Origin of the sequence: Acinetobacter silvestris (genome assembly GCF_002135235.1) — a bacterium.
Classification (GTDB): domain Bacteria; phylum Pseudomonadota; class Gammaproteobacteria; order Pseudomonadales; family Moraxellaceae; genus Acinetobacter; species Acinetobacter silvestris.
This window is the reverse complement of record NZ_NEGB01000001.1, coordinates 576,714-634,384: the sequence shown is the minus strand read 5'-3', so window position 1 is coordinate 634,384 and position 57,671 is coordinate 576,714. Positions and strand designations below refer to the sequence as shown.

The following is a 57,671-nucleotide window of genomic DNA, read 5'->3' as shown; positions in this document are numbered from 1 at the left end:
TGGTGACAGGAATACTGATTAAGTGAATGAGCGTTAAGGCAAGACCAATGGCAATCGGGGCAAAACCTGCGGGTGCACGTTGATCTGTTGCACCCATAATCACAATGAGGAATCCTGCAGATAGCACGATTTCAATGATTAATGCAGAGGTCATAGAGTATTTACCTGGAGACAGGTCACCAAAACCATTGGTTGCAAAGCTACCGACACCCATGAAGCCAGCTTGACCTTGTACAATCATATATAAAATGAAAGCTGCAAAAGTACCGCCAATGACTTGGGCCACAATATAAGGAGCTACATTTTTTGCCTCAAAACGACCACCTGCCCATAAGCCAATGCTAATTGCTGGATTGAAATGCCCACCTGAAATGTGTCCTAAAGCATAAGCGCCGGTGAGAACCGTTAAACCGAATGCAAGTGCAACACCTGCAAAGCCAATACCCAGTTCTGGATATGCTGCTGCAAGAACTGCACTGCCGCAACCTCCGAAAACCAGCCAAAAAGTACCGATCAATTCTGCAAAATATTTATTCATATTGATTTCCTGTTGTTGTTTTTAAGCGAGATGATGAGGAATATTATTTATATTTAGCTTAAATTTTAATCTCATTTTATTTTTATTGTATTGGAAGACAAGATATTTTAATCCCTATTTGTTTGTTTTTTGTCGCCATTGCTGTGGCGTGATGCCCATCCAGTTTTTGAATGCCCGTTGAAAAGCACTTTGTTCCGAATAACTGAGGAGTAGGGCAATTTCATGTAAGCTTAAATGCGGATCTTGTAAATATTGAGTTGCTAGAATTTGTCGAACTTGTTGTATTCGTTGTTGATAGGTCGTATTTTGGCTCTGTAAATGCCGTTGTAGTTGGCGCACCGACATATTCAGTTGAGTGGCAATATCTTCAATTTGATAATTATTTCTTTGTAACCCTTTGAGAATACTTTGTTGTAAGCGTTCATCTAATTGCGTTGAGTGAGGTAGTTTTTCTAGTAGTGCTTGGGCCTGTTGTTTTAATAAGCTTTGTAGGGTTTGATCAGCATGTTTGATGGGAGTCGATAAAAAATTAATTGGAAAAATTAGTTCAACTTTGGGCTGTTTAAATCTAACTTTACACTGAAAATAGCGTTCATAAAAATTCAAATTTTTGGCTAAAGCATGGGTGAAATTGACTTCATGAATCACAATATGCTCAAACTCTAAAAATTGTTTGAGGAATTGCACCATTAACGCCAAAGCAATTTCATCGGTGACTTGTGTGGTCAAATGTGCAGGTAATTCATCCCAGCGAATGGCTAAATATTTTTCACTGAGTTCCACTTTCAGTGGGCTACCATCATAAATGAGACGATGGAAATCATAATAACGGGCTAAAGCTTCACCGAGGGTGTCACAAGATTGTGCAATATAGGCAATAATCCCTAAATGTTTAGGTTGCACAAATTCAGCAATTTCTAAACCGAGCGCTGGGCTGGAGACTTGCAGGGCAATCTCATTTAAGAGTTCTCGCCAAATACTAAAATCAAAACGTTCTAAGTTTTGTACTTGTTTTAAGCGTTCTGAAATGAGCAAGCCTTTGGTCTGGCTGTAAGCATAGAGTAGATGCCCAAGTCCTCCGTAGACGGTTCCCGTATAGTCTTTTAGTTGCTGCATGTTAAGTCATCTTTTTTATTGTCTTAAAATGTTTAATTCCTTCTATATTTTTAACATATTTTGCTGATGATCGACATTAAAAACAGCAGAATACAGTAAATAGTATTGCATCTGAATCGAGATATTTCAGTGTAATTGATGGCATTGAATGAGTTCAAAAATTTAAATAGGCATAGTGTTATGCTGAAATGAATGGATGAATACCATAAAAATTATGTCGTAATTTGTCAATGCAAGATCGTAAGGCGGTCAATATTTTCGTCTTGGACTCCATTATATTGAGTTTAAAGAATATGGAGATACTACGATGTTAAAAGGCTTTTTATTCGGTTTAGTCGTCGCCAATGGCTTCGAATGGGTTGCGCATAAGTTTATTTTACATGGCACACATCGAACTGGTCAGCCACGTTATAGCCCAGTGCCAGATAGTATGAAATCACATTGGGAACACCATCGTGAAGTTCGTAAACAAGATTTTCATGATGATGGCTATGTACAGGGAATTTCCAACTGGCGTACTAAAAATGAGATTGTTTCTTTAGCCGTTGTTGCTGGTGCTGCGAGTCTTATTTTTTATCCTATTTCCAAAGGTATGGTTGCAGCATCACTGTATAGCGCATGTAATTATTACTATATTCATCGTCGTGCACATTTAGAACCAGATTGGGCCATGAAAAAAATTCCTTGGCATTATGATCATCATATGAATTCAAACCAAGATGCCAATTGGTGTGTGACTAAACCATGGTTTGACTATATTTTGGGTACGCGAGTGATTTCATCTATCGACTTAAAAGAACAGAATCCACTTGGAGTCCAATTACCAACTCCAGTATCAAATTGGCTTTCAAGTCAGGTTGAAAAATATTTTCCAGCGAAGTGGGTCGAGAAAACACCAAAATTAGTTCATCGAGAACAAGAAAGTTCAATTGATTCAGTTGCTTGATTTCTAAAAGGTATAGCCTGAAATTATGCTTGATGACATTGAAAACGTGTTTGTTGATGGTTTGAATAATCCTACGATGATTTTGTTTTAATTGGCTCATGTCGTAATTGGTCAAAAAATAAGTTTTTTTTGTCAATATTTAGTCAAGTGCTTTGGTTATAGTCTCTGTGCTGAAGAAGCATATATATTTGATAAGCCATACGCTGTAGTTTTTTGGTTTATAGGGAGTCGTCAAGACTCCTTTTTTTTATCTAAAATTATGCTGAATCAAAAAAGAGTGTTATTTAAACACTCTTTTTTAGTCTGATGATCAATATATGAATTAAAGACGCATCTCAATGCCTTGTGCTGCAAGATACTGTTTCGCTTCAGGAATGGTATGTTGACCAAAATGGAAAATGGATGCTGCAAGAACGGCATCTGCGCCACCTTGTAAAATACCATCGGCCAAATGTTGTAAACATCCGACACCACCTGAGGCAATGGTTGGAATCGTGACACGGTCATTGATTTGACGCATTAATTTAAGATCATAACCTGCTTTGGTACCATCAGCATCCATCGAGGTAATGAGTAACTCACCCGCACCAAACTCAGCCATTTTGACTGCCCAATCAATCGCATCAATCCCTGTTGCTTTACGACCGCCATGGGTGAAAATTTCCCATTTATTGTCGCCAGTTTTTTTCGCATCAATGGCAACCACAATACATTGTGCACCAAAACGCTGTGAAGCTTCTTGTACAAATTCTGGGTTAAATACTGCTGCCGAGTTAATACTGACTTTATCAGCACCGGCATTTAATAGCAGACGAATGTCTTCGACTTTACGAACACCACCGCCGACAGTTAAAGGAACAAAGACGGTTTCGGCCATACGTTCAACGGTACGATAAGTTGTGTCACGACCATTCGAGGTCGCAGTAATGTCTAAGAAGGTGATTTCGTCAGCACCTTGTTCATTATAACGACGTGCTACCTCAACAGGATCACCTGCATCACGAATATCAAGAAACTGTACACCTTTCACCACACGACCATTATCTACGTCTAGGCAAGGAATAATACGTTTAGCAAGCATAATTTTTTCCAAAAATAACAGTCGATTATGAAACTTAGCGACTCAGGTGCTACACCTCGATAGTCGAAGCGGTTATTCTATCAAACTTATGTAAGTTTTTTTGCAGGTTTTCTATGTCGGTTTATACCACTTTGAGTTTACAGGAAGTTCAGGCTTTTGCAGCACCTTATGGATTAGAGGTGATTGACCTGATTCCCATTCAAGGAGGCGTACAAAATACCAACTACTTTATTGTGTGCGAAAATGGCACTCAGTTTGTACTGACATTGTTTGAAAATATCGATGAACAAGGGGCGGGGGAGCTGGTTCCCGTATTGGAACATTTGGGGAAACATGGTTTGGCTGTACCTGTTCCTTTAAAGCATAGTGGCAAAGCAATTCATATTTTAAAAGAGAAGCCTGCTCAAATTGCTCCCCGTTTAATGGGCGATCATCCGATGCCTGCAAATATTGAACAAGTGCAAGCCATTGCGATTGCACAAGCCCAAATGCATGTAGCACTTCAAGATTTCCCTTTAGAACGTGCTGAATATCGTGACCATCGCTATTGGCGTAATGTAGCCAGAGAGATCAAACCGACATTGGATCAAGCCGATCAAACTATTCTGAATAATTTATTGGGCTTATATGATGCTTTAACGGCAATGTATCCTAATCGTCCTAAAGGTTTTATCCATTCCGATTTATTCCGTGACAATACACTATTTGATGGTAATCAATTGAACGGAATTCTTGATTTTTATGAATTAAATAAAGATGAATTATTGTTTGATATCGCGATCACTTTAAATGATTTTTGTACCGAATATCCACAAGTGACATTGAATGAAGAGAAAGCCCAGCGTTTTATCGAAGCCTATGAAACGATTCGTCCTTTAACCATGGATGAAAAAGCATGTTTAGAGCTATATTTGGCAATGGCAGCAGGACGTTTTTGGATGATGCGCTTGCAGATTGCGCAAAAAAATAGTGAGGATGGACGTACTGGCGAGGATATTTTGCAAAAAAATCCGCAGGAAATGCGTAATATGTTGATCGAACGGCTCAAATTTGTTACAGCTTAAATCTAAGCAGTTTGCTTTAAAAGTTTCAGGGGATCATAAATGCGCGATCAGGGACGTTTAATTGAATGGTTTGATGATAAAGGTTACGGCTTTATTCAACCTAATGATGCATCGAAAGATCGTGTATTTTTACATATTAAGGATTTTGCACGACAAGGGCCCAGACCGATTGTGGGATGTGCCTTGGAATATGTGGTGCAATTGGATGGTCAGGGGCGTTTTAACGCCAAACAAGTCACCTATTTAAAAGCATCACAGACGCAAAAAACTGGTCAAGCCGCACAGCAACAGTCGTCTCAGCAGCAAAACTCTGCAACACTACAACCCATGCAAATTTTCTCCGGACTTTATATTATTTTTCTGGGCATATTTGCAGTAACGAGTTTGCTGAGCGGTATGGTACTGCTCTTCATTATGCTGATGAATATGATGACGTATTGGTTCTATTCTCAAGATAAAGAAGCGGCCCAGAATGGGGATAGACGTGTACCTGAAAATACCTTGCATATCTTATCATTTTTGGGTGGTTGGCCAACGGCTTGGCTCGCACAACAAAAGTTACGTCATAAAACACAAAAACAACCGTTTAGGAAAATCTATTTTTGTACTATAGGTCTAAATATTTTATTGATTTTATGGCTCATTTCTCCTTTGAATGTCATTAAGTTCTAAAGAGAAATATAAGTAGAGGATAAAGATGCAGACATCTATAGATCAAAGTTCCAATAAAACCTTAACTTTTATTCTTTATGCACTTTATATTGTTGCAATTGCTTCCGCTGGTATTTTAGCGGTGATCGCGCTGATTATTAATTATGTGAAAATGGATTCAGTCCGAGGCACTATTTTTGAGAGCCATTTTAAATGGCAGATTCGGACTTTTTGGTGGTATTTAATTTGGAATATCGTCGCTTTCATTCCGTTCTTCTTTTTGTTGTTTACCGGTGAAAATATTAATCTCTTTGCTGGTATTGCTTTCGGCGCGAGTACCTTTTGTATTGCTGTGATTTTTTTATCGTGGGTGTGGATTGTGTATCGTGCAATTCGAGGCATTATTAATTTAAATGATGATCGAGCTATGTATCAATAATTGATGATCTTGGTTTAAATTTATTAAGAGTCGTGGATAAAAAAGAGAATTGCTTGAAATTCTCTTTTTTATTGTGAGGTATGCGGTTTACTTTTTCCTGAGAAACTTGGGTTTCCATTCACTGATGATGATCCCTAAAACCACCATACACCCCCCCAATAATGCCAGCACTGGTAAGCGTTCGCCTGCTATTCGTCCAAATAATGCAGCCCAAACAGGCTCACCGGCATAAATAATAGCCGCTTGTGAAGGATCAACAGCGCGTTGTGCCCAGTTCATCACCAATTGAATGAGTGCACTGGCGAGCCCTAATCCTATTGCAATGCTTAACAAAGTCCACGAAAAATTAGGCAAATCATGTTCACCAACCAAAGGCATTGACGCGAAAGCCAAAAGTGATGCGGTAATGAGTTGAATCACAGTCACGCGTTGAACATCGACTTTTCCTGCAAAGTAACCGATCAGAATAATTTCGAGTGCAATGGCGATAGAACCGAGTAGGGTGAGGGTTTGACCAAAATTAAAATTAAATTGATTCATCCCATTGCCAGTAAGCAAGATCAGTCCAATAAATGCACATAAAGCACCGATCCATGTCATTACATGGGGCGCTTTCCGGAAAATAAACCATAAGAAAATAGGAACTAAAGGCACATATAATGCTGTTAAAAATGCAGATTCACTGCTGCTAATGGTTTGTAAACCCACGGTTTGTGTGCCATAACCTATTGCAATCGTTAGCCCAATTAAACTGCCAGCTAAAACCTCTTTAAGATTGATACCTGACATGGCTTTAAAGGAAATTAATCCAACTGCTAGGCTTGCAGCAGCAAAACGACAGCCGACAAAGAACATTGGGGAACTAAAATTGAGCGCATATTGCACGGTTAAAAAAGTACCACCCCAAATAATCGTGATGAAGATTAAAGCAATTTGAGGGGCTTTATTTTTTGAAAATAGGGGCATTGAACTAGACATTGAAATATAAAACTTAAGAAAGATATTGAGCGCTCAATAAAAAGAGGCCATTTTGACCTCTTTTAAATTATTTTAAAGCATGATCATATTAAAGAGATTGATCATCCCACAATGACTGCGCTTCACGAAGATTTAATGTCCCTTCGTAGATTGCACGACCGGTAATCGCACCTAAAATACCCGGTTGGCCTTTTAAATTACGCACATCATCAAGATTAGTTACGCCACCAGAGGCAATTACAGGTAAGCCTGAATAAGTCGCTAAATTCACGGTTTGTTCAATGTTCACACCTTGCATCATGCCATCGCGTGCAATGTCAGTATATACAATGCTTGATACGCCAGCATCAGCAAAACGTTTTGCTAAATCAGTGGCTTTAACATCCGTCACATTGGCCCAACCATCGGTTGCGACCATGCCATTGATCGCATCAATACCTACAATGATATGTCCAGCAAATTTTCGGCAGGCTTCTTCAACGAATGCAGGGTCTTGAACTGCTTTAGTCCCAATAATTACAAAAGAAACGCCAGCATCTAAATAGTGCTCAATGGTTTCAAGTGAACGGATACCACCACCAATTTGGATAGGAAGCTCTGGCTGTGCGCGTGCAATGGCTTCAACCACAGGTTTGTGAATTGGTGTACCTGCAAAAGCACCATTTAAATCGACCAAATGCAAACGACGTGCGCCTTCATTCACCCAATGTTGTGCGGTTGCAACTGGATCATCAGAAAATACAGTATCGTCTTCCATACGACCTTGTTTTAAACGGACACATTTACCATCTTTCAGGTCAATTGCAGGGATGATCAGCATGCTTGCGCTCCTAGCCAAATCTTATAAAGAATGTATTGTGCGCAATCTTAGCAAAGTATTGCTAAATATCTAAGCATCAAGCGCAGTTTTTATTCGGCGTAACTGATCATTTACGTGAGATGTTGGGCGTTAAACCTAAGCGTTGCAATTCTTCAAAGACTAAAACAGCGGCAAAGGCATCCGCTGCGGCATAGTCAATTTGTTGGGGTGTTAGCGTTTTACGTGCCCAGTTAGAGGTGCTGATGCTTTTACTTTTTGGAAAATTCACTTGAAATAAAAGTGCCATGGCATTTTTCAGTCCCATAGCATTATGGAAACCGAAACTGGAAAAACATTTTGATAGTTCGATGATATTGTTGAGTTCAATGCCTTTTTTACGAAATAAATGTGCGTCATTTTTTAAGCCGAAGCCTACTTTAATTTGATGACGGTTTTCAAAAATAGGTTTAAGAAATTCAAGAATAGAATGATTAATTTGAAATAAATAGGCTTTTTCAAAAGTGGCCAATTGGATTAAATGTGGTCCAGTGGCAATTTCACCTTTGGTAAAAGTAGGTCGAGATTCAGAATCAAAACCAAAAAAAGGGGCTGTTGTTAATTCGTCTGCAAGGGTATGGCATTGTTCAATGGTTTTGACCACGACAATATGTTCAGAGGTTAGATTTTGAAAGCGGGGGAATAGCGCGATGTGTTCTTTGCTTGGAAGTATGGTTTCGGAAGTACTCAAAATAAATCGCAACAGGCTTATATATTAAAAATGTTATCACAAAAAATGAGCAAGAAATGCTAGTTTAAGTAATAATCGTGGATCAGTTATTGAGGACAATCGAAGATGAGTGATAAGGAAGATGATCTGTTCATTGAAGGGACAAAAAAAATTAAACAACTCATTCAGGACAAGCAAATAAAACCGGCAGATATTGCGCATATTCTTGAGCTTTCCAAAGGAACCATGAGTAAATGGTTCCAAAACTCAACACCAAGCACAGCACAGAGTTTAATTGAATTAGCACGTTTAGTGGGTGTGAGTGAGCGTTGGAAGTCTGAAGCAAGAAATGAAGAAAAAATAGATTTAGTAACCAAGGCATATGAACAATCTGAACTTGATTTAAAAACTGCTTCGGTTGATCAATTGATGATGGAAATTAAGGCGCGTTATGCGGCTTTGAATTTAAAGGCTGAAATTAAAATTAGTGTAGAACCATTGGAAGGTGGTTTTGTGACTAGGGATTAATAAAAGCCTTCAAGTGAGAAGGCTTTTATTTTGAGATTATTCAGAATAATTCATATTTTGTTCTAATTGTATTTGCTGAGCACGTTCTATATAGCTTTGATAAGCTGGAATTGCTGTAATTGCCATAAGTAAGATACTGATAGGGAATACAATAATATATATCCATGCGAGTACTTTTTCCCAAGTTTGCGTCGTACGAGGAGATCCGTAATTATTTGTACTCTCATCACCTTTTACACATGATAGGTAAATAAAAAAGAATAAGTTAATCAGCGGTATAAGCATGAGAAGTGAAAGCCAACCACTTTGATTCTTATCATGTAAGCGGCGAATGGTGAAGATGAAAGTAAAATAAATCAAAGTGATATATACAATTATAGCGAATATAACCGTCCCAAAAAGGATAACAGTTGAAGCTGAATTGGTCACAGCAGGCACGAGAATGGCAGCGATTATACCCAGTAAAAGCACTAGGAATCCAAGTAGCATATTCCAGCCGAGATAAGATAAGCGACCGAAACGACCATTTGCACTTAAGGATGAATCTTGATTCTGTATCGATGAATTCATGTTATTTACTCATTTGAAGTTTAATTTTTAGAGCGGTAGTAAGAAAGATTAAATTTTAGATTTTGTTTTAAATTTAAGCAGATAATAATAAAAATATTGGGCAAAAGAAAGTGAGTTATATTTTTATAAAAAAAGCCCATCTTTTGATGAGCTTTTAAATTTAAAATCAGAGAATTAGATATCCCATTCCACAAAGTTTTTGAGCAACTGTAAACCTGCGGTATGACTTTTTTCAGGATGGAATTGCGTTGCAAACAAATTTTCTTGATGAATAGCCGTACAAAACTCCAAACCATAATCGCAGGTTGCAGCCACTAAGCTTGAATCTTCAGGCTGTACATAATAGCTGTGCACGAAATAGAACCGTGCATCCTGCTCAATGTCTTTCCACATTGGGTGGCTCGGATCTGCTTGATGTACTTGGTTCCAACCCATATGTGGGACTTTTAAACTCTCCATATTTGGGAAACGTTTTACCACACCTTTAAAAATACCCAGTGCATCTGTCCCGCCATTTTCTTCAGATGATTCAAGCAAAGCTTGCATCCCCACACAAATCGCTAAAACAGGCTTGTTGAACGCAGCGTTACGTACTACTTCATCAATACCGGCTTCATGCATGCCTTGCATACAGTCACGCATTGCACCAACACCAGGAAATACGATTTTATCAGCTTGGGCAATCAATTTAGGATCATTGGTGACATCCACTGTTGCACCAACGTATTCTAAGGCTTTCGCCGCAGAGTGTAAGTTCCCCATACCATAATCAAGAAGGGCGATACGGGTCATTACAAGCTCCCTTTGGTTGAGGCAATGGTTCCTGCTGCACGAGGGTCTACTTCACAAGCCATACGGAGTGCGCGAGCAAAAGCTTTGAACGTACATTCAATTTGATGATGGCTATTTTTGCCTTTCAAATTGTCAATGTGCAGCGTCATTAAGGCATGATTGACAAAGCCTTGGAAAAATTCAGAGAATAAATCCACATCAAAGGTACCAATTAGGGAGCGTGTGAATGGAATATCCATCCATAAACCTGGACGACCTGATAGATCAACGACTACACGGCTCAGGGCTTCATCAAGTGGTGCATAAAAATGACCATAGCGTCGTAAGCCTTTTTTATCACCTAAAGCTTGTGCAAATGCTTGACCAAGTGTGATCCCACAGTCTTCTACAGTATGATGATCATCAATTTCCAAGTCGCCATCACAATGAATATCAATATCAAATAAGCCATGTCGCTTGATTTGATCAATCATATGGTCTAAAAATGGAATACCTGTATTGAGGGTGCCTTGACCCGTACCATCAAGATTCACACGAACTCGAATTTTGGTTTCGTTGGTGTTTCTTACCACTTCACTGATACGTTGCGTCATAGACACGTTCCTCAAAAACGTCAAAAATGATTGATGTAAAAAATGTTTTTCGCGGTGACGAATTCACCGCATATTAGATTGCTCTGGAGGGTTAATCAATGCCTATTACTGTACATGCTAAAACTTCACTTGAAACGGAAGAAGTTCGCGATCAGCTTGAGCGATTGTATGACACGAGTCCAGAATTTGGTGATGGCAAAGATGCCATCGAACAACTTGAGCAAAATTTGGCTCAGTATACCTTACTTTATACCGCAGAATTTAATACCAAAATTATTGGAGCGCTTTGGTGTACAGGGCAAGGTGAGAGTAAAACCTTAGAAAATATTGTGGTTCATCCTGCAAATCGTGGTCGAGGTGTTGCAGAACGTCTGGTCGAAGAAGTGTGCCGTATGGAAGAAGATAAAGGAGTGAAAGCTTTTGAACCGGGTTGCGGTGCAATTCATCGCTGTTTGGCACATATTGGTAAAATTTAAACGTATACTTTTATAGTGTGAAATGCTCTATTTATGCTGGTTTTTCCGCGACCAACCAGTATATTTGGGGAAAATGAGCATTTTTTGCTGTAAAAATAAACTATTGATAGAGAATATTGCATTCAATGCTTGACGCAAAAACGTTTAAATTGTTTAATACGCCCCAACGGCGTGATAGCTCAGTCGGTAGAGCAACGGATTGAAAATCCGTGTGTCCCCAGTTCGAACCTGGGTCTCGCCACCATATTCAAAATCTTATTTAAGATTTCAATCTCTGATCCAATCAGAGATTTTTTTTTGGGTAAAATTTATTCGGTTGAATAAAAAAGTCATGATTTATATTGACTAATATCCTGAGATACGGCTTAATACATCGCATTGGCGTGATAGCTCAGTCGGTAGAGCAACGGATTGAAAATCCGTGTGTCCCCAGTTCGAACCTGGGTCTCGCCACCATATTCAAAAAAGCCTCAAACTTCTGTTTGGGGCTTTTTTATTGGGCTTAATATCAAAATGTAAAATTTATGGTCAATCGTGGTTGTGATTGAGGGCATAGTAACTTACATTTTGTTGGACAAAAAATACCCTAGGCTTGTGTGATTAAGTTATATTAATCTGTAAATTAATAAATATTTTAAAATTAGAATGAAAGATTTATTCTCAGAAAATAGCCAACTTTATCAGCAAGCACGGCCTAGTTATCCTGTATCTGTGATTCAAGAAATTCTTAAATATGTGCCTGAGCGTCATTTTGCATGGGATTGTGGTGCAGGCTCAGGTCAGTTTACCCAATTATTGGCACCGTATTTTGACTATGTTGTTGCTACTGATGTAAGTGAGGATCAGCTACAACATGCGCCTTATTTTGAGAATATCAGCTATCAAGTCCAATCAGCAGAACACACCACATTTGCAGCGCATAGCTTTAATTTAATTACTGTAGCACAAGCAATTCATTGGTTTGATTTTGATGTATTTTATAAAGAAGTCCGCAGGACTTTGAAACAGGATGGCATTCTTGCAGTGATTGGTTATGGCTTGATTCAGGTGGAGCATAAAATGATTAATGCTCTGATTCAAGATTTATATTTTAATACGCTCAAGGGCTACTGGGATCCCGAGCGTCGTTATATCGATGAAAACTATACAACCATTCCATTTCCTTTGAAAGAGTTGGAAGTCCCGAAGTTCAAAATGCAGTATCAATGGTCATCTGCACAATTATTAAATTATATTCAGACTTGGTCAGCACTTAAGCATTATAAAAAGCAAAATCAGCTCAATCCGCTACAGGCGCTCGAGGATTATTTTAAAAAGGAACAATGTGATTTTGTGGTTGAATTTCCTGTGTTATTACGATTAGGTCAGTTATAAAATAGGTTTGAGCAAGTTGAGTTTGGGGTAGTGATACGCTTTGTTATTCAGTGGGTGTTTTTAAATTTTTATTGCAAATTAAACTTTAAATGACCTATGCAGCCATTCTTTTTGTATATTAAATAGGCATAATCATAAAAAAACAAATGATAAAACAACGATAAAACAAGGAGATTTTGTATGGAAGCTCGGGAATTTGATTATATTGTCATTGGCGGTGGTAGTGCAGGTTGTGTGCTTGCAGGGCGACTATCTGAGGATCCCAATGTTTCAGTATGCTTATTGGAAGCAGGTGGTGGTGGTGATGGCTGGACGGTAAATGTTCCATGTGCGGCAGTCGTGAGTATTCCAACTAAAATTAATAATTGGGCATTTGAAACCGTGCCACAGAAAGGACTGAATGGTCGTAAAGGTTATCAACCGCGAGGTAAATGTTTAGGCGGTTCATCTGCAATTAATGCCATGATTTATATTCGTGGCAATCGTAAAGATTATGATGATTGGGCTGAACTTGGGAATACGGGCTGGTCATATAATGACGTATTGCCTTATTTTATCAAATCAGAAAATAATGAGCGAATTCATGATCAATATCATGGTAATTCTGGGCCGTTATCCGTGATTGATTTACATAGTGATAATCCCTTACAACAACGTTATTTGACCGCTGCTCGCGAGCAAGGCTTTACAATTCGAGACGACTTTAACGGTGCAGAGCAGGAAGGGCTCGGAGTTTATCAAGTCACACATATCAATGGTGAGCGTTGCAGTGCTGCACGAGCTTATCTTTTCCCACATCTCCACCGTTCTAATTTAACGGTGATTACGCAGGCGCTGACGCAACGCATACTCATTGAAAATGATGTTGCTGTTGGGGTGGAATATAAATGCGCGGGGCTGGTCAAACACATTCATGCACAGCGTGAGGTTTTATTGAGTGCTGGGGCAATGCAATCACCGCAAATTTTGATGTTATCGGGTGTGGGGGATCAGCAAGAATTGGCTGAACATGGCATTGTTGTGAAAAAGCATTTACCCGGTGTCGGTAAAAATTTTCATGATCATCCTGATTTTATTTTTGGCTATAAAGTGAGTGATATTCGAGGAACTTTTGGTGTATCCATCGCAGGTTCTATTGATCTGGTTAAACAAATTGGGCGTTATCGTAAACAACGACGTGGCTTAATCACCACTAATTTTGCTGAATGTGGTGGTTTTATTAAGAGTTCACCTGAACAAATCTTGCCTAACTTGCAGTTACACTTTGTTGTGGCTTTGGTCGATAACCATGCACGGACGATGCATACTGGGCACGGGATTTCATGTCATGTGTGTTTGTTAAATCCAAAAAGTCGTGGCACGATTAAAATCAGTGGTCCAAGTATTGATGATCCTTTGTTGATTGATCCTAATTTTTATGATGATGAGCGGGATCTTGAAGAGATGCTGATGGGCTTTAAATTGACGAAGAAGCTGATGGAGTCAGATGCATTTAAACAGATTGTGAAAGAAGACCTATTTACTGCAAATGTTGCAACAGATGAAGAAATTCGTCAGGTTCTGCGGGATCGATCAGATACGGTTTATCATCCTGTAGGAAGTTGTAAGATGGGAGTGGATCATCTGGCTGTGGTCGACCCGCAATTACGTGTTTATGGTATCCAGAATTTGCGTGTGGTGGATGCGTCTATTATGCCGACTGTGGTGAATGGGAATACCAATGCACCAGTCATGATGATTGCTGAAAAAGCAGTAGATTTGATTCGTAAGGATCAGGCGAGTGTGGCTTTTATCCAGAAGAAGAATAAGGAAGAAGTTGTTGTGGGTTAACGACTGACGATTGAGTTGTTTGACTGGCTGGATATGATTGTTTTAGAGAATAAAAAAACGCCCAATTAGGCGTTTTTTTTAAGTACTCAGTTTTATGCAGTTTTTTTAGCAGGTTCTTGAGCAACCAGCATTTGACCTTGTTCTTCAAAGTTGACATGCCATGACAATGCTTCACGAAGAAGGTGAGGAGTATGTCCGCCTTTTGCACAAGAGCGATCAAAGTAGTCATTCAGCGCATCACGGTACATTGGGTGTGCACAGTTATCGATAATCGCACGTGCACGTTCGCGTGGCGCTAAACCGCGTAAATCGGCAAGACCTTGCTCAGTCACAAGAATATCAACATCATGTTCAGAGTGATCGATATGCGAAGCCATCGGTACGATTGAAGAGATGTCGCCACCTTTTGCAATCGACTTGGTCACAAAAATCGCCAAGTGTGCATTACGTGCGAAGTCACCTGAACCGCCAATACCGTTCATCATTTTAGTACCGCACACGTGAGTAGAGTTTACGTTGCCGTAAATATCAAACTCAAGCGCAGTGTTAATACCGATGATGCCTAAACGACGCACCAATTCAGGGTGGTTCGAAATTTCTTGTGGGCGAAGAACCAATTTGTCTTTGTATGCTTCAAGATTGTTAAATACTTTTTCGCCATATTTAGCCGAAAGTGTAATTGAGCTGCCTGAAGCAAATTTCATTTTACCGGCATCGATCAATTCGAAAGTACAGTCTTGAAGTACTTCAGAATACATCACTAAATCTTCAAAGTTTGAATCTTTCAGACCGGTTAAAACAGCATTGGCAATAGAACCAATCCCTGCTTGTAATGGACCTAAATTTTTCGGTAAACGACCTTCAGCAACTTCTTGTTCGAAGAAATTAATCAAGTGGTTAGCAATACCTTGAGTTTCATCGTCTGGTTCAGTCACAGTTGATGGAGAGTCATGATATTCACTATTAATCACAATACCGACAATTTTTGCAGGATCAATATTGATTGCAGTCGTACCAATACGCTCATCCACTTGAGTTAATGGAATCGCTTGACGCGTTGGACGATACGTTGGGATATAAATATCGTGTAAGCCTTCAAAAGCTGGGCTTAAATTGGTGTTAATTTCAATAATGACTTTTTCAGCAAAAATGGCAAAACTTGCAGAGTTACCAACCGATGTACTTGGAATAATACCACCATCTTCAGTAATCGCTACGGCTTCAATGATGGCAACATCAGGTTTTTTAAGCTGAAGGTTACGCATTTGCTCAACTGTTTCAGACAAATGCTGATCGATGAACATCACTTCACCGTTGTTGATGGCTTTACGTAAAGTATTGTCGACTTGGAACGGTAAACGACGAGCAAGCACACCCGCTTCAGTCAATTGTTTGTCTAGGTCGTTACCCAAACTTGCACCCGTAATTAAAGTGATTTTTAAAGGATTTTCCTTTGCTTGTTTCACTAAGGCTAAAGGTACAGCTTTTGCTTCACCTGCACGAGTAAAGCCACTCATACCTACAGTCATACCATCTTGGATAAAAGTAGCAGCTTGTTCTGCGCTCATGACTTTGTCATGAAGTGATGCTAAACGAATACGATCTAAAGACATGGGTTACGCTCAATTCTTGTTCAAGACTAGGCGGATTGTACCGCCCTATACAAGGATTGTGCATGCCTCTAATGCTAAGGTCTAATTTTTTCATTAAATACTGGTATAGATTTTATTGATGGTTTTTAAGTTATTATTTTTTAATGAAATAATAGTGCTATTTTAAAATAATTAAAGAGTATCTGATTCCATTGAGTGATCATTAAAAGTGATCACTCAAAGTTTTTTTGATTTTCTGAATGGGATTGGTTGGCTGGTTTTCTTCTTGTTTTTCTGAGACTAAGGGTAAAGAAATGATGGCTTCTAGTCCGCCTTCTGCACGGTTATGGATTAATAATTCACCTTGATGGATATCTACAATTCTTTTTACAATTGCAAGACCTAGCCCACTGCCTTGAACAGTTCTTGCTGCATTACCTCGAACAAAAGGTTGCATCAACTCATCAATTTGATCTTCTGGAATTCCTTCACCATGATCAGATACACTAATTTTAATATGGTCATTTTCTACAGATGCAGCCAATTCAATGGGTTCAGCACCATAACGTTTTGAGTTGTTAATCAGATTGCCTATTAGGCGCTTTAACGACAAAGAACGCGCCGTAATGGTTGGTAATTGCTGTGGTTCAAAACGGATATCTAAAGGTTTAAATTGAATGACCAGTTCTTGTAGGAGTGTATTGAGATTGGTTTCTTGTAATTCCTCATCGGAACCATCACGCATGTAGGAAATAAACTGATTCAAAATTGCATCCATGTCTTCTACATCATAAATGAGACCTTCTTTTAAAAAGTCATCATCTGGCATCATTTCAGCACTTAGGCGAATGCGCGTGAGTGGAGTACGCAAATCATGCGAAATACCCGCTAACATAATTTGTCGATCTCGCTCAATTTGTTCCAGCGTATACACCATGTGATTAAATGCTTGATTGACCTCTCGTATTTCTTGAGGGCCATGATTGGTTTCGAGATAGGGCGCTTTACCGGTTTTACTGTAATTATTGGCGGCATTTTGTAAGCGGCGTAATGGGCGGTTGAGCTGTCTGACTAAAGTTAAAATAATCGCTGCCGCAATGAGCGGAATGCCCAAGAGCCAGCCTAAAATGAGTTCAGGACTATAGTTGGCGTAGGTTTTGAGGGGTTCTCGAACCCAATTACCATTCATTTCTGGTGTTTGAATCCAAATACGAGGACTGGGTTTAAATTGGAAATAAACAGTCACATTTTTAACTTTGATCTCTTTAGCAAGCTGGCGTTCGATGTGGTTGGTAATAAAATCTGCAATGAGTTTATCTTTGACATTCGGATATTCTCTTGGATTCGTGACATATTCCACCCCAACGCGTTGCTTAAGCCACTGATCAATATCGAGTTCGGTATTATCATGGAAAATTTTTAATTTTGGATTGTTTATAATTTCTAGTTCTACCGCAAGATAGCGTGCATGTTGTTGAATTTCAGGTAAATAAAGCGTTTTCCAAAAAAACCATAAGGACATAAATAAACTGAAAAATACCGTAAATAACACCAAAATCGTGGTGCGCATAGCCGCAGAACGAGGTTTGATTTTATCTAAAAAACGCTCGGAACGAGTGCGCTTCTTTTCTGAATAGGCTGCGAAGTCTGTAAATTCTTGTGGATCAATCGGGTTTAGTTTCACAAACACATCCTGATTTAAAAGGCTTTCGTGGTTTATTTAGCACAGCAATTTGATACAAAATGAATCTTCATTTTTGTTGTGATGGTCTTTTTGATAACAGCATTTTGAATAATGGAGATTAAAACAAAAATAAGCCTTTAAAGGGCTTATTTTTGTTGAGTTTAAGATTATTCAGCACCATCTGGAACGAAGACATAACCCACGCCCCAAACGGTTTGGATATAGCGTGCACGCGCTGGATTTTCTTCAATTAAACGGCGTAGGCGAGAAACCTGAACATCAATTGAGCGTTCCATCGCACCCCATTCACGACCCCGTGCCAAATTCATCAATTTGTCACGTGTCAGTGGTTCACGTGGGTGTTGTACCAAAGCTTTCAATACCGCAAATTCGCCTGTGGTTAAAGTCACGACCTGACCTTCACGGGTTAAGGTGCGTGTGGATAGATCCAGTGACCAAGGGCCAAATGAAACCACTTCAACATTTTGGCTCGGTGCTCCAGGCACTTCACGCACTTGGCGACGTAGCACGGCGCGAATCCGCGCAAGTAATTCATTGGGATTAAATGGTTTAGGCAGGTAATCATCAGCACCAGCTTCTAAACCAGCAATTCGGTCAGAATCACTACCACGTGCAGTCAGCATGATAATTGGGGTGTCAATATTGGATTGGCGTAAGCGTCGGCAAATACTTAAGCCATCTTCGACTGGTAGCATAAAGTCGAGCACAATCAGTGAAAATAATTCACGTTGTAACAGACGATCCATTTGTGTGGCATCGTGCGCTGTTTTCACCACAAAGCCTTTATCTTCTAAAAATCGCTGTAAAAGGGTACGTAAACGTACATCATCATCGACCACTAAAATGCGTTCGACTCGGTCAGTTTCATGGTGTACAACGTCTGTATTTTCAGCAGGTACAACTAAACTCATGATGCACTCCCTTAATATTGTAAATTATAAATATTTGTTCATCTCAGTATAATGCCTAAGCTGTTGTTTAGACTATGTATCAATTTGCTCAAAATTACAATTTTAAGCTGGTTTTGAAACCAAAAGACAACATCTTTTAGGATTGAGAATCTAACTTTGTTTATAAATAAAAAATTGTTGTATATGCAAATGAAATTTTTAAGTATTTTAAGAATATGCATGCTTTTAAGTCGATAGATTTATCGATTGTTTCAACCCCGCGTGGGCTAAGAAAATAATACATCTAAAAACAGTACTTATTTTAAGCATTGTGCTGCATAAAAGCAGAGCAGATTACTTAAAAACTGAGTGAAGAACACTCATAAAATGTATTGTTGGATTGAAAAAACCATAGGTTACACGTGATTCAAACTATGGTTTTAGTAAAAAATCAAGTTGAATGCTCGATTGCTTGCCTGAGTATATTTTTGTTCTTGGCTTAATAAAGCGTAAAAAGGCTAAAAGTGGGAGCATGAAACTATTATTTTATAGACATATTTAAGCTGGAAGATGATGAAGGAAGTGGTTGATTAAACTATAAAATTAAAGAAAATTGATCTTTTATCACTTTTTTCATTAGTAATTTGTAAAACAATTGTGGATTTTATGGTCTTGGTCTTTATAATCACTAACTTTTAGTCCTTATCCTTGTGGAATTAAACACGATGACTGACTTAGTTCAGCAGTTGGCAAGTGAACTTGCCGTACGTCCAAACCAAGTAGAAGCTGCCATTAAACTGATAGATGAAGGTTCTAGTGTTCCATTTATCGCACGTTACCGTAAAGAAGTAACGCAAGGTTTAGACGATGCGCAATTACGTCAACTTGATACACGCCTTGTTTATTTACGTGATTTGTATGAACGCCGTGAAAAAGTAATAGAATCGTTAAAAGAACAAAATAAATTATCTGATGATCTATTGGCGCGTGTAAATGCAGCAGAAACCAAAAATGCATTAGAAGAAATTTATGCACCCTACCGTCCAAAACGTACCAGTAAATCATTTAAAGCGAAGGAAGCGGGTTTAGGTCCAATTGCTGAAAAAATCTTAACTGAGCAAGTTGAACCAACTGAAGCTTTGGCAGGTTTTAGTCATGCAGACTATGCGACGGTAGAAAGCCAACTTGATGCGATTCAACATATCATTATTGATGAGTGGGCACAGAATATTGCGCTGACGACTGAGCTTAAAACTACATTTGCGAAAACAGCAATGCTAAAAAGCTTGGTTGCTTCAGATGAGAAAAAAGAAGTTGGTAAGAAATTCCGTGATTATTTCGATTTCTCTGAAAATTTAAACAAAGTGCCTTCACATCGCTTATTGGCAATGTTGCGTGGTCGTCAAGAAAATGTATTGGGCTTAAAAGTAGAAGGTCAAGATGATCAACCACTGGCTCGTATTGAAACTGAATACAATCTTGATCAAGTTCAACCACAAGCACGTCAAGACTTCTTAAAGCAAACCGCAAAACTGTTTTGGTTGGGTAAGATTCGTCCTCAAATTGAACATTCATTGTTGACTGAAAAACGTCTGACGGCTGAAACTGAAGCCATGGACGTATTTGCTGAAAATTTACGTCATTTATTGCTTTCTGCACCAGCGGGTTCACGTTGCACTTTAGGTGTCGATCCTGGTATCCGTACTGGCGTGAAATTGGCTGTTGTGAATGCTTCGGGTGATGTGGTTGCACATAGCACCATTTATCCATTTGCACCAAAAGAAGATAAAACCGGTTCAATTGCTGAACTTGCGCGTTTGTGTCGTGAATTCAATGTCGACTTAATTGCGATTGGCAATGGTACGGCGAGCCGTGAAACCGAAGCCGTTGTTGCTGAAATGATGACGCAAAATCCTGATTTGAAATTGACTCGTGTTTCAGTCAGTGAAGCGGGTGCATCGGTATATTCAGCTTCTGAACTGGCTTCTGCTGAATTGCCAGATTTGGATGTTTCGATTCGTGGTGCAGTATCTATTGCACGTCGTTTACAAGACCCATTGGCTGAGTTGGTCAAAATTGATCCTAAATCAATTGGTGTAGGTCAGTATCAACATGACGTGAACCAAACGGGTTTGGCAAAAACCCTTGAAGCTGTGGTTGAAGACTGCGTGAACTCAGTTGGTGTGGATGTAAATACAGCATCTCCAGCAATTCTGTCTTATATTGCAGGTTTGAATAAATCAATCGCACAACAAATTTTTGAATACCGTAAAGAGCATGGTCGTTTTGATAATCGCCAAGCCTTGAAAAATGTACCTCGTTTAGGTGAGCGTACTTTTGAACAAGCTGCAGGTTTCTTACGCATTCAAGAGGGTTCTGAGCCTTTAGATGCTTCAGCAGTTCACCCAGAAAGTTATGGTTTGGTTGAAAAAATTGTTGCTGCGAAAGCAACATCTGTGAAAGATATCATTGGTAATACGGAAATCATTCGTCAAATTAAAGCGGATGAATTTGCAGATGATAAATTTGGTTTACCGACCATTCAAGATGTTTTAAGCGAACTGGAAAAACCAGGTCGTGATCCACGTCCAGAATTCCGTACAGCTAAGTTCCGTGAAGATATTACTGAAGTGTCACAATTGACTGAAGGCTTACAGCTTGAAGGTGTGATCACCAATGTCACTAACTTTGGTGCATTCGTAGATGTCGGTGTTCATCAAGATGGCCTTGTGCATATTTCTGAACTAGCCAATGAATTTGTTGCTGATCCGCATAAAGTGGTGAAACCAGGTCAAATCGTGCAAGTACGTGTATTACAAGTGGATGCTGAGCGTAATCGTGTGAATTTGAGTATGCGTCCAGAAGGTTCTGAAGCGCCTGCTAAAGCACCTCGTCAGCCACGTCGTGAAAATACGAATCAAAATCAGGAACAACGTGGTGAGCGTAAACCTCAAGCGAAACGTCCGCAGAATGCGCGCCCTCAAGGTGAGCGTCCACAAGCGAAGAAACCTCAATCGGCTAAACCACAAGAGCAAAAAATTGGTGGTTTAGGTGCTTTATTATTACAAGCCGGGATTAAAGGTTCTAAATAATATTTAGTCATCTTTAAGACTCATAAAAAACCTCCCAGATGGGAGGTTTTTTATTTTAAGGCAGATGAATAAACTTCTTAAAAAAGAAGATTCACTACCCATAAAATCTGTATTTATGTTGCTGTGTGAATTTAAGCGTCTATGAAATTATAAATAAAACTCAGCATAATCATGACCATTCCAACACGACCCAGTAAATTTGCCATTTGCTCAATCGGGGATAAGGTGAGAGTATCTTTAGAAAAAAGACTTTTAAAGCTGAGTTTATGAGTCTCCTGATCCTGATACAGAGCAATTCCAATTTCGATTAAAACAAAAATTATTCCAAGATTACCCAAGAGATCAATGGGATCGATATCATCGACATAGACATCTTCTGTTAAACCAAATAAATAGAGTCCAGCACCTAAAAAGCATATGGTTTTGATGGTGGAGATCAGTTTCATGGCTGTTCTCATATTTTTCAATAAGGAAAATACGATAGGATAAAAAAGCAGCAATGTAAATAAAAAAGCCCCCGTATGGAGGCTTTTTTTGTATTACCAATGTTCACCAGGGAATAAACGGGCATAAGCACGTTGCAATAAGTTTAATTTTTCTTGTTCACCGACAGATGCTGTTGAGCTTGGAAATAAATTAAAACCAATCGACATGAGTTTGTTGTTAATTTCTGGTGCAATTGAATAGGTGATTGAAGCCAAACGACCTAAATGTGTTGCTACTTTTTTCGGACGTTTCACAATCGCATAGGCAATCAAATCGGCAGCTTGTTCAGGAGAAAGCGTCGGAACATATTTATAAATTTTAGTGGGTGCAATCATCGGTGTGCGAACCAAAGGCATATACACTGAAGTAATTGCAATCTTATGCGCATGCACTTCCGCAGAGAGACAGCGACTAAAGGCATCTAGGGCTGCTTTTGATGCGACATAGGCAGAGAAGCGAGTGGCATTAGCCAACACGCCAATGGAGCTGATATTGATGATATGACCATCTTTACGCACCATCATCTGTGGTAGCAGATTTAAGACTAAACGCACTGCACCAAAGTAATTGAGTTGCATCGTACGTTCAAAGTCATGAAAACGATCTACCGATTCATGTACTGCACGACGAATTGAACGTCCTGCATTGTTAATCAGAAAATCAATATGATCGACAGTTGCAAGAATTTTCTGAGAAACTTCATCAATTGCATTCATGTCGTTTAAATCACATGGAAAAATAGTGGCTTGACCACCTGCAGCTTCAATCTCGGCTTGAACTTGTTTGAGTGTTTCTTCGGTACGCGACACTAAAAGTACATGTGCACCTGCTGAAGCTAATTTTTTTGCTACGGTTAAGCCAATACCACTGGATGCACCGGTGATTAGTGCGACTTTACCATGAACCTTTTTTTGAAAAAGTTGCTCTAGTTTTTGATTCATATACGTTATTCCTGATTTTACCGAAATGAATTTATACGTTGTATTTGTTTTGCAAAGGATCATGTTTTGAATAAAAGATGATCAGTGGTTATTGGTTGGAAATCATAGCGAAAAATAAAAAAAATACTAGGTGTAAGTACATGAATTTTAAAATTATTTTTAGAGTAATTGCTCTATTATTTTTTTCTTTATTAAGTGATTTTTAACATATAAAAACAAGCATGACTAGTCTAAAAGTGAGTAAATTCAGAGTTATTGCTTAATAAAGTTAAAATTGTATAAACAATATTCGCTTAAATTAAGTTAATAATTAAAAAGTAAACTTTAAATTTAAAACTAACCAGTCAAATATTGTGAGAGTGTTGTAGCGTAATTAAGTAGGAATGTAATTTTCCGAGTTGTATATATTGAGCTGTTTCAGTATTTGGCTCACTTTGTTTTAAAGCATCAATATCTTGAATAATCTGCTCTAAGCCAGAGCTGAATGCTTTGGGGTTAAGCAAAAGTTGGGCGATGTGGATCGCATCATGCTGTATTTCTATATTTAAGGTAATTTTTTTCAGTAAATTGAGTGCAAAAGGGGGGCAAAATAAAGCATCAATGAAGAAGGATACACATTGTTTTTTATTTAATGTAAGAGGTTTTCTTTTAAGAATGACATAGCTCGCTTGAGCAAGATTGATTACATAAATCAAAAGTAGGGTCGATAAAATCAGTAAATAACTTTGTTGTGTTAAAAATAAGAGAGGAAACGCAATGAGCGTGAGTATCCAAACCAGAATATTGCTTAATTGTAGTTTTCGTAAAGAATCGACTTGGTTTTTAATAGTTTGAATTTCATCGGCTAATTGAACTTCATCGCACTTTTTTTGTGCATTTAAATTCCATTGTAAAATAAAGAGCAGATGACTGTTGTGAAAAGGATGTGTGAGAAATAGATATTTTTTAAGAACATTCATATTTTTAGATGGAACATGAATAGAAAACTTTGAGCGTAAGCCTGTATAAAGGAACACTTGGTTGTAGCGAATGAGTTTAGCCGAATCATATAAATATAATCCGACTAAACCTAAAATAACCCAATATTCAAAAGCAATATTCATTAATCTTTTTTGCGTTTAAAAATTGAAGTAAAGCCACCAAAGACCGCGATTACAGCAACGATGACCAGTTTCCATGCTTTTGCTAATAATATGAGTAAGGTTGCAAATAAACCTTTTTTCGCAGCAACCGCGACAGCACCACCGGTAACAAGTGCGGCAAGTCCATATTCTGCAACTTTGTCGCCATTTTTATATTCTGAATAGCGTTGTCCTGAGTTGAAGTTAAAGCCTTCTAAGGAATGCTTAAATGCTTGAATATTTTTATTCAAATTTTCTTCATTAGAAACAAGGGTTGCACTCATCACACCAGTACGCCCTAAAAGACGAACAGTATAGTTAATGTTTTCATGCTGATCTTCAGAACGAACTTTCAATGCCCATTCAAGTTGTTTGGTTGTTGGATCATAATGAGGAGGAATTGCCCAACCCGCAGTATAGAGTTTACTCATACCCAGACGAGTACGTTCGTCATTACTCGCTTCATCTGAATCTTTTAGTTCTTTTAGTAAGGCATTAGCATCAATTTTTTCATCATCTTTGATATAGCCTGATGGCTCAAAATCAAAGGTTGCCCACCAAGAGTCATTATCGGCAACCAAAATATTGGTACTTCCAGAAGGTAGATTGTTGGTTAGCTCTAAAAATTGATCCGAGTTTTTGGTGTCTAAAAAGCCTTCACCTTTTGAAGTCTTGAGTTGAGCAACATTCGCAATGTTTTCAGCAGTTGGGCCCATATGCCAATCCAATTTTGTCAAAGGATTGTTTTGAGTTCCATTCGCTTGGGTTGCTTCTGTTGGTGCAGATTCAGAGGCAAAAACCGAAGTAGGCAGCGCTGTGATACTGGTTAAACTGAAGGCAAAGCTAATGGCTTGAACTAATTTTTTTAGTTTCAATGGTTTATTAGGTTGTTGCATATATTTTCTCTTTTTATCAACGTTTTTAATTTTTTATTTGTTCAATAAAGTGATAATTATAGTTTAATAAATAAGCACTTGTCTTTGTTTTTATTCTAAGATTAAATTAAAAATCAGACCTTTCCGTAGAAAGGCCTGATTTCAGTACAGTTTAAACCGCTTGCAAAGCTTGTGCTAAATCGGCAATCAAATCATCAATATGTTCAATACCGACCGAAAGGCGAACCATGTCTATACTCACGCCTGCAGCTTTAAGTTCTGCTTCATTCAATTGACGATGGGTGGTGGTGGCTGGGTGGCAAGCTAGACTTTTGGCATCACCAATATTCACTAAGCGGGTAAACAATTGCAGAGCATCAATAAAGCGAGTTCCGCCTTCTAAGCCATCTTGCACACCAAAAGATAAAATCGCAGAAGGTTTACCTTTGACGTATTTCTGCGCCAAGGCATGCTGTGGGTGGTCTTTTAGCCCAGCATAGTTGACCCATTGTACTTTTGGATGCTGCTGTAAATATTCAGCTACTTTGAGTGCATTTTCGGTATGACGTTCCATGCGCAAATTCAAAGTTTCTAAACCTTGCAGAATCAGAAATACGCTCAGTGGGCTAATCGCAGCACCGGTATTACGTAACGGCACCACACGTGCGCGTGCAATGTATGCGGCTTCACCTAAGGCTTCAACGTAGTTCACGCCGTGATAACTTGGATCGGGGGTATTTAAAACTTTGAAACGCTCAGGATATTTGCCCCATGGGAATTTGCCGCTATCCACGATGGCACCGCCAATGGAGTTGCCATGACCGCCAATATATTTGGTCAGTGAATGTACCACAATGTCTGCCCCATGTTCAAAAGGTTTGAGTAGGGCAGGTGTTGCCACGGTATTATCGACAATCACCGGTACACCATATTCATGGGCAATTTTTGCAATGGCTTCTAAATCAATAATATTGCCCAGTGGATTACCAATCGATTCGACAAAGACCAGTTTGGTTTTATCATCAATTAAGCCACGCAGTGCTTCTGGATCTTGATAATCAAAGAAACGAACTTCAATGCCTTGTTTCGGTAAAGTATGCGCAAATAAGTTGTATGTCCCGCCATATAGAGTGGAAACAGAGGCAATATTGTCACCCGCCTCAGCAATGGTCTGAATCGAATAAGTAATTGCTGCCATGCCTGAGGCTAAAGCCAAAGCTCCAATACCGCCCTCAAGCGCAGCCAAACGTTGCTCTAAAACAGCGGTGGTAGGGTTCATAATACGGGTATAGATATTGCCTTGAACCTTTAAATCAAATAAATCGGCCCCATGTTGAGTATCATCAAAGGCATAAGATGTGGTTTGATAAATAGGCACCGCCACTGCTTTGGTGGTGGCTTCTGGGCTATAACCTGCATGAATGGCAAGGGTTTCGTCTTTATAGGTCATGATGTTTTCATCTTATTCCATTAATTTTTATTCGAGTGTAGCATTAACTATATGAATTAAAACTACAAAAAAATGTTTAATTAATCTTTTTATTTCATAAGTATGGGTATTATTTCAGTCGGATGGAATATTCATTTTGATGGATTGTTATGTTTATTTTTTAAACGTATATAGACTTGAGAAAAGCAGTTTTATAATGATGGCATACCTTATTATTTTGGTGCTTTCATCGTATAATGCGGCATGATTTTTTCGCTTTTTGCGAATTTTTGGTTTTTTTATAGAGGAGTCCTACGTGGCCCAATATATTTACACGATGAACCGTGTGTCGAAAATGGTTCCGCCTAAACGCGAAATCTTAAAAGACATCTCTTTATCATTTTTCCCAGGCGCAAAAATTGGTGTGCTTGGTTTAAACGGTGCAGGTAAATCTACCTTGCTTCGTATTATGGCTGGCGTAGATAAAGATTTCTCAGGTGAGGCGCGTGCGCAACCGGGTATTAAAATCGGTTATCTTGAGCAAGAACCACCATTAGATCCAAATAAAGACGTTCGTGGTAACGTTGAAGATGGTCTACGTGAACCACTGGATGCTTTGGCACGTTTAGACGAAGTATTTGCTGAATATGCTGCTGAAGATGCTGATTTTGATGCGCTTGCAAAAGAGCAAGAAAAATTAGAGTCGATCATTCATGCTTGGGATGCACATAACTTAAGCAACCAAATGGATCAAGCTGCTGCAGCATTGAACTTGCCTGCTTGGGATGCGGACGTAAACTTGCTTTCAGGTGGTGAACGTCGCCGTGTGGCATTGTGTCGTTTATTGCTTTCTAAACCAGACATGTTGCTTCTTGATGAACCGACCAACCATTTGGATGCAGAATCTGTCACTTGGTTAGAACGTTTCTTGAAAGACTTTGCCGGCACCATCGTGGCAATTACGCATGACCGTTATTTCTTGGATAACGTGGCTGAGTGGATTCTTGAGCTTGACCGTGGCATGGGTATTCCTTACCAAGGTAACTATACCAATTGGTTGGAACAGAAAAATGCCCGTTTAGAGCAAGAAAATAAACAGGAAGAATCTTTTGCTAAAGCATTGAAGAAAGAACTTGAATGGGTTCGTTCAAATGCTAAAGGTCAGCAAAAGAAAAACAAAGCGCGTATGGAACGTTTTGAAGAGCTTAACTCTAAAGAATTCCAACAACGTAATGAAACTTCAGAAATCTATATTCCGCCTGGCCCACGCTTAGGGAATAAGGTTGTCGATGTTGAAGGCATCAGTAAATCGTTTGATGGTCGCTTGTTGTATGAGAACTTAACCTTCTCTGTTCCACCAACGGCGATTGTGGGTATTGTGGGGCCGAATGGTGCGGGTAAAACCACACTATTCCGTATGATGACAGGCGAGCAGCAACCAGATACCGGTACAGTAACACTGGGCGAATCGGTTAAAGTCGCTTATGTTGGGCAGTTGCGTGACACCTTAGATGATAAGAAAACGGTTTGGGAAGAAATTTCTGGCGGTTTAGATATCTTACGTATTGGTGATTATGAAATCCCATCGCGTGCCTATATCGGTCGTTTTAACTTCAAAGGTCAAGATCAGCAAAAACGCGTAGGTGAATTGTCAGGTGGTGAGCGTAACCGTTTACAACTTGCGAAAATCCTACAAATGGGCGCAAACGTGATCTTACTGGATGAGCCATCGAATGACTTGGATATCGAGACTTTACGTGCACTTGAGGATGCAATTCTTGTCTTTCCGGGTACAGTGATGGTGGTATCGCATGACCGTTGGTTCCTAGACCGTATTGCAACGCATATTTTATCATTTGAAAACGAACAACCTGAATTTTACGCGGGTAACTATGCTGAATATGAAGCATACCGTCAGTCACGTTTAGGTGATGCTGGTGTACAAAAGCGTTCTAAATACAAAAAAATTGGCGGTTAATCTCCAATTTTAAATTAAAAAACCAGCCTGCGGGCTGGTTTTTTAATAAGCATAAAATTAACATAGGCGTTGTGGTGTACTAATTTTATTTAATTCACTTTGTGCTTCAATATGTCCCTGATTGGCAGCCAGCTTTAACCATTCTTTGGCTTTCAATGTATTTGAAACTAAACCTAATTGACCGTTTAAATAGCATTGTCCTAATTTGAATTGTGCTGAACTATGCCCCTTGGTTGCTGAGCGTAAAAAGCACCACATTGCATTGCGTTCATTTGAATCGGAAAAGAGAGTCTTATTTTGATCAGTATGAAAATGGTTTGGGATGATTAAAAATTCATAATATCGAGCACGCTGATAATATAAATAGGCTTCTGAAATATAGAGAGGATGGTGTATGTCCTTATGTTTGAAATAAGTCAGCAAAGTATTTTTAAGCAAATCAATGATTTTTGTTATGTCCATAATCTAGTCTTCTAATTAATAATGAACGGTGTATGTTTTATTTTCATTCTAATTTATTGATTTTGAATAAAGTAACTAGTGTTATTAAAACATCAATAAAAACTTCAGTCTGAAGCTGAAGTTTTTATAAACGCTAAGAAATTAAGAAAATGCGAGCTTGTTATAGGCATCTTGTAGTTCTTTTTTTGCATGTTGATGTCCCTGATGTGCCGCTTGTTCGAGCCATTTTTCTGCATGTGAATAACTACGATCTAAACCAAGCTGCCCATTTAAATAACTCATGCCCATTTTATATTGTGCTTCTTTATCACCTCTTAATGCGGCACGTAAATAACCCCACATTATATTACGCGGATCATTTTTTTGAATTTTTAATAAATTGGTAGAATCATTCTGAGGCTGAATGCTATTTTTTTTGGCATAAGTTTGAAAACATTTAAACAGATGTGCAAACATATAAATCTCCTTGTTATTCCATGAACAAAAAGCTCAAACTTGCTTATTTAATTTAGCTTAAATTTTATAGTTTTCAAATAGTAATTTGTAAAAGAAGATGGATGATCTGATAGAAGGTAAATTGAGTATTATGATGAATACTCTTGAATTAAAATAGTAACTCAATGTGAGTGTAATTTTATTACACTGTATCTAGCTGTTATAGTGCCTCCAATTTATATTCAGGCTTAACGTGTGCAACGTTTTGGTATTTCGATTACCGTTTTATTAAGTTTGTTCATGTTCCAAAGTATTTGGAATGTGGCAGCGGCTTTTTGCGGTCATGAAATGATACCGAACAATAGTTCTTCACATATTGAGCAGCAGCATTTTGGACATCATGTTGCATTAAATTGTCAAAAAGATGCGCATGCGAATGTTGTTCATAAACATCAAAGTACTGAATTCAATGAGTCGATCAATGAGGCGCAAAATTTACAGGATGATCACAGTGATCATTTACCTTCCTTAGCTCATTTTATTATTACAGATGTCCAGCAAAAAACGAATAAATTGAATATATCCGCTTATATGAGTATGCAATTTATTGATTGGAAAAATTTGTACCAATCACCACATTTATATCGACCCAATCCCCCACCCGTATTTTCCCCGCTATAAGGTGGGGTAGCCAAAAATAAGCCCACCGCTTGGTTTTATCACAAACTTAGTGGGGCATTATTGTGTCAAAATTTATTCAGAGTAAACGTACTCAACTTCAGTCGAATCTAGCACGAGACTCTATTTCCCAGCGCATTAAATGTGGAATGATAGCTATCGTACTATTTAATCCCTTGACTTATCTTCAGGCTGAGCAGCTTCAAAGCTTAGCTTTAAATGAGGCTGTTCATCGGACAGAGACTTATCAGGCTTCTCAGAGTGTTTGGCAAACACAGCAACAGATCTCGGAAGCGAATATACAACAATCTAGATTGTGGACAAATCCGAACTTATCCATACAGCAATCTGGTTTTGGTTCAAATCAGGATCAAGAGCTTTCTATCGGAATATCTCAGCCTTTGGATGTTTTCGGCGAGCGTAAAGCACAGCAGCATTTAGCTCAAATTGCAAAATCACAGATCGATTTAAAACAGAAAATATATCAGGCTCAGTTGCAGTTAGCTGTTAAATTTTTATGGTCGCAATTGGCAATTTTTGAATTGGAACGGGACGTTGTTAAAGAGCAATTGCACGTTAGCCAAGAAAATTTAAATGCCATAGAAAAACGCTATCAGGCAGGTAGCGTGGCTCAGGTGGATGTTGATCGGACAAAGCTTAGCTATTCTGAAAATCAGCGTTTGTATCATCAGGCCGATTTACAGTTGCAAGTTGCAACACAGCAGCTGAGTAATCTATGGGGGCAGCAGGATAACAGTATCAAAATTGCGTTATCCCCAAGTTTACTTTGGCCAAACTCAACCCCTCAGCAAGTACAAGGCTATCTAGCTGAAAATCTGTATGAAAAATCACGTCAATTACAACTTATCGAAGCAAAAGCAAATGTGGATTATTTACAAGCGCAGGCACGACCCAACCCGACTTTAAATGTTGGAGTCAATCGGACCAAGTCACCCAATGTATCTACTGAAAATGAATGGGTGCTTGGCGTGTCTTTCCCGTTAAATCTGTTTAATCGTCAGCAATATGGGGTTCAGATTGCAGAAGCCAAGCAGGACTTATTGTTAAAACAGCAAGCGTTTTATGTAAAGCAAAATGCATTGCAAGTGGGAACATTATTGACGGAATTGCAGGGCTTAGAAGTCCAATTTAAACAGGTAAATCAAGTACAAATTCCACTTGCCACACAGGTGCAACATAAAACTTTAGTGGGTTTTAGTGCTGGAAAATTTGCTGTTTCAGATGTGCAGCAAGCAACCTTGCAATTGCAGGATGTCCGCATGCGTAAAGTACAGTTATTAAAAGACGCATGGCAGCGTGCGATAGAAGCTGAAAGTTTGAGTTTGGGTATCGAACCGAGTGTCGTTATGGCAAAAGATGCGATTGCACAAATGAATCAAAATTTATGGATGGACACACAGGCTTTACCTGTGATTGGTGGGAGAAATTAAGATGCTAAGTCTACAAAAATCATTTAAGAATCAATCTGGCAAAATTTCGCAAAAATTACTCATCATCATTGTCCTTATTGCTACAGTTCTACTTGCTGTTGCAGTTTACTTTTTGGGTCAATATAAGTCGTCGCCTAAAGTGGATGAGCAAGCTCATACTGAGCATGAAAAGTCTGAAGATCATGCACATGCAGAAGGTGAGCAAGCGCATCAACTAGCTGAAGAGCCTCATAGTGAAGCAATTGCATTAACAGCCAAGCAAATGACTGAGCAGGGTATTCAGTTGGCTCAAGTGGAGCTAGGTGAGGTGGTTCAAGTATCGGCCTATCCTGCAAAATTAGTGGTCAATACTGATCGACAAGCACATGTTTCTCCGAGTTTTAGTGGTCACGTGGAATCGGTTAATGTGGAATTGGGACAACAGGTCAAAAAAGGACAGGCACTTGCCACGTTATTGGTGCCCGATTTAGTGGATCAGCAGTCTAATTTACACATTGCGCAAGCCAATTTAGTACTTGCTCGGCAGGATTATGAGCGTGAACGTCAACTGTGGTCGCAAGGCATTTCTGCGAAACAGGATTATCAACGTGCTTACAACGCTTATCAGCAAGCCCAGATTCAAGTACAGGCAATTAAATCGCGGTTATCTGCATTTGGTGCAAGTTCCAGTTCAAATGGACGTTATGTACTGAAAGCTCCCATCTCAGGCATCATTAGTAAAAAGGATTTAGTGGTTGGTGAGAATGTTCAGCTTGCCAATCAATTATTTATTATTGATCAGTTGGATCAGCTCTGGCTTGAATTTATTGTACCGAATACGAATTTTGCTTCGATTGCGCCGAATCAACAGATTGAATTTAAATCACTGCAAACAGGCAATATTTTTAAAGCACAAATTCAAAGTTTGAACAGCGAGGCAGATGCTCAAACAGGTCGTTTACAAGTTCGTGCTCAAGTGCTCTCAAATGCTGCTGAATTACGTCCCAATTTAATGGTGAATGTACAGTTGCAGCAAAATAGTTCAACCCAAGCATTAAGAATTTTAAAAAGTGCTGTACAGAAAATTGAAGGTCAGGATGCTGTTTTTGTTACAGCTGAACATGATCAAAAAATTGAATTTAAAGTTCAGCCCGTTGTTCTTGGGCAAGTGTCTGGTGATGGTCAGTGGATTGAAGTTCAATCCGGCTTAAAGCAAGCACAGCAATATGTTGCGCAAGGGAGCTTTCTATTGAAATCTGAACTGGAAAAGGGAGAGGCAAGTCATGAGCATTAATGATCTTGAGCCATCTTCTTATCCTGTTATAGATGATCCGTTACCTGCACCGGAAGGTTTATTTGATCGGATCATCCAGTTTTCAATTCAGAATGCGATTTGGGTCATGCTGTTCATTGTTACGTGGATCGGTGTCGGGATATGGAGCTATCAAAAACTTCCCATTGATGCCGTGCCTGATATTACCAATACCCAAGTACAGATTAATAGCCAAGCCAATGGTTTTACCGCTTTAGAAGTTGAGCAACGAATTACTTATCCGATTGAAACCGCAATGGCTGGAATGCCTGATTTAGAGCAAACCCGTTCTATTTCACGTTATGGTTTATCGCAAGTTACTATTATTTTTAAAGATGGCACCGATATTTATTGGGCTAGGCAACAGATTAATCAGCGCTTACAAGAAGCTCAAGCTGAATTACCTGAGCAAATTGTACCGACCATGTCACCTGTTTCCACAGGTTTAGGTGAAATTTATCAATGGGTGGTTAAAGCTGAACCGAATGCAAAAAAATCGGATGGTACACCGTATACCGCCATGGATTTACGTGAAATTCAAGATTGGATTGTGCGTCCGCAGTTACAGCGTGTGCAAGGTGTGGCAGAAATTAACAGTATAGGTGGCTATAACAAAACCTATGTTGTTGCACCTGATTTAAAGCGTTTGCAGCAATTACAAATTCCATTGAATGATTTGCAAAAAGCCTTAACTGAAAATAATGAAAACCGTGGTGCAGGTTTTATTGAAGAAAACGGTCAGCAACTGACTGTCCGTGTGCCTGGAACGCTGAATAGTATCGAAGATATTCAAAATATTACCATTGCCAATAAAAATGGTTTTCCAGTACGCGTTGCAGATGTTGCCACCGTGTCCATCGGACATGATTTACGTACTGGTGGTGCAACCTATAACGGAGAGGAAACCGTTTTAGGTATTGCCATGATGATGATGGGTGAAAATAGTCGAACTGTGGCGAAAGCGGTAGATGCCAAAATTAAAACCATTCAACAATCTTTACCCCAAGGCATTGTGATTGAAACGGTCTATGACCGCACCAATTTGGTTGAAAAAGCAATCCAGACGGTACAGAAAAACCTGATTGAAGGGGCAATTCTGGTTATCGTTATTCTGCTGCTATTCTTGGGGAATTTGCGTGCAGCATTGATTACAGCCTGTGTTATTCCATTGTCTATGCTGTTTACTTTGGCAGGTATGGCTGAGCAAAAAATCAGTGCCAATTTAATGAGTTTAGGTGCGCTTGACTTCGGAATCATCGTGGATGGTGCGGTGGTCATTGTCGAAAACTGTATTCGTCGTTTAGCGGAAGCACAGCATGCGAAAGGTCGCTTGCTGAGCAAATCCGAACGTTTTAAGGAAGTGTTTCTAGCAGCGAAACAAGCGCGTCGTCCCTTGATTTTTGGTCAACTGATTATTTTGGTGGTTTATCTGCCGATTTTTGCTTTATCGGGTGTAGAGGCAAAGTTATTTCATCCGATGGCAATGACCGTGGTATTGGCGCTAGTGGGTGCGATGATTTTATCGGTGACTTTTGTTCCTGCTGCTGTTGCCTTGTTTGTTAAGGGTGAGGTCAAGGAAACTGAAAGCCGCTGGATGCTATGGCTGAAAAATAAATATGAAGCGATACTTAATTTAGCGTATCAGTTTAAAGCTGTAGTTTTGACTATAGCCGGTAGTATTCTATTTTTAACTGCTGTTTTAGCCACACAGATCGGTAGTGAATTTGCGCCACAACTGAGTGAAGGGGATTTTGCAGTACAGCAAATGCGTTCGCCAAGTACGGGTTTAGAACAATCTTTAAGGATGCAGGAAAATACTGAAAAGTTGTTGCTCAAAGAATTTCCTGAAATTAAAGCCATTTTTGCACGTACAGGCACAGCCGAAGTTGCAACTGATGTGATGCCGCCGAATATCTCGGATGCGGTGATTCTATTAAAAGCTCAAGAGCAGTGGAAAAATCCGAAAGAAAGTATTGATGAGCTACGTCAGCGTATGATCAGCTTTTTGGCGACTTTACCTGGGAATAATAGTGAATTCTCTCAACCGATTGAATTGCGTTTTAATGAATTGATTTCAGGTGTGCGCAGTGATGTTGGTGTAAAAATCTTTGGGGATGATATGGAGGTGCTGAATCGTGAAGCACAGCGCATTGCACAACAGATTAAGATGATTTCAGGGGCAACTGCAGTCAACGTAGAGCAAACCAATGGCTTGCCGCTATTAAATGTTGAAGTGAATAAGGCATTGGCTGCACAGTACGGTTTATCGGTAAAATCTATTCAGGATTTAGTTGCAAGCAGTGTTGGTGGGCAAAATGTCGGACAGATTTTGCAGGGTGACCGTCGTTTTGATTTCGTCATTCGTCTGGATGATACACAACGTACCGCACAACATTTAGCAACCTTACCAGTACAACTGCCGAACGGTGGATTAATCCATCTTCAGGATGTCGCTAAAGTTGAAAATGTATTGGGAATCAACCAAGTTAGCCGTGAAGATGGTAAGCGTCGTATGGTGATCACAGCCAATGTTGAAGGGCGTGATTTAGGATCATTTGTGACTGAGTTACAAACGACTTTAGCCAAGCAGGCATTGCCCGCAGGTTATTGGCTAGATTACGGTGGTCAATTTGAAAACCTAGCTTCAGCCAAAGCTCGGATGCAGTTGGTTGTGCCTTTGGCATTGATCACGATTTTTATTCTGTTGATGGCAGTTTTTCATAATTTTAAAGAAAGCTTATTGGTATTTAGTGGTGTGCCTTTGGCGTTATGTGGTGGCTTAATTGCCTTGTGGTTGCGTGATATTCCATTATCTATGTCAGCAGGGGTCGGTTTTATTGCATTGTCCGGTGTAGCGGTATTGAATGGTTTGGTGATGCTCACCTTTATTAAAGAGTTACGGCAAACACTCGATGTTTATCATGCGACTTGGCAAGGTGCGATTTTGCGTTTAAGACCTGTATTGATGACAGCTTGTGTCGCCTCATTGGGCTTTATTCCAATGGCTTTAGCAACCGGTACTGGTGCAGAGGTGCAACGACCGTTGGCGACGGTGGTGATTGGAGGCATTATTTCATCTACATTATTGACGCTGGTTTTATTGCCGATTGTTTACCGTTGGATGAATGAAAAAAATCACATAAATCATCTATAAATAATTCAAGATCAATACTTATATTGATGGTTTGATTGAGTAGATTATTATTCAGGTGTGCAAAGGATGAATCGGTGAAAAATCACCGATTCATCTCTAATAAAAATAAAGGAGTTTATTATGAGTGGGCATGCAGGTCATGATCACAGTCATGCTGTGGTGACTGAAGCTAATGTAAAAAAATTAAGTTTTGCGTTAGCACTCACCAGTATATTTTTAGTCGTTGAGGTTATTGCAGGTTTTCTGACACAGAGTTTGGCTTTACTTTCAGATGCAGCGCACATGTTTACTGATGCAGCAGCATTGGCGATTGCTTTAGTTGCAATTAAAATTGGTAAATTACCTGCGGACAATAAGCGCAATTTTGGCTATCAACGCTTTGAAATTTTGGCCGCGTTGTTTAATGCGATGATGCTGTTTATTGTTGCAATGTATATTTTATATGAAGCCTATCAGCGTTTTAGTCATCCCCCTGAAATTCAAAGTATCGGCATGATGATTGTTGCAATCATTGGTCTAATCATTAATCTTATTTCGATGAAAATTTTATTTTCAAGTTCACAAGATAGTTTGAATGTAAAAGGCGCATATCTTGAAGTGCTCAGTGATGCAGTGGGTTCAGTCGGCGTCATTCTTGGTGCAGCAGTGATTTATTTTACGGGTTGGATGTGGGTCGATACTGTTATTGCAGTCTTAATTGGTTTTTGGGTGCTGCCTAGAACATGGGTGCTACTCAAGCAAAGTATTAATATTTTATTGGAAGGTGTGCCTGAAGAAATTGATATTGAAAAATTACGTGATGATTTGTTGGCATTAGAGGGGGTAGAGGATATTCATCAACTTAAAGTGTGGGCAATCACCTCAAAAAATGTGCATTTGACGGTACATTTACTGGCACCCTGTGCAGACCGAAAAGTTTTATATAAGAATGCGATGGAAATGTTAATACATCAGCATGGTATTGCCGAAATTACCTTACAAATTGAAGATGATCGATGTATGCCCCATCAGCATGCTCAAGAGGATCAGTCTTTGCATCAACACTAAGTTGATGCAAATTTCGAGCTTAGAATAATTTTAGTTTAAATTTTCCATTGGTGATTACAATCGCGGCATTTCCATTCTTTGTTGGCTTGCATGAAGGATTGCATGGAAATTTTAAAATCAGGTAGATCACGCCAAAACAAGACACCCGCAATGGCACTAATAATAAAAATGATGACTGTGGCGATTTGCAAAGTTTGACCTGCACCATTACCAAAAATCCACATCGCTATGCTAATGATGACGAGGAGTAAAAGTATAAAAAGTGAAGGGATTAAAAAAACCAGACTTTTCGGTACCACAGGGCGTACAGCCGGTTCACTCGCACTTGCAACAGGTAGAATTTTACGACTTTGGCATTTTGGACATTGGTATTGCATGACAACTCCACAGATCATTTCGATTTAATTCTATAACAATGTGGTCTAAATCTAAAATTTAAAGCAATAAAAAAGCCACTGAATATGTCAGTGGCTTTTTTGAATTTGGCGTCCCTACGGGGATTCGAACCCCGGTTACCGCCGTGAAAGGGCGATGTCCTAGGCCTCTAGACGATAGGGACAGATCGAGGCAACACAGGTAAAACAAAATAACTTGGTGGAGTCAAGGAGGATCGAACTCCTGACCTCTACAATGCCATTGTAGCGCTCTACCAACTGAGCTATAACCCCAGTCTGTGTGAGCGCCATATTAGGGATATTCCGCTCATACGTCAATAAAAAAATTAATTAAGCGTTATCAACTGCATCATTTTTCGGCAATTTTAAGCTTTCATTGAGTTTTTCCCACACTTTCGTTTCTTTTTTACTCGGACCGCCGACAATTTCCAGTGCATGGCGTAAACGAGCAAAGGTTAAATCAGGTCCAATCGTCACCATTGACTGCATCACAGGGGTTGAACTGGTCGAGCCTGCGATCGCAATAAAGAACGTTGGCATAAAGTCACGTAACTTGACTTCCATTTGCGTTGCCAAATCCATCAGAGTTTGGCTAACAGTGTCATTATTCCAAGTGAATAAGCTTTCTAAGCGCCAAATTGCGAATTGTAAGCTTTGACGAACTTGTTCTTCAGACATTTTTTTGCTTTCAAACTGCTCTTTAGACAATTGTGGGAATTGATTAAAGTAGAAGCCGGCCCAATTGACTGCTTCAGACAATAAATTGATACGCGGTTGAATTGCAGCCGCAATGTCTTCCAACATTTTACGGTCGGCTTTCCACGCTAAAAGTGTATTTAACAATTCAGCTGGAGATAAGGCTTTAATCCACTGACCATTCAGCCAGTTGAGTTTTTCCACATCAAAGATTGGGCCACCGAGAGAGACACGTTTGATATCGAAATGTTCAATCATTTCCGACAAAGCAAATTTTTCACTTTCATCCGGCATTGACCAACCCATACGGCCTAAATAGTTCAACAAAGCTTCTGGAAGTACGCCAATGTCTTTGTAGTAATTAATTGAAGTTGGGTTTTTGCGTTTTGATAATTTAGATTTGTCAGGGTTACGCAGCAATGGCATGTGGCAAAGCACAGGCATATCCCAACCAAAATATTGATACAGCAACTGGTGTTTAGGTGCAGAAGGAATCCATTCTTCACCACGAATCACGTGCGTGATTTGCATTAAATGGTCATCGACCACATTGGCTAAATGATAGGTTGGTAAACCATCTGTTTTCAGTAAAATTTGCATGTCGACTTGCGCCCATGGAATTTCTACTTCACCACGCAACATGTCATCGAATTTACATGTACCTTCCGCAGGAATTTTCATACGAATGACATGTGCTTCACCCGCAGCAAGGCGAGTTTGTACTTCTGCTTCAGAAAGCAATAAACCACGACCATCATAACGCGGGCTTTCACCACGAGCTTGCTGCTCGATACGCATTTGATCCAGTTCATCGCTGGTTGCGAAGCAGTAGAAAGCATGCCCTTTTTCAACCAACTCAAGTGCGTATTGCTTATAAATGCCCATACGTTCAGATTGACGGTAAGGTGCATATGGCCCGCCAATATCTGGACCTTCAGACCAGTTTAGGCCTAACCAACGCAATGAATCTAAGATCATTTTTTCAGATTCAGGGGTTGAACGAAGCTGGTCGGTATCTTCAATACGAAGAATAAATTCCCCGCCATGCTGTTTCGCAAAACATAAGTTGAACAGTGCGATATACGCAGTACCTACGTGAGGAAAGCCAGTAGGAGAAGGAGCAATACGAGTACGGACAGTCATAGTCAGATATTATTCAAAATATAAATTTGATCTATTATAACGAAAAAGCCCAAACGCTTAAGGGTTAATTGACCAATAAACGTTTGAGCTGCTAAATTCTCTTGAGGGAGCGAATTTATAAAATAATTTTATGAGCTATGTGGCTGAAACAGTGCTTGTACAAAACGAGAAAAACGTTGATGTTGTGCTGCTAAGAAATTTTGTGTAGGTGCATTATTGATTGCTGTGAGTACTTTAAGTTGATCATTGTCTGAAACGAGTTTGTTATCACCGCGTTTTTGTTGCGCAAGTGCCTTTTCAATCGGTGATTGCTTTTCTGATACTACAGATGAAATCACTTGTTTATGACTATCTTTAATTGCTGCGGCTTGACTCATTTGCGCAAAACAACCTAAGCACAGACTTAATCCAATCACTTTATGAATTTGTATCTTCATGTTCAAATACCTTAAGGCTAGTCATTTTTGTTTTATTAAATTCTTGGCTACATAATAACCTTAAATAATAATATAAACCACAACTTCATCACACTTTTTTACAATTCAATAAAAACTCGAGAAGAAAAGTTGATAATTTGTAATCAACTTTATGATTTTTACAGTTGTAGCAAATAAGTGTGAAGATATAGTGAAGAAGGTTCCTAATAAAGCATTATTTACTCTTTTTTTTAGTCAATTTATTGCTAAATATTGACGATATATGAATATCTAAAACAATGATTTTATAACATTTTATTGTTATATCGATAAGATTGAGTATTTAAAAAAATAAAATTAAAGTGCATTTCAGTTATTAAAGAATAGTGAATGATAATGAACAAAAATATTTTAGTTGCTCTTATTGGTCTGGTGGGGTTTGGAAGCGTAAATAGTTATGCTGCAAAAGAGTTTTTAAACGTTTCCTATGATCCAACCCGTGAGTTTTATCAAGAATATAATAAAAGCTTTGGTGAGTTTTGGAAAAAGCGAACGGGGCAAGAGATTGAGTTTAAGCAATCGCATGGTGGTTCAGGTAAGCAAGCTCGTTCTGTCATCGATGGTTTACAGGCCGATGTTGTGACATTGGCATTGGCCAATGATATCGATGAAATCGTCAGTGCTGGCTTAATTAATCCAAATTGGCAAAAAGAGTTTCTAAATCATTCAGCTCCTTATACATCGACGATCGTTTTTCTTGTTCGTAAGGGAAATCCTAAAAATATTAAAGATTGGAATGATTTGACTAAAAATGGGGTAGAAATTATTACGCCCAATCCTAAAACAGGAGGTGCTCCGCGTTGGATTTATCTCTCTGCGTGGGGATATGCATTAAAGCAAAATGGCGGTACGGATGCTAAGGCACGAGAATTAGTCAAAAAGTTATATAAAAATGTCAAAGTTTTAGATTCAGGTGCTCGCGGTTCTTTAACCACATTTGCAGAGCGTAATATTGGCGATGTTTTATTGTCTTGGGAAAATGAAGCATTATTGGCCACTCAAGGCCCCGACAAAGATAAATATCAAATCATTTATCCTTCGATTTCAATTCTTGCAGAGCCATCCGTCGCAATTGTAGATAAGACGGTAGATAAAGATGGCAATCGGAATCTGGCTAAAGGATATTTGAATTATTTATATTCACCTGTAGGTCAAGAATTGGCAGCGAAGTATAATTTTAGGCCGCGAAACCCACAAGTTGCAGCTAAATATACGGCTAAATTTCCGAAAATAAAGCTTTTTACCATTAATGATGTTTTTGGTGGCTGGGCAAAAGCACAAAAAAACCATTTTGTGGATGGTGCAATTTACGATCAAATTTCTGCTGAAAAATGAGTTTTATGGCTGTTCAAAGACGAGAATAGACAGGGTTCATTATTCATTTTTTTCATAAATAAAGCATAAAAATGTATAAATTGAAAATAAGCTGGATTGGTTGCGTTTTTGTAAATTAAACAAAGAACTATGGTGTTTTTACTGACAAGTAGAGGACATGCATAAAAATTATTGAATTGATGTTTGAGAATGGATTTCATATATTTAACACAATTAAAATCATATATTTGTGCTGAAATGAAAATCAATTTTAAAGCAATATTAAGTACGGCAGTGCTTGTTTCAGGGTTTGTGTTAAGTACAAGCTCTGTGCAAGCGGCTGATCGTGAATTTTTAAACGTATCTTATGATGCGACACGTGAATTTTATGACGAATTTAATAAGTCATTTGGGAGTTATTGGAAACAGCGTACTGGAATTGATGTTAAATTTAAACAATCACATGGTGGTTCAGGTAAACAAGCACGTGCTGTTGTCGATGGCCTAAAAGCTGATGTGGTCACTTTAGCTTTAGCCAATGATATTGATGAAATTGCGAAATCAGGTCAAATTAATCCAGGTTGGCAAAAAGAATTTCCTTATAACTCTGCACCTTATACCTCAACGATTGTGTTTATGGTTCGTAAAGGTAATCCTAAACAAATTAAAGATTGGACTGATTTAACCAAACCAGGTGTACAAATTATTACGCCAAATCCAAAAACGGGTGGTTTGCCACGTTGGATTTATTTGTCTGCTTGGGGCTATGCACTACAACAGCCGGGTGGAAATGATGCGAAAGCACGTGAGTTCGTATCTAAAATGTACCATAACGTTAAAGTGATGGATCCAGCTGCTCGTGCATCAATGACTACTTTTGCTGAACGAGACATTGGTGATGTGTTGTTGACGTGGGAAAATGAAGCGATGATTAGCAAGAAGAGTTTAGGTAATAAGTTTGATATTGTTTATCCTTCAATGTCGATTTTAACTGAACCATCGGTTGCTATTGTCGATAAAACAGTAGATAAAAATGGTAATCAGTGGTTAGCGAAAGGCTATATTAATTATCTATATTCGCCTTTAGGTCAGGATATGGCGGCAAAACATTTTTATCGTCCGCGTAATCCGCAAGTTTTAGCAAAGTATTCTGCACAATTTCCCAAGTTAAAAACCTTTACCATTGATGAAGTGTTTGGTGGTTGGTCAAAGGCACAACAAACACACTTTGTGAATGGTGGTGTTTTTGATCAAATTTATAACGATAAGCGTTAATTTGAATTTGATTACTAAGAAAGCCTCTATTTAGAGGCTTTTTTAGTAATTTTTAAACCTATAAAACGGTTTTCTCTATGAAAAGTAATATTTCCCTACAAAAAGTCATTTGGAGCTTTGCTCAAACAGGGTGATAATGCTCAGTTACATTTTTTGATTGAACTGAATTTTAACTTATGTCTCATATTTCTGTATTACTACATGAAACTGTTGCTGCGCTACTTGCAGATCGCGATACAGGAATTTATATTGATGGGACATTTGGACGTGGTGGACATACGCGTTTATTGCTTTCAAAATTAGATGAAAATGCACGTGTTTATGCATTTGATAAAGATCCTCAAGCCTTGGAAGTTGCGGCGGAATTAGAACAAGAAGATCCAAGATTTAAAATTATTCATGCCAGTTTTGCAGATTTACAACAAGAAATGAATCAATTGGGTATTTATCAAGTTGATGGGGTTATGGCAGATTTAGGTGTTTCCTCACCACAATTGGATCAGGCTGAACGTGGCTTTAGCTTTATGAAAGATGGGCCATTAGATATGCGTATGGACAATTCACAAGGACAGACCGCAGCTGAATGGTTGGTGAATGTGGATGAAGAGCATTTGGCTAATGTGATTTTTCAATATGGCGAAGAGCGTTATAGTCGTCGTATTGCTAAAGCCATTAAAAAAGCAGGTTATATAGAAACCACTGCGCAATTGGCTGAAATTGTAAAAGTTGCCCATCCGAAGTGGGAAAAAAATAAACATGCAGCGACTCGTACTTTCCAAGCGATTCGCATTGAAATCAATAAAGAGCTGGATGATGTGCATGTTTTTTTACCGCAAGCTGTGGGTTTGCTCAAGCCGAATGCACGTTTGGCTGTGATTAGTTTCCATTCGCTGGAAGATCGGATTATTAAGCAATTTATTCAAAAAGAGTCAACGTTGGGTGAAGATATCAGTTGGGGAATGCCACAACAAAGAGAAGATACGCGTCGACTGAAAAAAGTGGATCGTATTCGTGCTAGTGAGGCAGAGGTTAAAGAAAATCCACGTTCACGGAGTGCGTGGTTGAGAGTTGCTGAACGCTTAGAACCTAAAGGCGAAGAATGAAAGAAGAAAATATAGAAAAGAAAAAGAATAAATTAGTGGTCAAAAAAGCACTAGTTTATTCTTTTTTGGTCGGGATCGCTTTGGTCAGCGCCTTCATGGTGGTATTACAAGTTTTTGCATATCGCCATGATTTTCGTGATTTAAATTCTTATATGCGTGAACGTGAGGATATTAATGCGGAATGGGGGCGGCTGCTGATTGAACAGCAAACCTTTGGTGCAACTGCACAAATTGGAACACGTGCAGTGACGCAATTAAGAATGTATTCCCCGCCAGCTGCACAAACAGTTGTCATTTCATTACCCACTGAACCAGAGCAAAAGAAATAAGGCATGCTGTATGGCAGATAAGCAAACCAAACCAACACGACAACCCCGAAAAAAACAGCAGTCAATTACAGAAAAATCGACTATTGCTGTAGAGATGTGGCGTTTTTATTTGATGTGGGGCCTAGTGCTACTGTGCTTTGTCCTACTGGTGGCGCGTGCATTCTATGTGCAGGTTGTAAATAAAGACTTTCTGCAAAATAAAGCCAATGCCAATATTTTAAGAAGTGAAAAAATTAAAGCAATGCGTGGGGTGATTAGTGATCGTCATGGCGTACCTTTGGCGATTAGTACACCGATTATGAAAGTGGTGATTGATCCACGTGAATATTTTGAAACCCAACATGAATTTGAAAAAATAACAGCAGCATTAAAAAAAGAACCGCATAGCCGTAAATTAAAACGTCAATTACCCGATGAAAATTTAAATCTGGATGAACTGGCAGATGCTGTCGGTATTGATCGTGCTGATTTGAAAAAGAAATTAAATGATCGTCCGCGTTCACGTTATTTAGTCTTGAAAAAAGAAGTGCCACCACCGCAGTCTGATTTAATTGTCAAACGTAAGTTTGCAGGCGTATATGCTGAAAAAACCTATAAGCGTTATTACCCGCAGCCGCAACCGAATGCGCAAATTATTGGTTTAACCAATAGTGAAGGCTCAGGTATTGAAGGGCTGGAAATGCAGCTCAACAAACAACTGGCAGGCGAGGATGGTGAGCAAAAAATTTCTCGTGATAAACATGGTAACCGCGTAAAAGTTCCTGAAGTGGTGAAGGAAGTGACTACGGGGGAGAATATCACCCTCAGTATAGATTCACGTTTGCAATATATTATGTATCGTGAATTAACCGCGGTTGGTGTGGCGAATAATGCACGCTCTGCCTCTTCGATTGCCGTTGACGTAAAAACCGGTGAAATCTTAGCGATGGCGAGTTGGCCATCCTACAATCCAAATGATAAGAATGGGTTGCAAAATAAAGATGCTATGCGAAATCGTGGTGCGATTGATATGTTTGAACCTGGTTCGACCATGAAACCGTTCACCATCTCCGCTGGTCTGGAAAGTGGTAAATACACACCAAATACAATCGTGAATACCAGTCCTGGGTCAATGCGTATTGGTAATCATACCATTCGAGATACCCATAATTATGGCTCACTGACTGTCACGGGTGTCATCATTAAATCTTCTAACGTCGGTTCTGCGAAAATAGCTTTATCGATGCCATATTCAACCTTGCCAACCTTCTTTAAGCGTATTGGTTTTGGGCAACGCTCGGCGGTGAAATTCCCCGGTGAGAGTGGTGGTCTGGTTTTACCCCCAAGTAAATGGAACGTTTCCGAAGTCGGTACCATGGCGTATGGTTATGGGATTAATGCCACCATGCTACAGCTGGCACAAGGTTATGCCATGTTAGCGAATCATGGGGTAAAGAATCCACTCAGTCTGTATAAGTTGCAAGAACAACCGAAAGGCGAACAAGTTCTTTCGCCTAAAATTGCAGATGAAGTTTTGTTGATGTTAGAGCAAGTGACCATGCCAGGTGGTACTGCGAAACAAGCCAATATTCCAGGTTATCGTGTCGGTGGTAAAACCGGTACCGCCCATAAATTACGGCCTGATCATCGTGGTTATTCGAATACAGAATATCGTGCTTTATTTGCAGGTGTTGCACCGATTAGCGATCCGCGTTTAGCCATTATTGTGGTAGTGGAAAATCCGCGTGGCCAATACTATGGTGGTTTGGTCGCCGCACCCGTATTTGCAAAAATTATGCAAGAATCATTGCGTTTAATGAACGTTCCTTTAGACAAACCGCTCGAAACGGTAAATGTATCCAAGTAGGAAGATTGTAGTGATTCATTTTCAAGATATTTTTCACCTAGAAAACCCACTGCCTTGGATGTTTGAATCATTTCAGGGCTTTTGCTTAGATAGTCGATATATCCAAGCAGGACAAATTTTTATTGCTTTAAATAGTTATTCTCAACCAGAAAAAATACTGCAATTTGCTCAGTCTGCACTAGAACAAGGTGCTTTGGGGATTGTTAGTGAAACCGAGTTAGCATTGAATCATGTTTTAGTCTGTCCCGACGTTCGTCAGCGGATGGGTGAATGGCAAAAGCATTATTTACAAGCGACCGATCTGGTACCAGCGACTCGAATGCTGGCGGTGACAGGTACTAATGGTAAAACTACGATTACTCGTTTAGTAGCTGAATTACTTACTTTGCGAGATCGAAAATGTGCAGTGATGGGGACGACGGGTAATGGAATTTTACCTCATTTAGAAGCATCGTCACATACCACATTGGATGCTTTACATTTACAAAACTTATTACATGATTTTGCTAAAAAAGGTGCTGAATTTACTGCACTGGAAGCCAGTTCACATGGTTTGGAGCAAGGTCGATTACAGGGTTGTGACATTGAAATTGCAGCTTACAGTAATCTCAGCCGTGATCATCTGGATTATCATGGGACGCTTGAAGTATATGCTGAGGCAAAGTCTCGCTTATTTAAATTTCCATCTCTAAAAGTCGCTGTGATTAATATTGATGATGAACATGCGCATGTGATGTTAGATGCGGCCAGCAGTAATTCAGCCCATCCTAAGATTTTGACCTATTCAACTGCTCAGACAGCCGATTATCAAGTCTTTGGCATTCAATATAGTTTAAATGGTGCAACATTTAGATTAAAAACAGCTCAGGGTGAATTTGAAGTTCAAAGTCCGTTACTGGGTCATTTTAATATTGAAAATCTAGTCGCGAGTTTAATTGTGGCGGAGCAAGCAGGCTTTGACTTAGAGCAATTGATTGCAACTGTGCCTCAGTTACAAGGTGCACCAGGACGGATGCAGGTGATTCGTGATCAGGAGCGTTTATTTGTTATCGATTACGCACATACGCCAGATGCATTGACGCAAGTGCTAAAAACGCTAAAACGCCATGTTGAAAATCAACTTTGGGCAGTATTTGGTTGCGGTGGTAATCGTGATCGTGGCAAGCGACCACTGATGACAAAAGCTGCTTTAGAGCAGGCTAATCCCATAATCATTACTTCAGATAATCCACGTACAGAAGATCCAAAACAGATTTTTGACGATATGAAGCGGGATATCGATTTTAGTCAGCACGATGTGCATGAAATACATGATCGTCGTGAAGCGATTAAATATGCAGTCCAATATGCACAATCTGGCGATATCGTTGTAATTGCTGGTAAAGGGCATGAAAACTATCAAGAAATTGATGGCGTACGCCATTGGTTTGACGATGTGGTTGAGGTACAAGCTGCCATAGATGCACAGCACCATCAACCTCATTCAGCTTATCCCGTGCAGTAGGAACAAGAGATGCATACCTCGACCACCAGTACTGTGCCTTTGGAGCCATGGTCAGCAGAGCAACTTGCTGAGGCGACTCAAGGTCATTGGTATTTAGATCAAGCACCACAAGGTGAAATTAAACGTATTTTGACCGACTCGCGCCAAGCTGAGTTTGGTGATGCATTTTTAGCACTCAAAGGTGAGCGCTTTGATGCACATGATTTTATTCAGCAGGTTGCGAGTCAAGGCTGTCAAATTGCGATTGTCAGTCGACCTATTGATGTCGATATTTGCCAACTCGTGGTTGCCGATACGCGTTTAGCATTGGGTTATTTAGGTGCTTATCGTCGTGCACAGAACACACAATTGAAAGTGATTGCTTTAACGGGGAGTAGTGGCAAAACCACTACCAAAGAAATGCTGGGAAGTATTCTTTCTCGATTAGCTCCCACTCTAATCACACGTGGTAATTTAAATAATGATTTAGGTGTTCCAATGATGTTGCTCGAGCTTCGTGCTGAGCATCGATTTGCTGTCATGGAGTTGGGAGCAAGTCATCAAGGTGAAATTGACTATACCTCAAACTTAGTGCAACCACATGTCGCTGGCATTTTAAATATTGGCACAGCACATTTAGGTGAGTTTGGTGGGCGTGATGGCATTTGTCGCGCTAAATCAGAAATTTATGCCCATGTTGACTCCACGGGAACTTCAATTATTCCTGCACAGGATGATTTTAGCGATGCTATTCGACAAGCCATTCAAACCGAAAAAGTTTTAAGCTTTGGAGGGGGGGGGGGTGTTTATGTGACAGATATTGAGTTGTTGGCTCAATCAACGCGATTTAATTTACATACACCTGAAGCCTCTCATTTCGTCAATTTACCTTTTGCCGGTTTGCATAATGTTCAGAATGCTGAGGCGGCAACGGCATTTGCTTTAGCACTTGGTATCTCTTTGAATGATATTGTGCAAGGGCTGGAAAATGCACAAGGTGCTAAAGGTCGATTGAACTTTATTCAAAAAGGCAATTACGTCTTTATTGATGATACTTATAATGCCAACCCGACTTCAATGCGTGCTGCTGCGGAAGTTCTCGCTCAGCAAACGGGGGTTAAGGTTATGGTTATTGGTGATATTGGTGAACTTGGTCATACGGCGGCACAACAGCATTATATGCTGGGTCGAGATTTAGTTTCTGTTCAAGGCATTAATTTTGTTGTTGCGGTGGGGGAGTTTTCTCCTGCAATTCAAGAAGGTGCTAGAAGCACCCAATATGGGAAAAAATTACAAGCTTTTCTCACGCAAGAACAAGCTTTGCCTCTTTTAATGAGTTTAATTGCAACACATCAACCACAGTCCATGAGTTTCTTATTTAAAGGTTCTCGTTATACCCATATGGAAACGTTGATGGCTGATTTGATGGAGAAAGTTTAATGCTGTTATGGTTGTTTGAACATTTGGCAGGGTATAACAACACCTTTCAGGTGGTTCGATACTTGTCTTTACGTGCATTGTTGAGTGTTTTAACTGCTCTGGCAATTGGATGGGCTTTAGGTCCAGTCATGATTCGTAAATTACAGACTTTGAAATATGGACAGGCCGTGAGTTCATTTGCCCCAGAAAGTCATGCTAAAAAAATGGGTACGCCGACCATGGGGGGGATCTTAATCCTGCTTTCAATTGGGGTGAGTACGCTATTATGGGCAGATTTATCTAATCCTTATGTATGGATTGTGCTTGCTGTAATGGTGATTTTTGGTGCGGTTGGCTGGGCAGATGACTGGATTAAAGTTCGTTATAAAGACAATGCAGGGTTACCCGCACGCAAAAAATTTTTTTGGACTTCAGTCGGTTCTTTAGGTGCAGGTATTGCGTTATATATCATCGCAACACAACAGCCAAATCCTGAGCATACGGCGAATATGCTTGATTTACTGATTCCGGTCTTTAAAAATTTAAGTATTCCTTTGTCCGCGATTCCTTTAGGTATTGGTTTTATTTGCTTTACCTATTTGGTGATTAACGGAGCATCCAATGCTGTTAACTTGACGGATGGTTTAGATGGTTTAGCCATTATGCCAATCGTCTTAGTTGCTGCGGGTTTAGGTGTCTTTGCTTATTTGGCGGGCGATATTCGTTTTGCAACGTATTTGCATATTCCTTATGTCAAATATACCTCTGAGTTGGTGATTGTTTGTGCTGCCATGATTGGCGCTGGTCTGGCATTCCTTTGGTATAATGCGCATCCTGCTCAAGTGTTTATGGGTGATGTTGGTGCATTATCTTTGGGTGCGATGCTCGGTACAATTGCAGTCATGGTACGTCAAGAAATTGTGTTTGCGATTATGGGTGGCGTTTTTGTAGTGGAAGCTATTTCAGTATTCCTACAAATTGGTTCACTGCGTATGCGTAATAAGCGTGTCTTCTTAATGGCACCGCTTCATCATCATTACGAGAAAAAAGGCTGGCGTGAAACTCAAGTGGTGATTCGTTTTTGGATTATTACAATTATGCTGGTAGTTTTAGGTCTAATGACTTTAAAATTGCGTTAAGAAAATGTGATGTAAAAAAGTCGACATGTGTCGGCTTTTTTTATAGCGAATCAATAGGTCTTGGAGAATACTATGAATTTGTTGATGTGTCCGGTATGTCGTGAGGCATTGAGCTTAACGGATCGAACGTGGCGCTGCGTAAACAATCATAGTTATGATGTGGCAAAGCAAGGTTATGTGAATTTGCATGTGGTGCAGCATAAACACAGTAAAAATCCAGGTGATACACTGGAATCTGTAGAGGCACGCCGTCAATTTTTAAGTGCTGGTTTTTATGCGCCATTACAACAGGCGGTGATACAAAAAATACGTGATTTACGCATCGAAAATTTATTGGACATTGGTTGTGGTGAAGGGTATTACACCAATGCGATGCAACAAGAAGTCTTACAATGTGTTGGTGTCGATATTGCTAAAAATGCAGTACAAATAGCTGCCAAGCTGAATAAAGCTGTGACATGGGTGGTCGGTACGGGTGCAATTTTACCCGTTCTGGATAACTCTATTGATCTTTGCAGTAGCTTATTTAGTCCTATCCCGCAACAAGAGATTCTAAGGGTGTTAAAGTCTAAGGCGCACTTACTGGTGGCCACACCTGCACCACAACATCTGTATGCAATGCGTGAAGCTTTGTTTGATGAAGTTAAGCCGCATACCCCACATAAATTTGTGGAGCAATTACAAGATGATTTTGAGTTGGTTGATCAGGATGTTGTTGATTCCGAATTTATTCTGAATCAGATCCAATTAAAGAATTTAATTGCAATGACGCCTTATGCTTATAAAGCTAAACCTGAGAAACGTCTGCTTTTGGAGCAACAAGCACACTTTAATTTAATGGCGAGTTTTCAGATTTATATTTTTCAGAAAAAATAATTGCAATGTATAAAGACACAATAAGAAAGCCATCAGAAGATGGCTTTCTTATTGTGTGAGCTTTTTATTCCACTTGATTAATCAAGCTTTCTAAGCTATCTCTGGCCTCTTTGTGAGAGGCTGAGTTGTTCTGATTCATCGTTGGTGGTGCACCATTGGATGGAGATAAGGTTTTTTCAGTATCAGGTAAATCATCAAAATCATTACTAGATGTATTACGAGGTGCTGTAAGAGGTGCCGGGCGATAAATTGGTCGTGCTAAAGGTGGTGAAGCACGATAATCATCTTTTTGAGACTCGGCTTGAAGTTGACCTCGTTGTTCTCTGGAAATAGGTGCTTTGGCATTTTCATCAAAACGCACCCAAGCTTCTGGCATGCCTTCAAGTGATTTACTCATGAAGTTTACCCAAACAGGTAAAGCTGCAATACCACCATATTCACGACGACCTAAAGTAGTTGGCTGATCAAACCCTACCCAAGTAATGGCAACCAGTTTGCCATTGAAACCTGCAAACCAAGCATCTTTGGCATCATTGGTGGTTCCTGTTTTACCCGCGAGATCATCACGCCCGATTTTAAGTGCTGCACGTCCAGTACCATGCACAATAACATCATGCAAAATATTGGCCATATCAAATGCCGATTGTGATTTTAAAATACGCTGTGCTTGACGGTATTTACTTTGTTCTTCTTTAGAGAGCAGGGCAGACTTTGTATCTGTAACAGTTTGATTGGTTAGCTGAATGACTTCATCATCAGGTGTCGTCGTTTCATTTTTAGGTTCAATGGCATCATCTTTCTGATTAATACAAGGGATACAGGCATATTCAGGATTGGCTTCGTAAATCACTTTGCCATAGGCATCTTCAATACGAGTAATAAAATGCGGTTGAATACGATAACCACCATTGGCAATGGTTGAATAACCCGTCGCCATTTGTACCGGTAAAACTTGTGGTGTACCTAAGGCAATGGTGAAATTGCGTGGTATTTGGTCTTCTTGCAGGCCGAAATCCATCAGTAATTGACGGGCACGTTCGATACCGACACTTTGTAATAAGCGCACCGAAACTGTATTGCGAGATAAATATAAAGCGCGACGCAGAGGAATCATGCCGAGATAGCGGCCATCTGAATTTTTTGGTGTCCATTTCCCAATCGTGATAGGGCTATCATTTACCATTGAATAAGGGGTTAGACCTCTTTCAAGCGCTAATGCGTAAATGAAAGGTTTAATGGTTGAACCAGGTTGACGCCAGCCTTGTAGTGCTCGGTTAAATTTAGATTGGTAAAAATTATATCCACCGACCACAGCAATGATTGCGCCGTCATTCGGATTCATTGCAATTAATTGACCTTGGACTTTAGGAATTTGCACTAATGCCCATGCCGTTTTTTCAGGATTTGGGCGCAGACGGACAATATCTTTCACTTTTACAATTTGTGCAGCATTTTTGGGTGTTTCACCGACACTATTGGCATTACGATAAGGCCGAGCCCATGACATTCCTGACCAAGGTACTGTTATTTTAGAGCCGTCTTGCATTAAAGCGTCAAAGCTGTCGCTATTGACTTTAATCACTTCAGCTGGATAAGTGTTGGCATAGGCAATAAACTGGTTTAATGGTTTATCATGCGCCTCAGCACCACGCCAACCATGACGACGATCATATTCTTCTAAGCCTTTTTGTACAGAGTCTTCGGCATAAGCTTGGCGTTTGCTATCAATGGTGGTGTAGACTTTGTATCCAGAATCAACGGCAAGCTCACCAAATTTTTCGACCAGTTCAGAGCGAACCATTTCGCCGACATAGGGGTATTTATTGCTGATACCTCTGTCTGGCATATTTAAACTAACAGGTTCAGCAACAGCTTTTTGGTACTCTGGTTGATTGATGTAGCCGAGTTGTAACATGCGACCTAGAATCCAGTTGCGACGCTCTAAAGCACGCTCAGGGTTCACGACAGGGTTATATTTTGAGGGTGCTTTTGGTAGACCCGCAATCATCGCCATTTGCGCTGTACTGAGTTGGTCTAAATTGCGGTCATAATAAATTTTTGCAGCTGCTGCGATGCCATAGGCATTTTTACCTAAGAAAATTTTATTGACGTATAACGTTAAAATGTCTTCTTTTGATAAGTTTTGTTCGATTTTACGTGCTAGAAAGACTTCTGTTAATTTGCGTTTTAGAGTTCGCTCTGAAGATAAATAATAGTTTTTCGCGACCTGCATGGTGATGGTTGAGCCACCCGTTTGCACATTAGAGCCAGTAACACTTTCACTGACTGCTCGTCCTAGACCTTTAAAACTAATACCACTATGCTCAAAAAATGAAGAATCTTCGGCCGCTAAAAAAGCATGAATAAACGTTGGCGGAATTTGCTTATATTCGACAGGCACAGAAAGTTTGCCACCATATTCTGCAATCAGTTGGTTATCGGCAGTATAAACTTGCAACGGTTTTAGTAATGGCGCTTTTTTCAAAGCGCTCATTTCTGGCAATGATGGGGCAATATAGAGATACATGCCATAAAAGCCCATAGGTATTGCGATTAAGGTAATAATAATCAGCAAAAAAAAGGGATGAATATAACCTAAACGAGATAGCTTTTTCATAACAAGTAAGTTTTAATAAGAGCTAATGGCAAACTAATTAATGGTCAGTATAGCTTTTCATTTGACGGATTGTTAGATGGGATATTGTATCTGTGAAAAAATTAAGACTTATCCTATTTAGTTTGTATTGTTATTGGGGATAAAAAAATAATAGGAATTGTATGGTGCTTAGACTATATCGTAAGCCAAATAAGGGGTTGATAGGAGTAGATATTAGTTCTACTTCTGTAAAGTTGTTAGAACTCTCTGTTAAAAACGGTCGCTATTGGGTGGAAAGTTATGGCTTGAGCCCATTACTAGAAGGAAGTGTAGTCGAAAAAAACATTTTGAATCCTGAACCCGTTGCGGATGCTTTAGAGCGCGCGCTCAATCTTGCTAATCCTCAATCGCAGAATGTTGCTTTGGCGGTACCAACATCGATGGTCATTCATAAAGTGATCGAGATGGATGCTGATATGAGCGATGAAGAACGTGAAGTTCAAATTCGTATGGATGCAGAACAGTACATTCCTTTTCCTTTGGATGAAGTGAGTCTTGATTTTGAGGTTTTGCCAGATCGATTGGCAAACTCAAATCGAGTCAATGTGCTTTTGGTTGCGACTAAAACAGAAAATGTTGATTCTAGAGTAGAAGTCTTAGAGATTGCAGGCTTAACACCAAAAGTTGCTGATGTTGAAAGTTATGCTTTAGAGCGTGCATTTGAAGTTTTTTCAGATACCTTACCTATTGGTGTAAATTTAGTTGGTATTCTGGATATCGGTCATACGATGACGACCTTGTCTGTGATGCAGAAGGGTAAAATTATCTATACGCGGGAACAGGTTTTTGGTGGAAAACAACTCACCCAAGATGTACAAAATCGTTATGGTTTATCCTATGACGAAGCTGGCCGAGCTAAAAAAGATCGTACATTACCCGATGATTTTGAAACAGAAGTATTAATGCCCTTCTTAGAAGCTGTCGTTCAACAAGCCGCTCGATCGTTACAATTTTTCTTTTCTTCCTCCCAGTTTAATGAAGTAGATCATATTTTACTTGCGGGTGGTAACGCCAACATTCCAGGTCTAGCTAAATTATTACAACAAAAATTAGGTTATCGAGTAACTGTTGCTAATCCATTTTTACAAATGGGTTTTTCACTGCAAATTGATCTGAAGAAGATTGAAAATGATGCACCATCTTTAATGGTTGCGTGTGGCTTAGCGTTAAGGAGTTTTGATTAATGGCAAAGATTAACTTACTCCCTTGGCGTGATGAGCTAAGAGAACAGAAAAAGAAACAGTTTATTGCAATGTGTATTGCAGTGGCATTATTGGGCTTAGTCGCTGTTGTGTTGGCTTGGTTTTATTATGATCATCAATTAGAAGATCAAGAACAGGCCAATCAATTAATTGTGAGTACGAATCAAAACTTAGATGTGCAATTAAAAACTTTAGATGGCTTGCAAGAACGCAGAAATGCAGTCATTGAAAGAATGAAATTAATTCAAGGCTTACAAGGTCAACGACCTGTAACCGTCCGTTTAGTGGATGAATTGGTGCGTGTTGTGCCAACAACAATGTACATCACTAAGTTTAGTCGTGTGGGCAATAAGTTTACGATTGAAGGTAAAGCAGAAAGCCCAAATACCGTTGCTGAGCTATTGAGAGGTTTAGAAGCTTCTGAATGGTATAGAAATGCATTTATGAATTCTTTCATTGCTGCAGAAGAAAATAAAAATAAAGGCAATAGCTCGGTTGTTCCAAGAGTTGAAGAAACCTATGGAAGCTTTGTCGTCAGTGTAGATCTTGGTGAAGTTGCAATACCTGCAGCAGATGATAGTGCGCCTAAAACGAAGACGGAGGTTGCAAAATGAGCCGTGAAGAATTAGATCAACTTGATTCAGAACAAGTCGCTGCAAAGAAACCTAAAATGACCGTTGAAAAGTTTTTCCAACAGTTTAATACCTTGGATATGAACAATTTTGGTAGTTGGCCGGTTTCGGTCAAAATTACCTGTTGGTTATTTGCATTCTTTGTCGTATGCGCAATTGGTTATTTTTTAGCGATAAAACCTAAGCTAGATAGTATTGATTCGGCACAAGCACAGGAACAGAACTTATTAAATGAGTTTAAAGAAAAAGACTCAAAACTACGTAACCTACAGCAATATCAAGCGCAACTACAGCAAATGGAAGCAAATTTCACGCAGCAATTAGAGCAATTGCCAAAAGAAACTGAAATTCCAAGTTTGGTTGAAGATATTAACGTTACAGGTGTGAGTTCAGGTTTAAAGTTCAAAAATATTCGTTTAGAAGAAGAAGTGAAACAAGAGTTTTTTGTAGAGCAACCGATCTCAATTGAAGCAACGGGTGATTATCATTCTTTTGGTATATTCGTCAGTAATATTGCTGCTTTACCGCGTATTGTAACGCTCCATGATTTTGACATCATCGGAACGGTTAATAAAGATAAAAAAACAGATATTCCTGTGATTGACTATAAGTTAAATGCGAAAACTTATCGTTATATTGGGGCTGATGAAACGAATAACCCAGATGCACAAGCCGCTGCGAGTCAGTCAGGGGGGCACAAATAATGAAAGGATTAAAAATTGCGAGTGTAATTGCTCTGGGGTTTGTATTAATCGGATGTGATTCACGGATTGATGCTGTGAATCAAGAAATGGCAAATATCCGAAATCAGCCACCATTACCTATTGAGCCAGCACCAGTGTTTCCCCCAGTGCCCAATTTTAATTATTCGGCACAACAACTGCGTAGTCCATTTTTACCCGGCTCTATTGCACAAGAGTTAAAAATTATGTCTGGAAAACGGGTCTATCCTAATTTTTCTAGACAAGCGCAACCTTTAGAAAGTTATGCATTAGAAACTTTAACTTTTAAAGGCAGTATAAAAGACGGTGCTGGACAAATTATGGCATTGATCCTCACGCCTGATGGTGAAATAGAGCGGGTACAACGTGGTAGTTATTTGGGGATAAACCAAGGACGGATTGTTAATATTACACCGACTCAAATTGATCTAATTGAAATTGTGCCTGATGGTCGAGATGGTTATATCGAGAGACCGAGAAGTTTAATTCTTATTGGGCCAGTGGACTGATTAAATTAAGGAATAACAATGAAAAATAGTTTGAAAAATATCTTTGGTGGGGATGGCAAGTTTATGAATACCAATATGCGTCAATTTTCGATGGCAGCAGTATCTATTGCAATAATGCAAGTTACAGCGGCTCAGACACAAATGACCAATGTCGTTCCTATGCAAATCCCTGGGCAAGGAACAGAAGTTCGGGTCATGTTTAATGGTTTACCTCCGCAGCCACAGGCCTATCAACTCGACAATCCGGCACGTTTAATTCTGGATTTTGATAAGGCAAGCCAGTCTTTAAGTCAAAAAATCATTCCAGTTGCAAGTGAAGAAGCATCCAGTATAGATGTTGCTTCAGATGATCAACGTGCACGATTAACAGTCAATTTAAAGAATAGTGGTGCTTTTACAACACGTGTTGAAGGAAACACGTTTATTTTGAAAATAAACAATGCGAGTCAAGCGAGCGCATTACCTCATTTGGCTCCTGCGGTAAATCAGCAGAGCCAAGGAGTTTCGAATATTGGCTTTCAACGTGGCAAAGCCGGTGAAGGGCAAATCATTGTAGATTTACTTGGAACCAATACCCCTGTCGATGTACAACAGCAAGGCAGTAAAGTTGTTATTCGTATGTTGGGAACCAAGATTCCGGCACATCTAGCACGCCGTTTAAATGTCAATGATTTTGCGACGCCTGTTGCAAGTGTTGATGCATATAATGATGGCCAGAATGGTGTTATTACCATTCAGTCGGCTGGTAGTTATGAATATATGGCGTATCAGGCTGAAAATAAATTGACTGTAAGTTTGAAAAAGCCAGAAGAGAAAAAAGGTTTAAAAAATCCACTGTCTGCAAATGCGTATGTCGGTAAAAAAATCTCATTAGATTTCCAAGATATTGAAGTGCGCCGCGTGTTGCAATTACTGGCTGATTTTACCGGTATTAATATGGTTGCTGCAGACACTGTACAAGGCAATATTACATTGCGCTTGAAAGATGTGCCTTGGGATCAAGCTTTAGATATTATATTAAAAACCAAAAACCTAGATAAACGTCGTAATGGGAGTGTGATTTGGATTGCACCGGTTTCTGAATTGATTAAATCAGAAGAAGACGCAGCTAAAGCCATTGCACAAAGCGTTAAGCTCGCACCGCTACAAACGGAATATATTCAACTGAATTATGCCAAAGCTATTGATATTGAGAAATTAATTACTCAGGGAAGAAATTCGGGTAGTTCATCATCAAGTGCTAGTAGTAGTAACTCATCAGATCCATTAGGCGATAGTGTTGGAAGTTTGTTGAGTCCTCGAGGCACGATTTCAGTTGATCCACGAA

The 57,671-nt window shown here is 39.4% G+C and carries 52 protein-coding genes and 4 tRNA genes (2 of these 56 cut by a window edge); 31 read left to right on the top strand and 25 right to left on the bottom strand.

Annotated elements, in window-relative coordinates:
- Window positions 1-538: the 5' portion of an aquaporin Z gene (gene aqpZ, locus B9T28_RS03025; RefSeq protein WP_086202460.1), read on the bottom strand. Its footprint begins 158 nt before the window's first position; 538 of the gene's 696 nt are visible here — the first part of the coding sequence; it begins with the start codon at window positions 536-538; its stop codon lies off the left edge, out of view.
- A 114-nt stretch (window positions 539-652) separates the two neighbouring features.
- On the bottom strand, window positions 653-1,654 hold the full coding sequence (locus tag B9T28_RS03020) for an AraC family transcriptional regulator (RefSeq protein ID WP_086202459.1): 1,002 nt from the start codon (window positions 1,652-1,654) through the stop codon (window positions 653-655).
- A 307-nt stretch (window positions 1,655-1,961) separates the two neighbouring features.
- On the opposite strand from B9T28_RS03020, the gene B9T28_RS03015 reads away from it, so the two are divergent.
- On the top strand, window positions 1,962-2,600 hold the full coding sequence (locus B9T28_RS03015) for a sterol desaturase family protein (RefSeq protein WP_086202458.1): 639 nt from the start codon (window positions 1,962-1,964) through the stop codon (window positions 2,598-2,600).
- Between the two features lie 322 nt (window positions 2,601-2,922).
- On the opposite strand, the gene hisF is transcribed toward B9T28_RS03015, so the two are convergent.
- Window positions 2,923-3,681 (bottom strand): imidazole glycerol phosphate synthase subunit HisF, encoded by a 759-nt coding sequence (gene hisF / locus B9T28_RS03010; protein ID WP_086202457.1) that lies wholly within the window; start codon window positions 3,679-3,681, stop codon window positions 2,923-2,925.
- A gap of 113 nt (window positions 3,682-3,794) precedes the next feature.
- Between hisF and B9T28_RS03005 the strand changes: the two genes are divergently transcribed.
- The 3 genes from B9T28_RS03005 to B9T28_RS02995 are packed head-to-tail and all read left to right on the top strand — an operon-like array spanning window position 3,795 to window position 5,835.
- Window positions 3,795-4,745 carry a homoserine kinase gene (locus tag B9T28_RS03005; RefSeq protein ID WP_086202456.1) on the top strand — a complete coding sequence of 317 codons (951 nt, stop codon included), beginning with the start codon at window positions 3,795-3,797 and terminating at the stop codon, window positions 4,743-4,745.
- Between the two features lie 39 nt (window positions 4,746-4,784).
- Window positions 4,785-5,417, top strand: a complete 633-nt coding sequence (locus tag B9T28_RS03000) for a DUF1294 domain-containing protein (protein WP_086202455.1) — start codon at window positions 4,785-4,787, stop codon at window positions 5,415-5,417.
- A gap of 25 nt (window positions 5,418-5,442) precedes the next feature.
- Window positions 5,443-5,835: a DUF4870 family protein gene (locus tag B9T28_RS02995; RefSeq protein ID WP_086202454.1), complete on the top strand. Its 393-nt coding sequence runs from the start codon at window positions 5,443-5,445 to the stop codon at window positions 5,833-5,835.
- 87 nt (window positions 5,836-5,922) lie between these two features.
- Here B9T28_RS02995 and B9T28_RS02990 read toward each other — a convergent pair whose 3' ends face one another.
- The 3 genes from B9T28_RS02990 to B9T28_RS02980 form a co-directional block, all read right to left on the bottom strand.
- Entirely contained in the window at window positions 5,923-6,813 is an 891-nt protein-coding gene (locus tag B9T28_RS02990; RefSeq protein ID WP_086202453.1) for a DMT family transporter, read from the bottom strand.
- Window positions 6,814-6,901: 88 nt separating this feature from the next.
- Window positions 6,902-7,633, bottom strand: a complete 732-nt coding sequence (hisA, locus tag B9T28_RS02985) for a 1-(5-phosphoribosyl)-5-[(5-phosphoribosylamino)methylideneamino]imidazole-4-carboxamide isomerase (protein WP_086202452.1) — start codon at window positions 7,631-7,633, stop codon at window positions 6,902-6,904.
- Between the two features lie 106 nt (window positions 7,634-7,739).
- Window positions 7,740-8,360 carry a 3'-5' exonuclease gene (locus B9T28_RS02980; protein ID WP_086202451.1) on the bottom strand — a complete coding sequence of 207 codons (621 nt, stop codon included), beginning with the start codon at window positions 8,358-8,360 and terminating at the stop codon, window positions 7,740-7,742.
- Window positions 8,361-8,465: 105 nt separating this feature from the next.
- Between B9T28_RS02980 and B9T28_RS02975 the strand changes: the two genes are divergently transcribed.
- On the top strand, window positions 8,466-8,867 hold the full coding sequence (locus tag B9T28_RS02975; protein WP_086202450.1) for a helix-turn-helix domain-containing protein: 402 nt from the start codon (window positions 8,466-8,468) through the stop codon (window positions 8,865-8,867).
- Window positions 8,868-8,903: 36 nt separating this feature from the next.
- On the opposite strand, the gene B9T28_RS02970 is transcribed toward B9T28_RS02975, so the two are convergent.
- From B9T28_RS02970 to hisB, 3 genes are all read right to left on the bottom strand, one after another.
- A complete protein-coding gene (locus B9T28_RS02970; protein ID WP_086202449.1) occupies window positions 8,904-9,437 on the bottom strand; it encodes a DUF805 domain-containing protein in 534 nt (177 codons plus the stop codon).
- Window positions 9,438-9,611: 174 nt separating this feature from the next.
- Entirely contained in the window at window positions 9,612-10,229 is a 618-nt protein-coding gene (gene hisH, locus B9T28_RS02965) for an imidazole glycerol phosphate synthase subunit HisH (protein ID WP_086202448.1), read from the bottom strand.
- Entirely contained in the window at window positions 10,229-10,822 is a 594-nt protein-coding gene (hisB, locus tag B9T28_RS02960) for an imidazoleglycerol-phosphate dehydratase HisB (protein ID WP_086202447.1), read from the bottom strand. Before hisB ends, hisH begins: the two co-directional genes overlap by 1 nt.
- A 98-nt stretch (window positions 10,823-10,920) precedes the next feature.
- Between hisB and B9T28_RS02955 the strand changes: the two genes are divergently transcribed.
- The 5 genes from B9T28_RS02955 (at window position 10,921) to B9T28_RS02935 (ending at window position 14,502) form a co-directional block, all read left to right on the top strand.
- Window positions 10,921-11,298, top strand: a complete 378-nt coding sequence (locus B9T28_RS02955; protein WP_086202446.1) for a GNAT family N-acetyltransferase — start codon at window positions 10,921-10,923, stop codon at window positions 11,296-11,298.
- Window positions 11,299-11,466: 168 nt separating this feature from the next.
- Window positions 11,467-11,542 (top strand) — tRNA-Phe (locus B9T28_RS02950).
- Window positions 11,543-11,678: 136 nt separating this feature from the next.
- Window positions 11,679-11,754, top strand: a tRNA-Phe gene (locus tag B9T28_RS02945).
- A gap of 189 nt (window positions 11,755-11,943) precedes the next feature.
- Complete coding sequence (locus tag B9T28_RS02940) at window positions 11,944-12,672, top strand: class I SAM-dependent methyltransferase (protein ID WP_086202445.1); 729 nt, start codon at window positions 11,944-11,946, stop codon at window positions 12,670-12,672.
- A 180-nt stretch (window positions 12,673-12,852) separates the two neighbouring features.
- Window positions 12,853-14,502, top strand: a complete 1,650-nt coding sequence (locus tag B9T28_RS02935) for a GMC family oxidoreductase (RefSeq protein ID WP_086202444.1) — start codon at window positions 12,853-12,855, stop codon at window positions 14,500-14,502.
- A gap of 92 nt (window positions 14,503-14,594) precedes the next feature.
- On the opposite strand, the gene scpC is transcribed toward B9T28_RS02935, so the two are convergent.
- From scpC to ompR, 3 genes are all read right to left on the bottom strand, one after another.
- Window positions 14,595-16,115: a succinyl-CoA:acetate CoA-transferase ScpC gene (gene scpC / locus B9T28_RS02930; protein ID WP_086202443.1), complete on the bottom strand. Its 1,521-nt coding sequence runs from the start codon at window positions 16,113-16,115 to the stop codon at window positions 14,595-14,597.
- 202 nt (window positions 16,116-16,317) lie between these two features.
- Complete coding sequence (locus B9T28_RS02925) at window positions 16,318-17,778, bottom strand: ATP-binding protein (protein ID WP_086202442.1); 1,461 nt, start codon at window positions 17,776-17,778, stop codon at window positions 16,318-16,320.
- 167 nt (window positions 17,779-17,945) lie between these two features.
- The gene (ompR, locus tag B9T28_RS02920; protein WP_086202441.1) at window positions 17,946-18,710 is read right to left on the bottom strand and encodes an osmolarity response regulator transcription factor OmpR; all 765 of its coding nucleotides are present in this window, start codon (window positions 18,708-18,710) and stop codon (window positions 17,946-17,948) included.
- A 704-nt stretch (window positions 18,711-19,414) separates the two neighbouring features.
- Here ompR and B9T28_RS02915 point away from each other — a divergent pair.
- The gene (locus tag B9T28_RS02915) at window positions 19,415-21,781 is read left to right on the top strand and encodes a Tex family protein (protein ID WP_086202440.1); all 2,367 of its coding nucleotides are present in this window, start codon (window positions 19,415-19,417) and stop codon (window positions 21,779-21,781) included.
- Window positions 21,782-21,912: 131 nt separating this feature from the next.
- On the opposite strand, the gene B9T28_RS02910 is transcribed toward B9T28_RS02915, so the two are convergent.
- The 5 genes from B9T28_RS02910 to B9T28_RS02890 form a co-directional block, all read right to left on the bottom strand.
- The gene (locus B9T28_RS02910) at window positions 21,913-22,227 is read right to left on the bottom strand and encodes a hypothetical protein (protein WP_086202439.1); all 315 of its coding nucleotides are present in this window, start codon (window positions 22,225-22,227) and stop codon (window positions 21,913-21,915) included.
- A 93-nt stretch (window positions 22,228-22,320) separates the two neighbouring features.
- Entirely contained in the window at window positions 22,321-23,208 is an 888-nt protein-coding gene (locus B9T28_RS02905) for an SDR family NAD(P)-dependent oxidoreductase (RefSeq protein WP_086202438.1), read from the bottom strand.
- A gap of 344 nt (window positions 23,209-23,552) precedes the next feature.
- On the bottom strand, window positions 23,553-24,311 hold the full coding sequence (locus B9T28_RS02900; protein ID WP_086202437.1) for a hypothetical protein: 759 nt from the start codon (window positions 24,309-24,311) through the stop codon (window positions 23,553-23,555).
- Window positions 24,311-25,225, bottom strand: a complete 915-nt coding sequence (locus B9T28_RS02895) for a DUF2167 domain-containing protein (protein WP_086202436.1) — start codon at window positions 25,223-25,225, stop codon at window positions 24,311-24,313. The genes B9T28_RS02900 and B9T28_RS02895 overlap by 1 nt, the downstream gene beginning before the upstream one ends.
- Window positions 25,226-25,376: 151 nt before the next feature.
- A complete protein-coding gene (locus B9T28_RS02890; protein WP_086202435.1) occupies window positions 25,377-26,654 on the bottom strand; it encodes an O-acetylhomoserine aminocarboxypropyltransferase/cysteine synthase family protein in 1,278 nt (425 codons plus the stop codon).
- 295 nt (window positions 26,655-26,949) lie between these two features.
- On the opposite strand from B9T28_RS02890, the gene ettA reads away from it, so the two are divergent.
- Complete coding sequence (gene ettA / locus B9T28_RS02885; RefSeq protein ID WP_086202434.1) at window positions 26,950-28,611, top strand: energy-dependent translational throttle protein EttA; 1,662 nt, start codon at window positions 26,950-26,952, stop codon at window positions 28,609-28,611.
- Between the two features lie 57 nt (window positions 28,612-28,668).
- On the opposite strand, the gene B9T28_RS02880 is transcribed toward ettA, so the two are convergent.
- The gene (locus tag B9T28_RS02880) at window positions 28,669-29,073 is read right to left on the bottom strand and encodes a tetratricopeptide repeat protein (RefSeq protein ID WP_086202433.1); all 405 of its coding nucleotides are present in this window, start codon (window positions 29,071-29,073) and stop codon (window positions 28,669-28,671) included.
- 141 nt (window positions 29,074-29,214) lie between these two features.
- Window positions 29,215-29,529 carry an SEL1-like repeat protein gene (locus tag B9T28_RS02875; protein WP_086202432.1) on the bottom strand — a complete coding sequence of 105 codons (315 nt, stop codon included), beginning with the start codon at window positions 29,527-29,529 and terminating at the stop codon, window positions 29,215-29,217.
- A 234-nt stretch (window positions 29,530-29,763) separates the two neighbouring features.
- On the opposite strand from B9T28_RS02875, the gene B9T28_RS02870 reads away from it, so the two are divergent.
- The 5 genes from B9T28_RS02870 to B9T28_RS02850 all read left to right on the top strand — a co-directional run bounded on the left by B9T28_RS02870 (window position 29,764) and on the right by B9T28_RS02850 (window position 37,129).
- Window positions 29,764-30,189, top strand: coding sequence for a cation efflux protein, CzcI-like (locus tag B9T28_RS02870; RefSeq protein WP_086202431.1), 426 nt, complete (start codon window positions 29,764-29,766; stop codon window positions 30,187-30,189).
- 62 nt (window positions 30,190-30,251) lie between these two features.
- On the top strand, window positions 30,252-31,637 hold the full coding sequence (locus tag B9T28_RS02865; RefSeq protein WP_252053411.1) for a TolC family protein: 1,386 nt from the start codon (window positions 30,252-30,254) through the stop codon (window positions 31,635-31,637).
- A 1-nt stretch (window position 31,638) separates the two neighbouring features.
- The gene (locus B9T28_RS02860; RefSeq protein WP_086202429.1) at window positions 31,639-32,910 is read left to right on the top strand and encodes an efflux RND transporter periplasmic adaptor subunit; all 1,272 of its coding nucleotides are present in this window, start codon (window positions 31,639-31,641) and stop codon (window positions 32,908-32,910) included.
- Window positions 32,900-36,082 carry an efflux RND transporter permease subunit gene (locus B9T28_RS02855; protein WP_086202428.1) on the top strand — a complete coding sequence of 1,061 codons (3,183 nt, stop codon included), beginning with the start codon at window positions 32,900-32,902 and terminating at the stop codon, window positions 36,080-36,082. The genes B9T28_RS02860 and B9T28_RS02855 overlap by 11 nt, the downstream gene beginning before the upstream one ends.
- 120 nt (window positions 36,083-36,202) lie before the next feature.
- Window positions 36,203-37,129, top strand: coding sequence for a cation diffusion facilitator family transporter (locus B9T28_RS02850; RefSeq protein ID WP_086202427.1), 927 nt, complete (start codon window positions 36,203-36,205; stop codon window positions 37,127-37,129).
- Between the two features lie 35 nt (window positions 37,130-37,164).
- On the opposite strand, the gene B9T28_RS02845 is transcribed toward B9T28_RS02850, so the two are convergent.
- The 5 genes from B9T28_RS02845 to B9T28_RS02825 form a co-directional block, all read right to left on the bottom strand.
- A complete protein-coding gene (locus tag B9T28_RS02845; RefSeq protein WP_086202426.1) occupies window positions 37,165-37,506 on the bottom strand; it encodes a hypothetical protein in 342 nt (113 codons plus the stop codon).
- Between the two features lie 106 nt (window positions 37,507-37,612).
- Window positions 37,613-37,688: transfer RNA gene (locus B9T28_RS02840), tRNA-Glu, on the bottom strand.
- A 33-nt stretch (window positions 37,689-37,721) separates the two neighbouring features.
- Window positions 37,722-37,797 (bottom strand) — tRNA-Ala (locus B9T28_RS02835).
- A gap of 57 nt (window positions 37,798-37,854) precedes the next feature.
- Window positions 37,855-39,363, bottom strand: coding sequence for a glutamate--tRNA ligase (gene gltX, locus B9T28_RS02830; RefSeq protein WP_086202425.1), 1,509 nt, complete (start codon window positions 39,361-39,363; stop codon window positions 37,855-37,857).
- A gap of 128 nt (window positions 39,364-39,491) precedes the next feature.
- The gene (locus tag B9T28_RS02825) at window positions 39,492-39,800 is read right to left on the bottom strand and encodes a hypothetical protein (RefSeq protein WP_086202424.1); all 309 of its coding nucleotides are present in this window, start codon (window positions 39,798-39,800) and stop codon (window positions 39,492-39,494) included.
- A 375-nt stretch (window positions 39,801-40,175) separates the two neighbouring features.
- Between B9T28_RS02825 and B9T28_RS02820 the strand changes: the two genes are divergently transcribed.
- From B9T28_RS02820 to B9T28_RS02780, 9 genes are all read left to right on the top strand, one after another.
- The gene (locus tag B9T28_RS02820) at window positions 40,176-41,174 is read left to right on the top strand and encodes a sulfate ABC transporter substrate-binding protein (RefSeq protein ID WP_086202423.1); all 999 of its coding nucleotides are present in this window, start codon (window positions 40,176-40,178) and stop codon (window positions 41,172-41,174) included.
- A gap of 237 nt (window positions 41,175-41,411) precedes the next feature.
- Window positions 41,412-42,428 carry a sulfate ABC transporter substrate-binding protein gene (locus B9T28_RS02815; protein WP_086202567.1) on the top strand — a complete coding sequence of 339 codons (1,017 nt, stop codon included), beginning with the start codon at window positions 41,412-41,414 and terminating at the stop codon, window positions 42,426-42,428.
- A 176-nt stretch (window positions 42,429-42,604) separates the two neighbouring features.
- A complete protein-coding gene (gene rsmH, locus B9T28_RS02810; RefSeq protein WP_086202422.1) occupies window positions 42,605-43,531 on the top strand; it encodes a 16S rRNA (cytosine(1402)-N(4))-methyltransferase RsmH in 927 nt (308 codons plus the stop codon).
- Window positions 43,528-43,860 (top strand): cell division protein FtsL, encoded by a 333-nt coding sequence (gene ftsL / locus B9T28_RS02805; protein WP_086202421.1) that lies wholly within the window; start codon window positions 43,528-43,530, stop codon window positions 43,858-43,860. The genes rsmH and ftsL overlap by 4 nt, the downstream gene beginning before the upstream one ends.
- Before the next feature lie 10 nt (window positions 43,861-43,870).
- Window positions 43,871-45,706, top strand: a complete 1,836-nt coding sequence (gene ftsI, locus B9T28_RS02800) for a penicillin-binding protein PBP3 (protein WP_086202420.1) — start codon at window positions 43,871-43,873, stop codon at window positions 45,704-45,706.
- Window positions 45,707-45,764: 58 nt separating this feature from the next.
- The gene (locus B9T28_RS02795; protein ID WP_252053440.1) at window positions 45,765-47,210 is read left to right on the top strand and encodes a UDP-N-acetylmuramoyl-L-alanyl-D-glutamate--2,6-diaminopimelate ligase; all 1,446 of its coding nucleotides are present in this window, start codon (window positions 45,765-45,767) and stop codon (window positions 47,208-47,210) included.
- Between the two features lie 9 nt (window positions 47,211-47,219).
- Window positions 47,220-48,629 carry a UDP-N-acetylmuramoyl-tripeptide--D-alanyl-D-alanine ligase gene (locus tag B9T28_RS02790; RefSeq protein ID WP_086202418.1) on the top strand — a complete coding sequence of 470 codons (1,410 nt, stop codon included), beginning with the start codon at window positions 47,220-47,222 and terminating at the stop codon, window positions 48,627-48,629.
- Window positions 48,629-49,747 (top strand): phospho-N-acetylmuramoyl-pentapeptide-transferase, encoded by a 1,119-nt coding sequence (gene mraY / locus B9T28_RS02785; protein ID WP_086202417.1) that lies wholly within the window; start codon window positions 48,629-48,631, stop codon window positions 49,745-49,747. The genes B9T28_RS02790 and mraY overlap by 1 nt, the downstream gene beginning before the upstream one ends.
- Before the next feature lie 72 nt (window positions 49,748-49,819).
- On the top strand, window positions 49,820-50,623 hold the full coding sequence (locus B9T28_RS02780) for a putative RNA methyltransferase (RefSeq protein WP_086202416.1): 804 nt from the start codon (window positions 49,820-49,822) through the stop codon (window positions 50,621-50,623).
- Window positions 50,624-50,687: 64 nt separating this feature from the next.
- Here B9T28_RS02780 and ponA read toward each other — a convergent pair whose 3' ends face one another.
- Entirely contained in the window at window positions 50,688-53,240 is a 2,553-nt protein-coding gene (gene ponA, locus B9T28_RS02775) for a penicillin-binding protein PBP1a (protein WP_086202415.1), read from the bottom strand.
- A 164-nt stretch (window positions 53,241-53,404) separates the two neighbouring features.
- Between ponA and B9T28_RS02770 the strand changes: the two genes are divergently transcribed.
- The 5 genes from B9T28_RS02770 to B9T28_RS02750 all read left to right on the top strand — a co-directional run.
- On the top strand, window positions 53,405-54,463 hold the full coding sequence (locus B9T28_RS02770; protein WP_086202566.1) for a pilus assembly protein PilM: 1,059 nt from the start codon (window positions 53,405-53,407) through the stop codon (window positions 54,461-54,463).
- Entirely contained in the window at window positions 54,463-55,095 is a 633-nt protein-coding gene (locus B9T28_RS02765) for a PilN domain-containing protein (RefSeq protein ID WP_086202414.1), read from the top strand. The genes B9T28_RS02770 and B9T28_RS02765 overlap by 1 nt, the downstream gene beginning before the upstream one ends.
- On the top strand, window positions 55,092-55,817 hold the full coding sequence (locus B9T28_RS02760) for a type IV pilus inner membrane component PilO (protein ID WP_086202413.1): 726 nt from the start codon (window positions 55,092-55,094) through the stop codon (window positions 55,815-55,817). Before B9T28_RS02765 ends, B9T28_RS02760 begins: the two co-directional genes overlap by 4 nt.
- The gene (locus B9T28_RS02755; RefSeq protein WP_086202412.1) at window positions 55,817-56,344 is read left to right on the top strand and encodes a pilus assembly protein PilP; all 528 of its coding nucleotides are present in this window, start codon (window positions 55,817-55,819) and stop codon (window positions 56,342-56,344) included. Before B9T28_RS02760 ends, B9T28_RS02755 begins: the two co-directional genes overlap by 1 nt.
- 63 nt (window positions 56,345-56,407) lie before the next feature.
- A protein-coding gene (locus B9T28_RS02750) for a type IV pilus secretin PilQ (protein WP_171263446.1) crosses the window boundary here: on the top strand, window positions 56,408-57,671 show its 5' portion. Its footprint extends 875 nt past the window's final position; the window shows 1,264 of its 2,139 coding nt (coding positions 1-1,264); the start codon lies at window positions 56,408-56,410; the stop codon falls past the right edge of the window.

Bases quoted from the DNA above. Each gene is read 5' to 3' on its own strand.
- B9T28_RS03020 (WP_086202459.1), bottom strand. From the start codon at position 1,654: ATGCAGCAACTAAAAGACTATACGGGAACCGTCTACGGAGGACTTGGG.
- B9T28_RS03015 (WP_086202458.1), top strand. From the start codon at position 1,962: ATGTTAAAAGGCTTTTTATTCGGTTTAGTCGTCGCCAATGGCTTCGAA.
- hisF (WP_086202457.1), bottom strand. From the start codon at position 3,681: ATGCTTGCTAAACGTATTATTCCTTGCCTAGACGTAGATAATGGTCGT.
- B9T28_RS03005 (WP_086202456.1), top strand. From the start codon at position 3,795: ATGTCGGTTTATACCACTTTGAGTTTACAGGAAGTTCAGGCTTTTGCA.
- B9T28_RS03000 (WP_086202455.1), top strand. From the start codon at position 4,785: ATGCGCGATCAGGGACGTTTAATTGAATGGTTTGATGATAAAGGTTAC.
- B9T28_RS02995 (WP_086202454.1), top strand. From the start codon at position 5,443: ATGCAGACATCTATAGATCAAAGTTCCAATAAAACCTTAACTTTTATT.
- B9T28_RS02990 (WP_086202453.1), bottom strand. From the start codon at position 6,813: ATGTCTAGTTCAATGCCCCTATTTTCAAAAAATAAAGCCCCTCAAATT.
- hisA (WP_086202452.1), bottom strand. From the start codon at position 7,633: ATGCTGATCATCCCTGCAATTGACCTGAAAGATGGTAAATGTGTCCGT.
- B9T28_RS02975 (WP_086202450.1), top strand. From the start codon at position 8,466: ATGAGTGATAAGGAAGATGATCTGTTCATTGAAGGGACAAAAAAAATT.
- B9T28_RS02970 (WP_086202449.1), bottom strand. From the start codon at position 9,437: ATGAATTCATCGATACAGAATCAAGATTCATCCTTAAGTGCAAATGGT.
- hisH (WP_086202448.1), bottom strand. From the start codon at position 10,229: ATGACCCGTATCGCCCTTCTTGATTATGGTATGGGGAACTTACACTCT.
- hisB (WP_086202447.1), bottom strand. From the start codon at position 10,822: ATGACGCAACGTATCAGTGAAGTGGTAAGAAACACCAACGAAACCAAA.
- B9T28_RS02955 (WP_086202446.1), top strand. From the start codon at position 10,921: ATGCCTATTACTGTACATGCTAAAACTTCACTTGAAACGGAAGAAGTT.
- B9T28_RS02940 (WP_086202445.1), top strand. From the start codon at position 11,944: ATGAAAGATTTATTCTCAGAAAATAGCCAACTTTATCAGCAAGCACGG.
- B9T28_RS02935 (WP_086202444.1), top strand. From the start codon at position 12,853: ATGGAAGCTCGGGAATTTGATTATATTGTCATTGGCGGTGGTAGTGCA.
- scpC (WP_086202443.1), bottom strand. From the start codon at position 16,115: ATGTCTTTAGATCGTATTCGTTTAGCATCACTTCATGACAAAGTCATG.
- ompR (WP_086202441.1), bottom strand. From the start codon at position 18,710: ATGAGTTTAGTTGTACCTGCTGAAAATACAGACGTTGTACACCATGAA.
- B9T28_RS02915 (WP_086202440.1), top strand. From the start codon at position 19,415: ATGACTGACTTAGTTCAGCAGTTGGCAAGTGAACTTGCCGTACGTCCA.
- B9T28_RS02910 (WP_086202439.1), bottom strand. From the start codon at position 22,227: ATGAAACTGATCTCCACCATCAAAACCATATGCTTTTTAGGTGCTGGA.
- B9T28_RS02905 (WP_086202438.1), bottom strand. From the start codon at position 23,208: ATGAATCAAAAACTAGAGCAACTTTTTCAAAAAAAGGTTCATGGTAAA.
- B9T28_RS02900 (WP_086202437.1), bottom strand. From the start codon at position 24,311: ATGAATATTGCTTTTGAATATTGGGTTATTTTAGGTTTAGTCGGATTA.
- B9T28_RS02895 (WP_086202436.1), bottom strand. From the start codon at position 25,225: ATGCAACAACCTAATAAACCATTGAAACTAAAAAAATTAGTTCAAGCC.
- B9T28_RS02890 (WP_086202435.1), bottom strand. From the start codon at position 26,654: ATGACCTATAAAGACGAAACCCTTGCCATTCATGCAGGTTATAGCCCA.
- B9T28_RS02880 (WP_086202433.1), bottom strand. From the start codon at position 29,073: ATGGACATAACAAAAATCATTGATTTGCTTAAAAATACTTTGCTGACT.
- B9T28_RS02875 (WP_086202432.1), bottom strand. From the start codon at position 29,529: ATGTTTGCACATCTGTTTAAATGTTTTCAAACTTATGCCAAAAAAAAT.
- B9T28_RS02860 (WP_086202429.1), top strand. From the start codon at position 31,639: ATGCTAAGTCTACAAAAATCATTTAAGAATCAATCTGGCAAAATTTCG.
- B9T28_RS02855 (WP_086202428.1), top strand. From the start codon at position 32,900: ATGAGCATTAATGATCTTGAGCCATCTTCTTATCCTGTTATAGATGAT.
- B9T28_RS02850 (WP_086202427.1), top strand. From the start codon at position 36,203: ATGAGTGGGCATGCAGGTCATGATCACAGTCATGCTGTGGTGACTGAA.
- B9T28_RS02845 (WP_086202426.1), bottom strand. From the start codon at position 37,506: ATGCAATACCAATGTCCAAAATGCCAAAGTCGTAAAATTCTACCTGTT.
- gltX (WP_086202425.1), bottom strand. From the start codon at position 39,363: ATGACTGTCCGTACTCGTATTGCTCCTTCTCCTACTGGCTTTCCTCAC.
- B9T28_RS02825 (WP_086202424.1), bottom strand. From the start codon at position 39,800: ATGAAGATACAAATTCATAAAGTGATTGGATTAAGTCTGTGCTTAGGT.
- B9T28_RS02820 (WP_086202423.1), top strand. From the start codon at position 40,176: ATGAACAAAAATATTTTAGTTGCTCTTATTGGTCTGGTGGGGTTTGGA.
- B9T28_RS02815 (WP_086202567.1), top strand. From the start codon at position 41,412: ATGAAAATCAATTTTAAAGCAATATTAAGTACGGCAGTGCTTGTTTCA.
- rsmH (WP_086202422.1), top strand. From the start codon at position 42,605: ATGTCTCATATTTCTGTATTACTACATGAAACTGTTGCTGCGCTACTT.
- ftsL (WP_086202421.1), top strand. From the start codon at position 43,528: ATGAAAGAAGAAAATATAGAAAAGAAAAAGAATAAATTAGTGGTCAAA.
- ftsI (WP_086202420.1), top strand. From the start codon at position 43,871: ATGGCAGATAAGCAAACCAAACCAACACGACAACCCCGAAAAAAACAG.
- B9T28_RS02795 (WP_252053440.1), top strand. From the start codon at position 45,765: ATGTTTGAATCATTTCAGGGCTTTTGCTTAGATAGTCGATATATCCAA.
- B9T28_RS02790 (WP_086202418.1), top strand. From the start codon at position 47,220: ATGCATACCTCGACCACCAGTACTGTGCCTTTGGAGCCATGGTCAGCA.
- mraY (WP_086202417.1), top strand. From the start codon at position 48,629: ATGCTGTTATGGTTGTTTGAACATTTGGCAGGGTATAACAACACCTTT.
- B9T28_RS02780 (WP_086202416.1), top strand. From the start codon at position 49,820: ATGAATTTGTTGATGTGTCCGGTATGTCGTGAGGCATTGAGCTTAACG.
- ponA (WP_086202415.1), bottom strand. From the start codon at position 53,240: ATGAAAAAGCTATCTCGTTTAGGTTATATTCATCCCTTTTTTTTGCTG.
- B9T28_RS02765 (WP_086202414.1), top strand. From the start codon at position 54,463: ATGGCAAAGATTAACTTACTCCCTTGGCGTGATGAGCTAAGAGAACAG.
- B9T28_RS02760 (WP_086202413.1), top strand. From the start codon at position 55,092: ATGAGCCGTGAAGAATTAGATCAACTTGATTCAGAACAAGTCGCTGCA.
- B9T28_RS02755 (WP_086202412.1), top strand. From the start codon at position 55,817: ATGAAAGGATTAAAAATTGCGAGTGTAATTGCTCTGGGGTTTGTATTA.